General features: G+C 70.4%; 59 protein-coding genes. 28 read left to right on the forward strand and 31 right to left on the reverse strand.

Annotated features, from left to right (window positions below; translation table 11 throughout):
* Positions 1-123 precede the first annotated feature (123 nt).
* Together ACWEMY_RS16825 and ACWEMY_RS16830 are read right to left on the reverse strand one after the other, a co-directional pair.
* Positions 124-1269 carry an acyl-CoA dehydrogenase family protein gene (locus ACWEMY_RS16825; protein ID WP_336082884.1) on the reverse strand — a complete coding sequence of 382 codons (1146 nt, stop codon included), beginning with the start codon at positions 1267-1269 and terminating at the stop codon, positions 124-126.
* Positions 1270-1379: 110 nt separating this feature from the next.
* Positions 1380-1937: a hypothetical protein gene (locus tag ACWEMY_RS16830; RefSeq protein WP_375937242.1), complete on the reverse strand. Its 558-nt coding sequence runs from the start codon at positions 1935-1937 to the stop codon at positions 1380-1382.
* Positions 1938-2316: 379 nt separating this feature from the next.
* Here ACWEMY_RS16830 and ACWEMY_RS16835 point away from each other — a divergent pair, with 379 nt between their 5' ends.
* Complete coding sequence (locus ACWEMY_RS16835; RefSeq protein ID WP_452390751.1) at positions 2317-3603, forward strand: hypothetical protein; 1287 nt, start codon at positions 2317-2319, stop codon at positions 3601-3603.
* 57 nt (positions 3604-3660) lie between these two features.
* On the opposite strand, the gene ACWEMY_RS16840 is transcribed toward ACWEMY_RS16835, so the two are convergent.
* The 10 genes from ACWEMY_RS16840 to ACWEMY_RS16885 all read right to left on the reverse strand — a co-directional run bounded on the left by ACWEMY_RS16840 (position 3661) and on the right by ACWEMY_RS16885 (position 14107).
* Positions 3661-5130, reverse strand: coding sequence for an AIM24 family protein (locus ACWEMY_RS16840; protein WP_452390752.1), 1470 nt, complete (start codon positions 5128-5130; stop codon positions 3661-3663).
* A gap of 89 nt (positions 5131-5219) precedes the next feature.
* Positions 5220-5762, reverse strand: a complete 543-nt coding sequence (locus ACWEMY_RS16845; RefSeq protein WP_452390753.1) for a GNAT family N-acetyltransferase — start codon at positions 5760-5762, stop codon at positions 5220-5222.
* Positions 5759-6730, reverse strand: coding sequence for an ABC transporter substrate-binding protein (locus ACWEMY_RS16850; protein ID WP_452390754.1), 972 nt, complete (start codon positions 6728-6730; stop codon positions 5759-5761). The genes ACWEMY_RS16845 and ACWEMY_RS16850 overlap by 4 nt, the downstream gene beginning before the upstream one ends.
* A 26-nt stretch (positions 6731-6756) precedes the next feature.
* Positions 6757-7836 (reverse strand): FecCD family ABC transporter permease, encoded by a 1080-nt coding sequence (locus tag ACWEMY_RS16855; RefSeq protein ID WP_452390755.1) that lies wholly within the window; start codon positions 7834-7836, stop codon positions 6757-6759.
* A complete protein-coding gene (locus ACWEMY_RS16860; protein ID WP_452390756.1) occupies positions 7833-8648 on the reverse strand; it encodes an ABC transporter ATP-binding protein in 816 nt (271 codons plus the stop codon). Before ACWEMY_RS16860 ends, ACWEMY_RS16855 begins: the two co-directional genes overlap by 4 nt.
* The gene (locus tag ACWEMY_RS16865; protein ID WP_452390757.1) at positions 8645-9598 is read right to left on the reverse strand and encodes a GHMP family kinase ATP-binding protein; all 954 of its coding nucleotides are present in this window, start codon (positions 9596-9598) and stop codon (positions 8645-8647) included. The genes ACWEMY_RS16860 and ACWEMY_RS16865 overlap by 4 nt, the downstream gene beginning before the upstream one ends.
* Positions 9599-9655: 57 nt before the next feature.
* Positions 9656-10996 carry an MFS transporter gene (locus ACWEMY_RS16870; protein ID WP_452390758.1) on the reverse strand — a complete coding sequence of 447 codons (1341 nt, stop codon included), beginning with the start codon at positions 10994-10996 and terminating at the stop codon, positions 9656-9658.
* The gene (locus tag ACWEMY_RS16875; RefSeq protein ID WP_452390759.1) at positions 10993-12027 is read right to left on the reverse strand and encodes a PLP-dependent cysteine synthase family protein; all 1035 of its coding nucleotides are present in this window, start codon (positions 12025-12027) and stop codon (positions 10993-10995) included. Before ACWEMY_RS16875 ends, ACWEMY_RS16870 begins: the two co-directional genes overlap by 4 nt.
* Positions 12024-12851, reverse strand: coding sequence for a hypothetical protein (locus tag ACWEMY_RS16880; protein ID WP_452390760.1), 828 nt, complete (start codon positions 12849-12851; stop codon positions 12024-12026). Before ACWEMY_RS16880 ends, ACWEMY_RS16875 begins: the two co-directional genes overlap by 4 nt.
* Positions 12848-14107 carry an ATP-grasp domain-containing protein gene (locus ACWEMY_RS16885; RefSeq protein ID WP_452390761.1) on the reverse strand — a complete coding sequence of 420 codons (1260 nt, stop codon included), beginning with the start codon at positions 14105-14107 and terminating at the stop codon, positions 12848-12850. Before ACWEMY_RS16885 ends, ACWEMY_RS16880 begins: the two co-directional genes overlap by 4 nt.
* Positions 14108-14234: 127 nt before the next feature.
* Here ACWEMY_RS16885 and ACWEMY_RS16890 point away from each other — a divergent pair, with 127 nt between their 5' ends.
* Both ACWEMY_RS16890 and ACWEMY_RS16895 read left to right on the forward strand, forming a co-directional pair.
* Positions 14235-14909, forward strand: a complete 675-nt coding sequence (locus ACWEMY_RS16890) for a hypothetical protein (RefSeq protein ID WP_452390762.1) — start codon at positions 14235-14237, stop codon at positions 14907-14909.
* A 99-nt stretch (positions 14910-15008) separates the two neighbouring features.
* A complete protein-coding gene (locus ACWEMY_RS16895) occupies positions 15009-16433 on the forward strand; it encodes an amidase (RefSeq protein ID WP_452390763.1) in 1425 nt (474 codons plus the stop codon).
* Here the strand turns inward: ACWEMY_RS16895 and ACWEMY_RS16900 are convergent, their stop codons facing one another.
* Together ACWEMY_RS16900 and ACWEMY_RS16905 are read right to left on the reverse strand one after the other, a co-directional pair.
* Complete coding sequence (locus ACWEMY_RS16900; protein WP_375937200.1) at positions 16434-16664, reverse strand: hypothetical protein; 231 nt, start codon at positions 16662-16664, stop codon at positions 16434-16436.
* Between the two features lie 207 nt (positions 16665-16871).
* Positions 16872-17333 carry a MarR family winged helix-turn-helix transcriptional regulator gene (locus ACWEMY_RS16905; protein ID WP_375937197.1) on the reverse strand — a complete coding sequence of 154 codons (462 nt, stop codon included), beginning with the start codon at positions 17331-17333 and terminating at the stop codon, positions 16872-16874.
* 70 nt (positions 17334-17403) lie between these two features.
* Between ACWEMY_RS16905 and ACWEMY_RS16910 the strand changes: the two genes are divergently transcribed.
* From ACWEMY_RS16910 to ACWEMY_RS16930, 5 genes are all read left to right on the forward strand, one after another.
* On the forward strand, positions 17404-17778 hold the full coding sequence (locus ACWEMY_RS16910) for a cupin domain-containing protein (protein WP_452390764.1): 375 nt from the start codon (positions 17404-17406) through the stop codon (positions 17776-17778).
* Between the two features lie 67 nt (positions 17779-17845).
* A complete protein-coding gene (locus tag ACWEMY_RS16915) occupies positions 17846-18781 on the forward strand; it encodes a metal ABC transporter substrate-binding protein (RefSeq protein WP_452390765.1) in 936 nt (311 codons plus the stop codon).
* A complete protein-coding gene (locus tag ACWEMY_RS16920; protein ID WP_452390766.1) occupies positions 18778-19506 on the forward strand; it encodes a metal ABC transporter ATP-binding protein in 729 nt (242 codons plus the stop codon). Before ACWEMY_RS16915 ends, ACWEMY_RS16920 begins: the two co-directional genes overlap by 4 nt.
* A 10-nt stretch (positions 19507-19516) precedes the next feature.
* Positions 19517-20392 (forward strand): metal ABC transporter permease, encoded by an 876-nt coding sequence (locus ACWEMY_RS16925; protein WP_375937185.1) that lies wholly within the window; start codon positions 19517-19519, stop codon positions 20390-20392.
* 35 nt (positions 20393-20427) lie between these two features.
* Positions 20428-20772 carry an MmcQ/YjbR family DNA-binding protein gene (locus ACWEMY_RS16930; RefSeq protein WP_452390767.1) on the forward strand — a complete coding sequence of 115 codons (345 nt, stop codon included), beginning with the start codon at positions 20428-20430 and terminating at the stop codon, positions 20770-20772.
* Here the strand turns inward: ACWEMY_RS16930 and ACWEMY_RS16935 are convergent.
* Positions 20769-21197 (reverse strand): hypothetical protein, encoded by a 429-nt coding sequence (locus tag ACWEMY_RS16935; protein ID WP_452390768.1) that lies wholly within the window; start codon positions 21195-21197, stop codon positions 20769-20771. The genes ACWEMY_RS16930 and ACWEMY_RS16935 overlap by 4 nt on opposite strands.
* A 62-nt stretch (positions 21198-21259) precedes the next feature.
* Here ACWEMY_RS16935 and ACWEMY_RS16940 point away from each other — a divergent pair, with 62 nt between their 5' ends.
* Together ACWEMY_RS16940 and ACWEMY_RS16945 are read left to right on the forward strand one after the other, a co-directional pair.
* Positions 21260-21802, forward strand: coding sequence for a YaeQ family protein (locus tag ACWEMY_RS16940; RefSeq protein ID WP_452390769.1), 543 nt, complete (start codon positions 21260-21262; stop codon positions 21800-21802).
* A gap of 18 nt (positions 21803-21820) precedes the next feature.
* Entirely contained in the window at positions 21821-22729 is a 909-nt protein-coding gene (locus tag ACWEMY_RS16945; RefSeq protein WP_452390770.1) for an alpha/beta hydrolase fold domain-containing protein, read from the forward strand.
* 11 nt (positions 22730-22740) lie between these two features.
* On the opposite strand, the gene ACWEMY_RS16950 is transcribed toward ACWEMY_RS16945, so the two are convergent.
* Entirely contained in the window at positions 22741-23322 is a 582-nt protein-coding gene (locus ACWEMY_RS16950) for a TetR/AcrR family transcriptional regulator (RefSeq protein WP_375937171.1), read from the reverse strand.
* Between the two features lie 88 nt (positions 23323-23410).
* Between ACWEMY_RS16950 and ACWEMY_RS16955 the strand changes: the two genes are divergently transcribed.
* Complete coding sequence (locus tag ACWEMY_RS16955) at positions 23411-24439, forward strand: beta-ketoacyl-ACP synthase III (protein WP_452390771.1); 1029 nt, start codon at positions 23411-23413, stop codon at positions 24437-24439.
* A gap of 2 nt (positions 24440-24441) precedes the next feature.
* On the opposite strand, the gene ACWEMY_RS16960 is transcribed toward ACWEMY_RS16955, so the two are convergent.
* The 6 genes from ACWEMY_RS16960 to ACWEMY_RS16985 are packed head-to-tail and all read right to left on the reverse strand — an operon-like array spanning position 24442 to position 30086.
* On the reverse strand, positions 24442-26052 hold the full coding sequence (locus ACWEMY_RS16960; RefSeq protein ID WP_452390772.1) for an acyl-CoA synthetase: 1611 nt from the start codon (positions 26050-26052) through the stop codon (positions 24442-24444).
* A 27-nt stretch (positions 26053-26079) separates the two neighbouring features.
* Positions 26080-27318, reverse strand: a complete 1239-nt coding sequence (locus ACWEMY_RS16965) for a hypothetical protein (protein WP_452390773.1) — start codon at positions 27316-27318, stop codon at positions 26080-26082.
* Between the two features lie 5 nt (positions 27319-27323).
* The gene (locus tag ACWEMY_RS16970; RefSeq protein WP_452390774.1) at positions 27324-27875 is read right to left on the reverse strand and encodes a nuclear transport factor 2 family protein; all 552 of its coding nucleotides are present in this window, start codon (positions 27873-27875) and stop codon (positions 27324-27326) included.
* Positions 27872-28093: a ferredoxin gene (locus tag ACWEMY_RS16975; RefSeq protein WP_452390775.1), complete on the reverse strand. Its 222-nt coding sequence runs from the start codon at positions 28091-28093 to the stop codon at positions 27872-27874. The genes ACWEMY_RS16970 and ACWEMY_RS16975 overlap by 4 nt, the downstream gene beginning before the upstream one ends.
* Positions 28090-28881, reverse strand: coding sequence for an SDR family oxidoreductase (locus ACWEMY_RS16980; RefSeq protein ID WP_452390776.1), 792 nt, complete (start codon positions 28879-28881; stop codon positions 28090-28092). Before ACWEMY_RS16980 ends, ACWEMY_RS16975 begins: the two co-directional genes overlap by 4 nt.
* Positions 28881-30086: a cytochrome P450 gene (locus tag ACWEMY_RS16985; protein ID WP_452390777.1), complete on the reverse strand. Its 1206-nt coding sequence runs from the start codon at positions 30084-30086 to the stop codon at positions 28881-28883. Before ACWEMY_RS16985 ends, ACWEMY_RS16980 begins: the two co-directional genes overlap by 1 nt.
* Positions 30087-30318: 232 nt before the next feature.
* On the opposite strand from ACWEMY_RS16985, the gene ACWEMY_RS16990 reads away from it, so the two are divergent.
* From ACWEMY_RS16990 to ACWEMY_RS17030, 9 genes are all read left to right on the forward strand, one after another.
* Positions 30319-31170, forward strand: coding sequence for an MlaE family ABC transporter permease (locus ACWEMY_RS16990; protein ID WP_452390778.1), 852 nt, complete (start codon positions 30319-30321; stop codon positions 31168-31170).
* Positions 31170-31997, forward strand: a complete 828-nt coding sequence (locus tag ACWEMY_RS16995; RefSeq protein WP_375937144.1) for an ABC transporter permease — start codon at positions 31170-31172, stop codon at positions 31995-31997. Before ACWEMY_RS16990 ends, ACWEMY_RS16995 begins: the two co-directional genes overlap by 1 nt.
* A 4-nt stretch (positions 31998-32001) precedes the next feature.
* Entirely contained in the window at positions 32002-33045 is a 1044-nt protein-coding gene (locus ACWEMY_RS17000) for an MlaD family protein (protein ID WP_452390779.1), read from the forward strand.
* Positions 33045-34043, forward strand: a complete 999-nt coding sequence (locus tag ACWEMY_RS17005; protein WP_452390780.1) for an MlaD family protein — start codon at positions 33045-33047, stop codon at positions 34041-34043. Before ACWEMY_RS17000 ends, ACWEMY_RS17005 begins: the two co-directional genes overlap by 1 nt.
* Positions 34040-35029: an MlaD family protein gene (locus tag ACWEMY_RS17010; protein ID WP_452390781.1), complete on the forward strand. Its 990-nt coding sequence runs from the start codon at positions 34040-34042 to the stop codon at positions 35027-35029. The genes ACWEMY_RS17005 and ACWEMY_RS17010 overlap by 4 nt, the downstream gene beginning before the upstream one ends.
* Positions 35029-36120: an MlaD family protein gene (locus ACWEMY_RS17015; protein ID WP_452390782.1), complete on the forward strand. Its 1092-nt coding sequence runs from the start codon at positions 35029-35031 to the stop codon at positions 36118-36120. The genes ACWEMY_RS17010 and ACWEMY_RS17015 overlap by 1 nt, the downstream gene beginning before the upstream one ends.
* Positions 36121-36197: 77 nt before the next feature.
* Positions 36198-37238, forward strand: coding sequence for an MlaD family protein (locus ACWEMY_RS17020; RefSeq protein WP_452390783.1), 1041 nt, complete (start codon positions 36198-36200; stop codon positions 37236-37238).
* Positions 37235-38191, forward strand: a complete 957-nt coding sequence (locus ACWEMY_RS17025; protein ID WP_452390784.1) for an MlaD family protein — start codon at positions 37235-37237, stop codon at positions 38189-38191. Before ACWEMY_RS17020 ends, ACWEMY_RS17025 begins: the two co-directional genes overlap by 4 nt.
* An 18-nt stretch (positions 38192-38209) precedes the next feature.
* Positions 38210-38755 (forward strand): hypothetical protein, encoded by a 546-nt coding sequence (locus tag ACWEMY_RS17030; protein ID WP_452390785.1) that lies wholly within the window; start codon positions 38210-38212, stop codon positions 38753-38755.
* Position 38756: 1 nt separating this feature from the next.
* On the opposite strand, the gene ACWEMY_RS17035 is transcribed toward ACWEMY_RS17030, so the two are convergent.
* On the reverse strand, positions 38757-38903 hold the full coding sequence (locus ACWEMY_RS17035) for a DUF1059 domain-containing protein (RefSeq protein WP_278263066.1): 147 nt from the start codon (positions 38901-38903) through the stop codon (positions 38757-38759).
* Between the two features lie 65 nt (positions 38904-38968).
* On the opposite strand from ACWEMY_RS17035, the gene ACWEMY_RS17040 reads away from it, so the two are divergent.
* Entirely contained in the window at positions 38969-39619 is a 651-nt protein-coding gene (locus ACWEMY_RS17040) for a class I SAM-dependent methyltransferase (RefSeq protein ID WP_452390786.1), read from the forward strand.
* Positions 39620-39623: 4 nt separating this feature from the next.
* Here the strand turns inward: ACWEMY_RS17040 and ACWEMY_RS17045 are convergent, their stop codons facing one another.
* From ACWEMY_RS17045 to ACWEMY_RS17070, 6 genes are all read right to left on the reverse strand, one after another.
* Entirely contained in the window at positions 39624-40655 is a 1032-nt protein-coding gene (locus ACWEMY_RS17045; RefSeq protein WP_452390787.1) for a prenyltransferase, read from the reverse strand.
* Positions 40645-41376: a class I SAM-dependent methyltransferase gene (locus tag ACWEMY_RS17050; RefSeq protein ID WP_452390788.1), complete on the reverse strand. Its 732-nt coding sequence runs from the start codon at positions 41374-41376 to the stop codon at positions 40645-40647. Before ACWEMY_RS17050 ends, ACWEMY_RS17045 begins: the two co-directional genes overlap by 11 nt.
* Positions 41370-42638, reverse strand: a complete 1269-nt coding sequence (locus tag ACWEMY_RS17055; RefSeq protein WP_452390789.1) for a glycosyltransferase family 4 protein — start codon at positions 42636-42638, stop codon at positions 41370-41372. The genes ACWEMY_RS17050 and ACWEMY_RS17055 overlap by 7 nt, the downstream gene beginning before the upstream one ends.
* Positions 42638-43885 carry a cytochrome P450 gene (locus tag ACWEMY_RS17060; RefSeq protein ID WP_452390790.1) on the reverse strand — a complete coding sequence of 416 codons (1248 nt, stop codon included), beginning with the start codon at positions 43883-43885 and terminating at the stop codon, positions 42638-42640. The genes ACWEMY_RS17055 and ACWEMY_RS17060 overlap by 1 nt, the downstream gene beginning before the upstream one ends.
* A 20-nt stretch (positions 43886-43905) precedes the next feature.
* Positions 43906-45258 carry a cytochrome P450 gene (locus ACWEMY_RS17065; RefSeq protein WP_452390791.1) on the reverse strand — a complete coding sequence of 451 codons (1353 nt, stop codon included), beginning with the start codon at positions 45256-45258 and terminating at the stop codon, positions 43906-43908.
* A gap of 92 nt (positions 45259-45350) precedes the next feature.
* Positions 45351-45944 (reverse strand): TetR/AcrR family transcriptional regulator, encoded by a 594-nt coding sequence (locus ACWEMY_RS17070; RefSeq protein WP_452390792.1) that lies wholly within the window; start codon positions 45942-45944, stop codon positions 45351-45353.
* A gap of 96 nt (positions 45945-46040) precedes the next feature.
* Between ACWEMY_RS17070 and ACWEMY_RS17075 the strand changes: the two genes are divergently transcribed.
* Genes ACWEMY_RS17075 through ACWEMY_RS17095 form a run of 5 tightly spaced genes read left to right on the forward strand, consistent with a single transcriptional unit; the run spans position 46041 to position 50195 of the window.
* The gene (locus ACWEMY_RS17075) at positions 46041-47510 is read left to right on the forward strand and encodes an aldehyde dehydrogenase (protein ID WP_452390793.1); all 1470 of its coding nucleotides are present in this window, start codon (positions 46041-46043) and stop codon (positions 47508-47510) included.
* Positions 47511-47545: 35 nt separating this feature from the next.
* A complete protein-coding gene (locus ACWEMY_RS17080; protein ID WP_452390794.1) occupies positions 47546-48295 on the forward strand; it encodes an SDR family oxidoreductase in 750 nt (249 codons plus the stop codon).
* On the forward strand, positions 48292-49179 hold the full coding sequence (locus ACWEMY_RS17085) for an NAD(P)-dependent oxidoreductase (RefSeq protein WP_452390795.1): 888 nt from the start codon (positions 48292-48294) through the stop codon (positions 49177-49179). Before ACWEMY_RS17080 ends, ACWEMY_RS17085 begins: the two co-directional genes overlap by 4 nt.
* On the forward strand, positions 49176-49556 hold the full coding sequence (locus ACWEMY_RS17090; RefSeq protein WP_452390796.1) for a carboxymuconolactone decarboxylase family protein: 381 nt from the start codon (positions 49176-49178) through the stop codon (positions 49554-49556). The genes ACWEMY_RS17085 and ACWEMY_RS17090 overlap by 4 nt, the downstream gene beginning before the upstream one ends.
* A gap of 54 nt (positions 49557-49610) precedes the next feature.
* A complete protein-coding gene (locus ACWEMY_RS17095; RefSeq protein WP_375937090.1) occupies positions 49611-50195 on the forward strand; it encodes a TetR/AcrR family transcriptional regulator in 585 nt (194 codons plus the stop codon).
* Positions 50196-50202: 7 nt separating this feature from the next.
* Here ACWEMY_RS17095 and ACWEMY_RS17100 read toward each other — a convergent pair whose 3' ends face one another.
* Positions 50203-50541, reverse strand: coding sequence for a hypothetical protein (locus ACWEMY_RS17100; RefSeq protein WP_452390797.1), 339 nt, complete (start codon positions 50539-50541; stop codon positions 50203-50205).
* A gap of 249 nt (positions 50542-50790) precedes the next feature.
* On the opposite strand from ACWEMY_RS17100, the gene ACWEMY_RS17105 reads away from it, so the two are divergent.
* Together ACWEMY_RS17105 and ACWEMY_RS17110 are read left to right on the forward strand one after the other, a co-directional pair.
* Positions 50791-51453 (forward strand): MspA family porin, encoded by a 663-nt coding sequence (locus ACWEMY_RS17105; protein WP_452390798.1) that lies wholly within the window; start codon positions 50791-50793, stop codon positions 51451-51453.
* 35 nt (positions 51454-51488) lie between these two features.
* The gene (locus ACWEMY_RS17110; protein WP_452390799.1) at positions 51489-52157 is read left to right on the forward strand and encodes an MspA family porin; all 669 of its coding nucleotides are present in this window, start codon (positions 51489-51491) and stop codon (positions 52155-52157) included.
* Between the two features lie 54 nt (positions 52158-52211).
* On the opposite strand, the gene ACWEMY_RS17115 is transcribed toward ACWEMY_RS17110, so the two are convergent.
* Positions 52212-53510, reverse strand: coding sequence for a sensor histidine kinase (locus ACWEMY_RS17115; RefSeq protein ID WP_452390800.1), 1299 nt, complete (start codon positions 53508-53510; stop codon positions 52212-52214).
* Between the last annotated feature and the right edge of the window lie 4 nt (positions 53511-53514).

A 53514-nucleotide genomic window follows, 5' to 3' on the forward strand; every position in this document is an offset into this window, starting at 1 on the left:
GTGGTGTTCAGACGTGTGCTATTCCAATCTGGCGTAATCCGAATAGGCCGCCCGCCCCGCAGCGCCAACCGGCCGCGCACTGGTGCTGTGCGCGGCCGGTCGAGGTCATCGGGTGCGGCGAACCTACAGGCTGCGGGCGATGATTTCTTTCATGATCTCGTTGGTGCCCGCGTAGATGAGCTGGACGCGGTTGTCGACCCACATGCGCGCGATCGGGTACTCGTTCATGTAGCCGTAGCCACCGAAGAGCTGCAGGCAGGTGTCGGCGATCTGCATGGCGCGGTCGGTGGTCCACCACTTGGCCATGGCGACGGTGGGGATGTCGAGCTCGCCGCGGATGTGCTTCTCGACGCAGTCGTCGATGAACACCCGCGCGATGCGCGCCTCGGTGGCGACCTCGGCCAGCTTGAACTTGGTGTTCTGGAATCCGAAGACCGGACGGCCGAAGGCTTCGCGCTCCTTGGTGTAGCGCAGGGTGTGGTCCAGGGCGACCTCCATGCCCGCGACCGCGCCCATCGACACGATCAGGCGCTCCTGCGGCAGCTGCTGCATGAGCTGGATGAAGCCCTGACCCTCCTGGGTGCCGAGCAGGTTGGTCACCGGGACGCGCACGTCCTCGAAGAACAGCTCGGAGGTGTCCTGGCCCTTCTGGCCGATCTTGTCCAGCACGCGGCCGCGACGGAACCCGGCGCGGTCGGCCTCGACCAGTACCAGCGAGACACCGGCGGCGCCCTGGGTGGGGTCGGTCTTGGCGACCAGGATGATCAGGTCGGCCTGGGCGCCGTTGGTGATGAAGGTCTTGGACCCGTTGATGACGTACTCGTCGCCGTCGCGGATGGCCTTGGCCTTGACGGCCTGCAGGTCCGAGCCGGTGCCGGGCTCGGTCATCGCGATGGCGCCGACGACCTCACCGCTGGCCATCTTGGGCAGCCACTGCTTCTTCTGCTCCTCGGTGCCGTAGGCGAGCAGGTAGTGCGCGACGATGCCGTTGTGCAGGCTGACGCCCCACGAGGTGTCGACCGCGCGGGCCTGCTCCTCCATGAGCACGGCCTCGTGGGCGAAGGTGCCGCCACCGCCGCCGTACTCCTCCGGGATCGACAGACACAGCAGGCCCACTTCGCCGGCCTTGTTCCACAGGTCGCGGTCCACGTGGTGCTGCTCGCGGTACTTGTCGATGTTCGGCACGAGTTCCTTGGCCATGAAAGCGCGGGCGAGGTCGCGCAGGGCGTCCAGGTCCTCGTTCATCCAGCTGGAACGATTGGCGGCCATCGAGTCTCCTTACGGCTCGGCACAGCACCGGTCCAGATGTGACCGGTGGTTACGGCTACCAGTGTGCACCAGTATTGGCGCCGTGACAATAATATCGCGAAAATGGCCTCTCACCAGCGGATCATCGGTAGCGGAGACAGTGGATGGATGAGTGCGCGGCGCATCGTGAGCTCCGCGAGCTTGAGGTGGAAACCGCTGTCCGGGAGCTGCCGGACGACGCCCACATAGGTGGCGAAGGACAGGCCGAAGCGCCGCGCGCCGCAGGAGACATCGATCAGATCCGCGCGGCGGAACAGTTCCACCGGATCGGCGGCGCGACCGGCCGGGCGGATCCGGTGGTGGTCGCGGATCATCCGGCAGACCAGCTCGGACAGGTCCTCGCGGCCGTGCGCGATCAGCCAGTCGCCCGCCAGCGCGCAGGAGGGCTCGAGATAGTCGAAGGTGCCCGCGGCCCAGATGCCCAGATCGTGGAAGGTGGCCGCGGTGACGAACTCCTCGCGTCCGCTCGGCGGCGGTCCCGGAGCGCCGGTGCGCGCGAACAGCAGGTCTGCGAAGCGCAGAACGCGCAGGACGTGGTGCTGGTAGGCCTTGCGGTCGGCGCCCAGGCGCGCGATCCACGGCTCGAGCCGGTCGGCGACGGCGCGGTCCGGCTCGGTGTACTCGGTCAATTCTCCACCCTCGGAATCGATCTCGCGGGCGAGCCCCGAACCCCTTCGGCGGCCCCCCGTTTCGGCCTACCCTATGGCGCGGGCGGCCACGTCGCCCGGTGAACCGACACGCCCGGCCCGCACGGGACACGAACGATGTTCGGCAACAGTCGGGCACCGAACGGCCGGAAACTCCGGTCCCGGCGGCGGGCGGCGATTATCTTCGCAGCCCACGAAATCCGCAGGATCTGTTGCGCGTGTCGCGCGCGGCGCGCCGTGTCTGGGGAGCGGTGTCCGAGCATCGGTTTCGCGCTCGAGGGTGGATGGACTAAGAATGGCGTGTGCCGTTCACACGTGTGGTCACCCGCCTGCCTTCGCGACGCCGGGGCGGTGGTGTGGCATGACCATCGAGACTCCGCTCGAGGACGACGTCACCCAGCTCGCCCAGCGCGTCGAACGCGCGCGCGGGCGCCTGGCCTATCAATTCGATCCGGCGCTCACCGACGCGCTGTCGGAAGACGAGCTGCGCGCCGAACGGGAACTCGCCGAACGCATCCGTGAACAGGATCGCGAACAGCGCTGGAAACACACCCAGGCGATGGCCCAGGCCTCCGACCGCGCCCGACAGACCACCGAAGCAATCGAGAAGGCCGACATGCGAGATCTGCTGCTCGCCAGAAAGGCGATGGCCTCCCAGCGGCGCGAATCGAGCCCGCACGCGAAGCTGGCTTCGCTGTACCGGCATCGGTCGTGGTCGCTCAAAGCGCTGGCGGGCGTCGTCGGCGCGGGCATGCTGTGGTCGGCGGTGAACGTCCAGCAGAACATCGCGCCCGGTGGGCCCAGCGATCCGCTGTTCTGGTTCAGCTATCTGCTCGAGGCGATGATCAGCGTCTGCCTGATCATCATCATGGTCGGCACCAACAAGGTCGCCGAGTGGGGCGTCATCGACAACCGGCGCCAGGTCGCGCTCGCCGAACTGGCGCTGCTCGGCCTGACCGTCACACTCAACACCTATCCCTATGTGCGCGACGGGCGCTGGTACGACGCCGCGGTGCACGCGGTGGCGCCGGTGATGATCGGTGTCGCGCTGCTCATCCACGACGCGGCCAGCGCGCGCTACGGCCTGGCCATCACCCGCGCGACCAGCCAGATCCGGGACATGCCCGATCCGGCCGAGAGCCTGCTCAACCGGCAGCCCACCGACTCGGTGCGCCTGACCTATCAGCCGCCGATGCCCGGGCTGTCGAGCCCGGAGCCGCCCGCCGCGACCGCCCCCACGGTGCCCGTCACCCGTGAGCCCGCCTGGACGCCGAGCGAGCCGGTCGGCAACGGCCGCCCCACCGAGAAGCGCAAGCGGTTCGGCATCGGCAAGCCGTCGGCCTCGGACAAGGCCACCAAGAAGTCCACGGTGCCCGCCGCCGCGCCCGAGCCCGCGCCCAAGCCGGCCGAGCCCACCGAGGCGACCAAGCCCGCCGACGCGGTCCCCGCCGCCCGCAAGAGCACCATCTCCGACATCGAGGCGCGCGTCGAGAAGGCCTTCGCGGAGGCCAACTTCGGCTACGAGGCCATCGAGCCGGTCAATGTCTACGACACCGGCCAGTTCCGCATCGCCGAGAGCCTGGAGCAGGAACTCAACGCCATGCGCGAGGCCCGTCGCCAGGCCCGCAAGGAACGCGCGGGCTCCTAGATCCCGATCGACCATCGTCCGGCGGCGCACCCCAGGGTGTGCCGCCGGACTTTTTCGTCAGCCGAACAGGCCGCCGCCGTGGCCCGCCTGCTGGCCGCCGCCGGTGCCGCCGATCAGGCCGCCAGGGGGCAGCTCCGAGGGCTGGACGATGACGAAACCGCGGCCGGTGAACGACAGGGTGCTGGCCTCGCCGGTGCTGCGGCCCATCAGGCGGCCCAGGCCGAAGGAGTCGTTGCGCTTGATGCCGGTCTGCAGGCTCGACGACCAGGCGACGGCGGCATTGGGGTCGGCGTAGGTGGCCTGGTCGACGCTGAGGACCACCGGGGAGCCGTGGGTGGTGATGGCGATGCGGCCGCGGCCGGTGAACACGCAGTTGAACAGGCCCGCGTTGGAGGCGTAGCTCGCGGCGCCCTGGACGCGGCCGATGTCGTACTGCAGGGTCGGGTCGAAGGCGAGGACATTGGCGCCGTTGATGGTGAGCCCGTCGGTGCCGTCGAGATCGATGAGGTGCACGTCGGCGGCGCTGTTGGCCAGGAACAGGTCACCGCGCCCGCTGACCTTCATCAACGGCACACCCTCCCCGGTCAGGTGCTGGCGGATGGCCCGCCCGATCCCGCCGGAACCCAGGGCCTGGAACTGCAATTCACCCTGATAGGCCACCATCGACCCGGCCCGCGCCATCACCTCCCCGTTGAGGCCGACCTTGACCATCTTGCCGCCCTGTTTCTGGATACCGAGGCCGTTGACCTCGGCGTGCGAGGGATCGAACAGGTCGCTGTGCACGGGCTGGGCTCCTTGCTGAGAGGCGTACGAAGGCTGGTGCTGTCCGGGCGGGACACCCGGTCCGCCCGGGTACGGCGGCGGCGGGTTGTGCGGAGCCGCGGCCGGGCCGCCCGGAAACCGACCGGGAGGGGCGCCCGGCGGGGGCGCGAACTGGCCCGGATGCGCGGGTGGGTACTGCCCGGGAGGGGGTGCGGAGGGCGGATAGGCCACGGTGGGGTCGGTGCGGGACGGGGGAGCCGGTTCGGGTTCGTCGTCGAGGTTCACGCCGAATGCCGACGCGATCCCGGCGAGCCCGTCGTCGTAGCCCTGGCCGATGGCCCGCACCTTCCAGCCGCCACCGCGCCGGTAGATCTCCACGCACACCACGCCGCTCTCGGTGGTCAGCCCGGAGATCGGGAAAGTCAGTGTGTCCGAACCGGATCCGATGGTGGCGGTGAGCTGGCCGACGGCGGCGAAGGTGGCGGGGCCGCGGCCGTCGAGGCTGGCGGTGACCACCACCCGGTCGATGTCGGCGGGCAGGGCCGAGGTCCGCACCTGTACCACGTCGGGGCCGCCGTTGCCGTGCCGGTAGACCACGCCCGGCCCGGTGGGCTGGTTGAAGAACACGAAGTCGGCGTCGGAGCGCACCACCCCGGCCTCGGTGAGCAGCAGGGCCGACACGTCGACCGAGGCCGAGCTGGCCACGGTCACGGTCAGCTGGTCACCGGGCGCGGGCCGGTTCTCCCCACGAGCCAGCGCGGTCACGACACCACACTCCGCGAACGGGAGGTTTGTCCGATTCGGAAGTCTTCCACGACCTCGATAGTGCCGTGTGTGCCGCGACCGCGCCAGCGTCAGCCGCGATCCAGCGCGATCTCCAGATGCACGGTCTGGAACCCGCTGTGGGGGCCGCGCGCGTCGTGCACGATCCGGCCGAAGGTCTGCCAGAACTCCAGTGCGCCGGGGGTGCGCGCGTCGGTGTGCAGGTAGAGCCGGTCGAACGCGGGGGTGTCGCGCACATGGGCGACGGCGGCCTGGACCAGCCGGGTGGCGAGCCCGTGCCGCTGGTGTTCGGGCCGCACATAGACCCGGAACAGCTGGGCGGTGGTCTCGTCGGGATAGCGCGCGGCGAGTTCGGCCGGGTGCGGCGGATGCGCGGGCCCCTGGGCGCGGATCGCGGTGGTGGCCACGACGACGCCGTCGAGTTCGGCCACCCACAGCCGGTTACGCGGATGCCGCAGGTACGCGGTGTCCGGATCGATCACGTCCTGGTGGTATTCGGGCAGGTAGCCGATGCCGAAGACCTGATAGAAGGTGTCGAGCATGACGCTGCGCGCACCCGCGAGATCCTCGGCCCGCGCGAGCCGGACCCGGTATCCGGCGGCGACGGCCGTCATCGCAGCGCGCCGAGTTCGCGATCGAGCACTTCCAGCCCCTCGACGGCGACCGGCCCCGGACCGGTGTACCCGAAGGGCGCCACGATGATCCGGTCCGAGCGCAGGGCGCTCAGCCCGGCCAGCTCGGTGCGTTGCCGCAGCGCCGCGCGCACCGATTCGGGGGTCTGATCGCCCTGGGTGAGCAGGATGATCACCTCCGGATCGCGGGCCAGCAGGGTTTCGGTGCCGATCTCGAAATTGCGCTTGGTGACATCGCCGTAGACATTGTCCAGCCCGAGGATGCGCATCTGCTCGTCGACGGTGCTCTGGGTGCCGTACGCCTTGAGCTGGGCGCCGTCGCGGGAGATGATCAGCGCCGCCGCCTTGGTGCGGGCCTTGTCGTCGCGGTGCCGCTCGGTGACGGCGTCCACCCGGGCGCGCAGCGCGCTGACCTCGGCGTCGGCGGCGGCCGAGGTGCCGAAGAGCTTTCCGTAGAGGGTGATGTCGGCGAGGATGTCGTCGAGGGAGCCCTTGGCGTCGCGGCAGTACCCGCGGGTGACGATCAGCGGGATGTTCACCGCGGCCAGGTCTTCGGGCGTCACCGACAGGCCCTCGACGCTGACCACCAGATCCGGGGTCCGGTTGATGATCTCCTCGCGCGCGAGTTCGGCGGTGGGCGCGGTGATCTCGATACCTTCCAGAGCCTTGCCGTACTGGCCGGGGAACGAGGCCGCCTCGAAGGTTCGGGTGACGATGTGGTCGGCGGCACCGGCGGCCGCGATGAGCGGCGCCGCCACCGAGCCGACCGTGACGACCCGCTGTGGTGGGCCGCTGAAGGTGACATCGCGTCCGCAGCTCGAGATCGTCATCGGGAAGCCCGGTGCCGTGGCGGTGGCGGCGGGCGCGGGTGTACCGCAGCCGGCGACCAGCACGCTGGTGAGCAGCGCGAAGGCGGGAATCGCCGGGCGGCGCAACGGGAGGGTGTTCATGGTGTTCCTTTCGGGGAGTGCGAAATTCAGGACGCGCGCAGCCTGCGGATGAGCACGAGCAGCAGGGGCGCGCCGACGGCGGCGGTCACGATGCCGAGCGGCAGCTCGCGCGGCGCGAACACGGTGCGCGCGGCCACATCGGCGATCACCAGGAACAGCGCCCCGAGCAATGCGCTCACCACCAGCAGCTGCCGGTGCGTGCCCCCGACGCACAGCCGCGCGACATGCGGCACGATCAGCCCGACGAAGCCGATCGCCCCCGCGACGGCCACCACGGAACCGACCGCCAGCGCCACGATCAGCAGCGCCCACAGCCGCACCCGCTGCGGGGCGACGCCGAGGGTGCGCGCGGTGTCCTCGCCCGCGGCCAGCGCGTCCAGGCGCGGGGCCATGAGCAGCACCGCGAGGCAGGCCGCCGCCACGACGGCCGCGGTGGTCGCCACCGAGGCCCAGCCCGCCGAGGCCAGCGAGCCGAGCAGCCAGAACAGCACGGTCCGGGCGGCTTCGGGCCGGTCGGAGGCGAAGACCAGGAAGCTGGTGGCCGCGGCGAAGATGTAGCCGATGGTCACCCCGGCCAGCAGCAGCCGCAGCGAGGTGAGCTGCCCGTTCATCCGGGCGATCACGAACAGCAGCACGGTCGCGGCCAGCGCGCCGGCGAACGCGCTGGCCGCCAGCGCCGCCGTCGTGGTCGCCGCGGTGACACCGAAGAGCAGATACACCGCGGCCCCGGTGGACGCGCCCGAGGTGACGCCGAGAATGTGCGGGTCGGCCAGCACATTGCGCACCACGGTCTGCAGCACCGCGCCGCTGACCGCCAGCGCGGCCCCGACCAGCGCGCCCAGCAGCACCCGGGGCACCCGCACCAGCCAGACGATGGAGTCCTGCGCGGTGCTCCAGTCGGCGACCTCCGGGAGGCCGACGGTGTGCCCGCCGATGATCCGCAGCACCGTCATGGGCGGGACCGTCACCGGCCCGAGCCCGGCGGCCAGCACGACCGCGAGGCCCAGTGCGGCGGTGAGTCCGCCGATCCACCAGCGGGTGCGGCCACGGTGGCCCGCGTGGTCGAGGTCGTCGACGCCGGGGTCGTCGAGCAGCGTCGTGGTCATCGGGCGGTGGCCTTTCGCAGGGTGGGGTCGACCGGTTCGTCCGCGGGGAGCTCGGCGGCCGGGCCGAACAGGAGCTGGACGGCACCGAACGCGCTGGTCCGGCGCACGGTGATGCCGTAGACGGGCTCGAGGACGCGCGGTGTGAGCACCTCCTCGACCGGTCCCGCCGCGACGATGCGACCCCCGTCGAGCAACACCAGCCGGTCGCAGTAGCGCGCGGCGAGATTGAGTTCGTGCAGCACGACGATGGTCGTGGTGGTGGCGAGTTCGCGGACCAGGCCGAGCAATTCGTGCTGGTAGCGGATGTCGAGGTGGTTGGTCGGTTCGTCGAGCAGCAGGTGGTCGGCCTGCTGGGCCAGCGCCCTGGCGATGAGCACGCGCTGGCGTTCACCGCCGGACAGGGTGGCGTAGGCGCGGTCGGCCAGCGCGCGGGCGCCCACCCGTTCGAGGGCGGCCGCGGCGGCGATCCGGTCGGCCCGCGAATAGCCCTGGAACGCGCCGACCCACGGCGAGCGGCCGAGCAGCACGGTCTCGGCCACCGTCACCGGCGTATCGGGCGGGGATTCCTGGGCGACCACGGCCAGCCGCGCGGCCAGTTCGCGCCCGCGCAGAGCCTGCACCGGCGTCTCGTCGATCACCACCGTCCCGCCCGCGGGCCGCAGCGCGCGGTACATCAGCCGCAGCAGTGTCGACTTGCCCGACCCGTTGGGCCCGATCAGCCCGACGGTCTCGCCGCGCTCGGTGTGGAAGGTGATGTCGTCGAGGGTGATTCGCCCGTCGTAGGAGAAGCGGAGCTGGTCGACGGTGATCATGACGGAGGACTCCCGGGGAGGACGGCGGGGTGCGCCGGGTGGGCGGTGTGGTCGACGGGATGCGGGCGCGCGGTGGGTCGCGCTGCCGGTCGCCACGAGTGATGGATGCCGGTCGCGCAGGCGAACTCGGCGCAGATCGCCTGGGCTCCGGCGAGTTTCGCGCGGTAGTGCGGGTCGTCCTCGGCGAGCAGGATGCCGGTCGTTGTCCCGCTGTGGGCCACGACCACGCCGAGACCACCCAGCGCGCGCGTCGCCGTGATCGTGGACTCGAGGTGCGGCCGCGTCCGCGTACACAACATCGCGCTGCGCGTCGACACGGCACCGACGGTGGCGAGGTCACCGCGGGTGACGGCGGTGCTCAACTCGGCCAGCAGCGCACTGTACTCACGCTTGGTCGCAGTGCTGAAACACGGTTCGCTGCGGTTGAATTCGACGGTGTCGACCAGCCCGCCCTCGTCCCCGGTGACGATGGTGAGCGCGGGCAGGGTCCCCAGCCGGGCGAGCAACCGCACCTCGCGGTGGCAGTAGGCGACCGTGCCCGGATACATCACACCGTCGGACGGCTCGATGGCCCGCAGATCGGCTTCGATCTCGGCGACCGGCAGCGGCCTGCGTTCGGCGTCGGCGACCGCGCGGGCGGTGGCGACCAGATCGGCGGTGGAACTGGCCAGCCCCTTGCCCTCGGGCAGGTCGCCGCGCAGGGTCAGCCGTCCACCGCGCAGCACGCGCGAACGAGCGACCATCGCCTTCGCCAGCCGCAGGGCCTTGAACTTGTGCGGCGGGGCCACACTGACGGGCTCGGGTCCCGGCTCGAACACGGCGATCGACCCGCCCCGGATGGGCAGTGTGACGAGAAAGTGCCGGTCGTGCTCGGTGACGCCCTGGAGCAGCTCACCGCAGCTACCGACCGCCCTTCCGGTCCCGGTGCGCGGTGGGTGGATCACCGTCATCGCGCGACCGACCCGGCGCCAGACCGGATCGCCACCTCGGCGGTAGGGGAGGTGCCTTCAGGTGTGGAATCCGGTCCGGGTGCCGTGGGGTGCGGAGCAGTCATCGGGGTGCTGACCTTTCGGAGGGGGCGTGGAGTGCGAAGTGTCCGGGGACGGGGGAGACTCGGCGGCGGGCAACAGGTTTCGTCGATGCAGGGCGAGAACGGCGAGGGCCGAGGCCATTCCGGCGCCCGCGCACAGCAGGGCGGGCGGCCAGCTCAGCGCGCCACCGGTGCGGTCGAGGACAGCGCCGGTGAGGGCGGTACCCGCGACCGTGCACAGGCCCGAGGCCAGGTAGAACGCGCCGAAGTAGGTGCCGGTGAGCCGGTCGTCGGCGAAGCGGCCGATGGCCTCGTTGACGAAGGGCTGGGCCGCGGTCACGCCGAGGGCGAGCACGATGGCGGCCAGCACCACCGGCGCGACCCGGATCGCGGTGCCCGCGAACCCGTCTCCCACGGTGCCGATCAGCCCGGTGCAGGCGGGCGGGATGAGAAAGGCCGCGCCGATGACGGCCATGCCCGCAGCCATCGCCGGACCACGCCGTGGCGAGCGCGCCAGCACCGCGGTGACCCGCACCTGCAAGGCCACCACCGCGATCGTCTCCACCACGAACAACGCGGCCACCGCCGCCGGCCCGTGCCCGGGCGCGGCACTGTCCTGGGCTTGCAGGGTGAACAGGAAATAGATCTGGCTCTGCAACGCGAACATCGGCATCAGCGCCAGCGCGAACGCCCAGAACCGGCGGTCGGTGAACACCGTCGCGAAATCGGCGCCGAGCCCGGCGGTGGGGGTGGGCACCGGACGCACCGGCAGCAGCGCCCACTGCAGCACCGCGAGCACCGCGAAGATCGCCGCGGCCACCACCGCGCTCATCCGGAAACCCGCAGCGATCAGCACCGTGCCCACCACGGGCCCGATCGCGGCACCGGCATTGCCGAACACGGCGAACAGCGCGAACGCCTGGGCCGAGCGGGTGCCGCTGTCACGGGCGATGAGCGCGCGCACGGCCGGATTGAACAGGGCCCCCGCGAAACCGGTCAGCACCGCGGCGGCCAGCACCACCGGCAGCGAGCCGCCGACCGCGAACAGCGCGAAGCCGATCGCGCGGATGGCCAGCCCCGCGGTGATCACCCCGCGCGCACCGAGCCGGTCGGCCGCCGAACCGCCGACCAGGAACAGCCCCTGCTGACTCAGATTGCGCACGCCGAGCACGATGCCGACCACGGCCGCCGAGAGGGCCAGGTCGTCGAGCAGATAGTCGGCCAGGAACGGAACCAGCAGGTAGAAGCCGATATGGCCGACGAGATGGTTCATCAACAGCAGCCGCACAGCCCACGGCAGCGCGGCGAATTCCCTCACGCGCGCACCCCGGCCGGATCGCGGACCAGCGTGCACCGGCCCCAGCCGCGCACCTCGTGGTCGGGTGTGGCGACGGTCGCCGGTTCGGTGGCGGCTGGGGCGAACAGGCCGTTGGCCCGGCACCAGGTGTCGTCGTAGATGGTGCGCAGGTAGCGGTGCGGCCCGTCGGGGAACACCGTGAGCACCCGGTTGCCGGGCGCGCGCTCGGCCGCCCAGCCCGCCACCAGCGCGGCCGCACCGGTGCTCCAGCCGCCCGCGAGTCCGGTGGCCGCCGCCAGCCGACGGCACGAGGCCACCGCTTCGGCCGCGCCCACCCAGTGCACCTCGTCGAAATCGGGATAGGCCACATTGCGCGGCAGGATGCTGCTGCCGAGCCCGCGCATGAGCCTGCGCCGGTCGGGCTGGCCGAAGATCCGCGAGCCGACCGCGTCCACCCCGATCACCCGCAGCGCGGGCCAGCGGGTGCGCAGGACACGGGTAAGCCCGGCGCAATGGCCGCCCGACCCGATCGAGGCGACCAGCACATCGACCTGCTCGACCTGGGCCAGGATCTCCTCACCCATCGCGCGATAGCCGCCCGCGTTGTCGGGGTTGTCGTACTGGTCGGGCCAGTACGCGCCCGGTATCGCGGCCCGCAGCTCGGCCAGCCGGTCCAGCCGGGCCTGCTGCCAGCCGCCCACGGGATGCTGTTCGGTGACCACCTCCAACCGCACGCCGTAGGCGCAGAACAGCGCGCGCAGATCGGGTTCCAGTTCATCGTCGACGACCAGCACCACCGGATGGCCGAGTGCCTTACCGGCCAGCACGAGTCCCATGCCCAAGGTGCCACTGGTGGATTCGATGATGGGCGCGCCCGGCGCCAGATCACCGCGGGCCGCGGCGGCCCGCAGCATCGAGACGGCGGCGCGTGCCTTCATCCCGGCGATGCTCGCCGACTCCAATTTGGCCGTGTACCAGTTCGTTCCGGCCGGAACCCGGACGACGGGGGTGCGGCCGATGAGCTCGAGCAGGGCGGGCTGGGGCGCGGTCATCGCCGCTCCCGATAGGTGAGGATGGTGCTGGATCCGCCGTCGAGGGAGAAGAACGGATACGGCTCCGCCGAGACCGCGTGCACCCCGCTGCCGAGGAACCATGGCAGCACGCCGCTGCCGGATTGCGCGAACAGCACCAGCGGCAGGCCGCGTGCGAGCGCGACGGCCCGCAACTCGTCGAAACTGCCGTTACCCAGCGACATTCCGGTGACCAGCAGCGCGTCATAGTCGTCCGGCGCGGCCTCGACCGACTCGAACACCGGCTCACCCCACTCGGTGACCCCGCCCGCCAGATCGCACGGCAGATACCCGATCGACCGGTCCCGCAACTCGGCCAGCAGCGACCCGACCACCCCGACCACCAGCACCCGGCGGACATCGCCGGGCAGCAGATCGACCACGACCTCGGCGCGGCGGCGCGATTTGGTCAGCGAGGTCGGCCCCTCGATCACCACCGGCGTCCCCTCGATTCCGGCGGCGCGCGGATGGGGACAACTGTGCAGGAGATAGGCGTCGAGCGCGGCGATACGGACCGGTGGCGACGGGTGGTCGAGCAGCTCGGCCACGGTGGCCGCGACACAGTCGTCGACGAGTTCGCCGGTGGCCGAACCGGGTTCGACACCACACGATCCGACGGCGGCCCCGACCCGGATGCTGAGCACCTCGTTGCGGTAGCCGCCGGTGCGGCCCGGGTGGCGGGTGCCGTAGCTGGTGCGGAACGCGGTCGAGGCGCGCAGGGTGGCGGGGTCGGGCCCGAGCAGGCCGTCGCGGGCGGCGGCGAGCAGGTCGTCCACCGAGGCCGGACGCAGGGTGGAGTCGATCACGCGGCACCACCGTCGAGCTCGAACCGGACATCGTCGATCAGTGCGCGCGCGAGATCACGTGCGGTGCCGGGGTTCTCGTCGGTGACCAGTACATGGCCGAGATAGCTGTTGTTGTCGGTCGCGGGGCGCACCACGGTGCCGGGGTCGGCGAGGCGATGCTCGACGATCCGCGAGTCGTCGGCCCAGCCATCCGTGCCGTTGATCCGGGTCAGCGTGCCCGCGCGGTCGGGCACGGCGAATGCCACTGCCGCACTGGCGATACCGGTCTCGCGCGGTGTGAGATCGGGGACGGCGCCCGTCACCACCTGGGCTTGGACAGCGGTGAGATCGATGCCGGTGACCCGGCGCACCAGTTCGGTGATCCGATTGCCACCCGGGCGGGGGTTCACCTCGATCAGCCGTGGGCCGCGCGCGCCGAGCCGGATCTCGGTGTGCGCCACCGTCGCATCGAGACCGAGCGCCTCGACCGCCGCCACCGCCAGATCGGTGATCGCCGTGGTGTCGGCGGGGGAGAGGGCGGCGGGAAACATGTGCCCGCATTCGATGAAGGCCGGGGCGCCGGTGAGCTGCTTGTCGGTCACCCCGATCACGGTGGTCCGGCCGCCGGCGGTCACCGTCTCCACACTGAATTCCGGGCCGTCCACGCACTCTTCGAGCAGGATCTGCGGTGCTCGCCGCTGGCCGCGCGCGTTCACGCCGAAGGCGGCGATCCGGTCCACCGCGGCACGCAACTCGTCGTCGTCGGCGACCAGGGTGACGAACATCCCGCCGCACAGGTCGACCGGCTTCACCACCAGCGGATAGCCGATTTCCTTCGCGGCGAGGGCGATCTCGTCCCATCCCCGCGCGATGGCGAAGTCCGGGCCCGCCACCCCGGCGGCCCGGGTCACCTCCCTGGTCCGGTCCTTGGCGCAGGCGTCGGCGACCGCCGCTCGGCCCGGACCGGGCAGGCCCAGATCCGCGGCGATGGCGGCGACCGTCGGCAGGTAGTAGTCGCAGGAGGTGAGCACGCCGTCGAAACCGAAGACGCCGTGCAGATCCCGCACGAACGGCAGCAGCGCCGCCTCGTCGTTGGTCTCGGCCGTGAACACGTTCTCCGCGCTCAGCAGCGGATGGGGATGCGTGCTCGCGGTGCGCAGATAGTGCCCGAGATCCCTGGTCAGAAAGCTGAACCGGTGTCCGCTGTCCGCGATACCAGCCGGGAGCAGGCTGCTCATCGAGCCGACCCAGCTCTCCACCATCAGTAGATGTCCCACGTGTCCTCCAAGCCCTCCATCAAGGTGTAAATGATAACCATTATCGTTAATATGTCGATAGTCGAGCATCCGTTCGACCGGAACCTGATGAGGAAAACGCATGTTGTTGAGGAAAATCGTTGCGCCCATGGCTCTTTCGCTGGCGGCGCTGACCGTCACGGCCGGGACCGGTCAGGCGCAGGCCCCCGAGCAGCCGGTCTCGTTCACCGCGCACGCCACCGACACCGCCTCGATCATCGAGATCGAGCACGGCGACCTGGTCGTAGCCGACGGCGCCCTCCAGGTGCGTGACCGGGCGGGCACGGTGGTCGCGGCCACCCCGCTGACCTTCACCCTCGACGACTTCCAGTTCCCGATCGCGGCCGAGATCAGCGGCGGCAAGGCCACCCTGACCCCCCAGCTGGACATGGCCGAGGCCGTCTACAAGCCGGTCGCCCTGCCGTTCGAGGACAAGGCGCCGTGGAAGTCCGAGTACGACCGTGAGCAGGCCGCCTGGTCGCGCATGACCAGCACCATCAGCCTCGGCGCCGCCATCGGCACCCTCGTCGGCGGCCTCGGCGGCGCGGCCGTGGGCTGCGTGCTCGGCGGGATCGCCGGGGCCACCATCGCCTCGGCCACCATCGTCGGCCTGTTCGGCCCGTTCATCCCCGCCGCCGCGGTCGGCTGCATCGGCGGCGTGCTCGCCATGGGTTCGCTGGGCGCGGTCGCCGGCCAGATCTTCATCACCGCGCCGGTGGCGGTCGGTGCGGCCATCCAGTACTTCACCACGATCAACCAGCCCTTCACCGCTCCGGCGAAGTAGGCGACCGGTCCCGCGGCGGGGTCCGTCGCGGGACTGAGGGAATGCTGTGGAATCTCGTTACCGCCGCGAAGGGCCGCCCCGGCGGATTACGCTGCGGCTATGAGCTCTGCGGTCCATGGATTCACCGATGACGCACTGGGCACGCTCGACGCCGTCGGGGTGGCCAGGGCCTTGCGGGCGGGCGAGGTGACGCGGGCGGAGGTGATCGCGGCGGCCGTGGCCCGCACCGAGCGGGTCGATCCGAGTCTGGACGCCGTCCAGGTGCGGTGTTTCGAGCGGGCCGCCGCGTCACCGGAGACGGCGGGCGTGTTCGCCGGGGTCCCGGCCTTCGTCAAGGACAACACCGATATCGCCGGGCTGCCCAGCTGCCACGGGTCGGCGGCGTTCACCCCGCACCCCGCCACCGCCACCGGGGGACCGGGTGCGCAGTTCCTGCATTCGGGCGTGGTGGTGCTGGGCAAGTCGACGCTGCCGGAGTTCGGTCTCACCGCCAGTACCGAGTTCGTCGGCCGGGCACCGACCCGCAATCCGTGGAATCCGGAGTACTCGGCGGGCGCGTCCTCGGGCGGGTCGGCGGCGCTGGTCGCGGCCGGTGTGGTGCCGATCGCGCACGCCAACGACGGCGGCGGTTCGATCCGCATCCCGGCCGCGGCCAACGGCCTGGTCGGGCTGAAGACCACCCGCAACCGGCTGCTGGACCAGCCCGGCGCGCGCAGCCTGCCGGTGCAGCTGGTCACCGAGGGCGTGCTCACCCGCTCGGTCCGCGACACCGCGCACTATCTGGCCGCGGTCGAGCAGTTCGCGCCGAATCCGAAGCTGCCGCCGGTCGGGCTGGTCGAGGGACCCACCGCGCGCCGCCTGCGCGTCGGGCTGATCACCGCCGATGTGCTGGGCCGCCCGGTCCACCCCGACAACGCGACGGTGCTGGATTCGGCGGCGGCCGTGCTCACCGGCCTCGGCCACGAGATCGTCGAGATGCGCCTGGACGTGGACCCACGCTTCGTCGAGGACTTCAAGCAGTACTGGGCGGTGATGGCCGCGGCCATGACGCTGTCGTTCCGGATCGGGCACCGCGGCTATTTCGACGCGGGCAAACTCGATCCGTTCACCAAGGGCCTGATCGGCCTGGTCAAGCGCAACCCGTTCGCCACCGCGGCGGCCACCTGGCGGCTGCGTTCGGGAACGGCCACCTACGACCGGCATTTCGCCGAGGTCGACGTGCTGCTGACCCCGGTGCTCTCGCATCCGGCGCCGCGGATCGGTGAGCTGGCACCCGGGCAGCCCTTCGAGGAACTGTTCACCAAGCTGGTCGACTACGTCGGGTTCACTCCGCTCAACAATGTCGGCGGTGGGCCGGGCATCTCGGTGCCGCACGGCCTGCTGCCCGCGGGTCTGCCGGGTTCGGTCCAGCTCGCCGCCCGCCGTGGCGACGAGCGGACCCTGCTCGACCTGGCCTATCAGCTGGAGGCGACGAGCCCTTTCCCCAGGATCGTCGACCGTCCGGCCGCCGCGGGCGCCGCCTGATCAGTTCGGCCGCGCGGCCACATTGATCGGGCGCAGCCGTCCGGGGCTGGCGGTCCCGGCCTCGAAGGCCCAGTGCTCCCCGGTCCAGCCGGGGTGGTCGAGCCGCCAGCGCTCGACCAGGCGCGCGTCCTCGAGCGAGGTGACGACCCCGGCCGAGCCGGTGTACTGCAACCGCTCGTACTTGTGACGGGTGATGGTGTCGACCGAGTCGACGGTGGCAAGCGAGGACATGGACCCTCCGGGGATCGCGAGGAACGGTGAGGTGTGTGACGAGAGCGCTCCCCGGACCGCTGGTCCGGGTGGCCGCGGTGGCGCGTCACCGCTCGAACCCGAGTATGCCGCGCACCGTCTCGACACGGTGGTCTTTTTGAAAATCCTGTTCTTCCGATTAACAGGTATTCGCCTGGGCATCGCGAAGATCGGCGAAAGGGTTACGCCTCACCAATTGGGGCGCACGCGTCCCGGCGTGACGACTTTTGCCAGCGCCTGCCTGACCTGCGAAAGCGTGTTCGCGCCGAGCGTTTCGCCCCAGCCGCGGGTGAATTCGGCGAGCGCGGCGTCGGCGGCTCTGGTGCACGCCCAGCCGCGTTCGGTGAGGGTGATCAGCCGGGCGCGCGCGTCGTCGGGATGGGGATTGCGGTCGGCGTAGCCCTTGGTCACGAGCTCCTCGACCAGCTGACTGGCCGCCTGCTTGGTGACGCCCAGATGCTCGGCGATCTCACCCACGGTCGCCCCGTCGGGCGCCATGCGCACGAAGGCGAAACCGTGCGCGGGGCGGATGTCGGGGAAGCCCGCAGCGGCGACACCGTCCTGCACCGCCCGGCTCACCTCGGCCGCCGCGGCGAGCAACAGCAGCGGAAGGTCGCCGGTGGGCGGCGGATTCGTCGGCACGACAGCCATTGTGGCACTTGACAAGATAGTCAACCAGATTGACTATATAGGCAAGTTGCTTGACTGATCGGAGAGATCCATGCCTGTCGTCCGCGCCGCCGACGCACCCGTCCACGAGGTCCACAACGCCCGCTTCACCTCGCTCATCCGCCCCGGCGTCGGCAGCGCCGAGCTGTGCGTCTGGCAGACCGAGGTCACGCCCGGCTCCACCGGCGTGCCGCATCGCATCCTCGGCGAGGAAGCCTTCGTGTTGCTGTCGGGGGAGGTGACGCTGACCGTCGACGGCGAATCCGCCGACCTGCGTCCCGGCGACGCCGCCGTCGCCCCGGCGGGCGCGACCATCGCCCTCGCCAACGCGGGACGGGTGCCCGCGGCGCTGCTCGTCACCGTGCGGGCGGGGTTCGCTGCCGAGTTGCCCGACGGCTCGACCTTCACCCCGCCCTGGGCATCCTGAGCCGTCAACAGCCCTGTTTCGGGCCTTGAACTTGAAAGTTCGGTGACCCGAACAATATAATTCCGGAATGAGGGTTGGGTTTCACTGTGCGCCGGGCCGCCGGGCGCTGTCGGCGGTAGTTCTGAGTGTCCTGGCGATCGCGCTCACCGCCTGTGGTGGGGTGGGCGCCGAGGACGACGGCAAGAAGGTCGTCCTCACGACCTTCACCGTGCTGGCCGACATGGCCCGCAATGTCGCGGGCGACCATCTGCGGGTGGAGTCGATCACCAAGGTCGGGGCCGAGATCCACGGCTACGAACCCACCCCGGGCGACATCAAGAAGGCCGCCAAGGCCGACCTGATCCTGGACAACGGCCTGAACCTGGAGGCCTGGTTCGCCCAGTTCGTCGCCGACCTGGACGTGCCGCACGCGGTGGTCAGCGAGGGTGTCACCCCGATGGACATCGGCGAGGACGCCTACCGCGGCAAGCCCAACCCGCACGCCTGGATGTCGCCGGTGAACGCGCAGATCTACGTCGACAACATGGTCCGCGCCTTCACCGACCTCGACCCCGGCAACGCCGCCGCCTACCGCGCCAACGGTGACGCCTACAAGGCCGAACTCGGCGCCGTCCGCGACGACCTGACCGCCGCGGTGAACACCCTGCCCACCGACCACCGCGCCCTGGTGACCTGCGAGGGCGCCTTCTCCTACCTGGCCCGCGACGCCGGGCTCACCGAGAAGTACATCTGGCCGGTCAACGCCGAACAGCAGGCCACCCCGCAGCAGATCGGCTCGGCCATCGACTTCGTGCGCCAGCGCGGGGTGCCCGCGGTGTTCTGCGAGTCGACGGTGTCCGACGCGCCCATGCAGCGTGTCGTCGAGGCCACCGGCGCCCGCTTCGGTGGCACCCTGTACGTCGACTCGCTCTCCGAGTCCGACGGCCCCGTCCCCACCTACCTGCAGCTCATCCGCCACGACGCGACCACCATCGCGACCGCCCTGTCCGGAGTGCCCAAGTGACCGCACCGGTTGTCGAGATCCAGGACGTGACAGTCCATTACGCGGACGTGCTCGCCCTCGACAATGTCGAGCTGACCTTGAAATCGGGCCGCGTCTGCGGGCTGATCGGCATGAACGGCTCGGGCAAGTCGACCCTGTTCAAGACCGTCATGGGCCTGGTCACCCCCGATCGCGGCCGGGTGCTGATCAACGGTCTCGCCCCCGCCGCCGCCCGCAAGGCGGGCACCCTCGGCTACGTCCCGCAATCCGAGGACGTGGACTGGAGCTTCCCGCTCTCGGTCCGCGATGTCGTGATGACCGGCCGCTACGGGAAGATGGGCTTCACCCGGCGCGCGAGCAGGGCCGACCGCGCCGCCGTCGCCGACGCGCTGGCCCGCGTCGACCTCACCGACCTGGCCGACCGCCAGATCGGCCAGCTCTCCGGCGGGCAGAAGAAGCGGGCGTTCGTGGCCCGCGGCATCGCCCAGGAGGCCACCATCCTGCTGCTCGACGAGCCGTTCGCGGGTGTCGACAAGCGGTCCGAGGCCACCATCACCGCGCTGCTGCGCGAGCTGGCCGCCGACGGCGCGACCATCCTCGTCTCCACCCACGACCTGCACGCGCTGCCCGCCCTGGCCGACGAGGCCGTGCTGCTCAACCGCCGGGTGCTCGAACACGGCGACCCGGATGTGGTGCTGCGCCCGGAGAACCTGGCCAAGGCCTTCGGCCTCGATGTGGACGCGTGAGGAAATCCTGATGAGCCTCGAAGAATTCTTCGTCGAACCGCTGCGCTACGAATTCATGGTGCGCGCGCTGGCGACCACGGTCACCGCGGCGCTGGTGTGCGCGGTGCTGTCGTGCTGGCTGGTGCTGATCGGCTGGTCGCTGATGGGCGACGCCGTCTCCCATGCCGTGCTGCCCGGTGTGGTGCTGGCCTACATCGTCGGCTGGCCGTTCGCGGTCGGGGCGGTGGTGTTCGGGTTCCTCGCCGTCGCGCTGATCGGCGTCGTGCGCGACACCAGCCGGGTCAAGGAGGACGCCGCCATCGGCATCGTGTTCACCACGCTGTTCGCCTTCGGCCTGGTCCTGGTCTCGGTGACCCCGAGCCAAACCGACCTCAACCACATCGTTTTCGGCAATCTGCTCGGCGTGAGCCGGGGCGAGATGGTCCAGATCATGATCCTGGCCGCCATCGTCCTCACGGCGCTGGTCCTCAAGCGCCGCGACTTCACCCTCTACGCCTTCGACGCCACCCACGCCCACGCGATCGGCCTGAATCCCCGCGTCCTCGGCACCGCCCTGCTGGCCCTGCTGGCCCTCACCTCGGTCGTCGCCCTGCAAGCCGTCGGCGTCGTGCTGGTGGTCGCCATGCTGATCATCCCCGGCGCCACCGCCTACCTGCTCACCGACCGCTTCTCCCGCATGCTGCTCATCGCCCCCACCATCTCGGTCCTCTGCGCCGTCACCGGCCTCTACCTCAGCTACCACCTCGACACCGCCGCCGGCGGCATGGTCGTCGTCACCCAGGGCGTGGCCTTCACCCTCGTCTACCTCTTCGCCCCCCGCCACGGCATCATCGGCCGCCGCCTCACCACCGCCCGCGCCCGCGCGGCTACGGCCGCCGAGGTGTAGGTGACCTGTCGGTCGGTGCTGCGATGATCGGGCGCATGGATGTGACCGGGGACGATGTTCGTGCCGTAGCTCTCGCGCTGCCCGAGGTCGGTGAGCAGTTCGCCTGGGGGATGCCGATTTTCAAGGTCGCGGGGAGGTTGTTTCTCACGTTGCCGGAGGAGGAGAGCTCGATGGCGGTGCGGTGTCCGATCATCGATCGTGACGAGCTGGTGGCGGCCGAGCCGGAGAAGTTCTGGATCGCGGCGCACGAGGCGAACAATGCGTGGGTGCGGGTGCGGCTGGCGGCCCTCGACGATCGCGACGAGCTCGCCGCCATCGTCACCGATTCCTGGCGGCAAGCCGCGCCCCGCGCCCTGGTCGCCGACCAGGAGGGTGGTTAGACCGGGGTGATGGTGGCCTCGATGGTCTGGATCGAGTCGGTCGGGATGACGAAGGTCTCGACGATCTCGACGGTGGTCAGGCGCACGCCCGCGACACCCGTGTCGAGCAGGTAGCGGGTGGTGACGGTGTCGCCGGCTTCGGACATGGTCAGCTCGCGGATGCCCTGGATGACGCGGTACTGCGGGCCGTGCTCGAGATCGTGGGCCAGCTGCGGGCCGGAGTAGCCGGTCTGGAATCCGGCTTCGATACGGGTCGCGTCGGGGGCGAAGGGGACGGCGCTCGCGTCGTGGGAGACCAGGGCGTCGAGGTAGCTGCGGGCGATGGCCTGGCGTGGGGTGTCGGCCGGATCCGCTTGCGCCGCAGCGCTTGCCGTGCCGAGGGTGAGCAGCACGGCGGCCAGGGCTGAAACGTGGGTGATTCGCATGCAGAGATGCTGGCGGTCCGGACCGGTCCGCGCAAGCGGGGACCGGTAGGCTCGGAGCTCCTATGGCACTCAGCGCAACCCTGCACCACTTCGCCGTCCAGCTCGCCGACGTCGACCGCGGCGTCTACACCGACCTCGAGCTGCGGGTCGCCCGCCACCCCTCGGAGACCCTCGGGTACATGGTCACCCGCATCCTCGCCTACTGCCTGCAGTACGAGGAGGGCATCGTGTTCAGCGAGGGCGGCATCTCGGCCACCGACGAACCCGCCGTGCAGATCCGCGATCTGACCGGCCGGGTCACCGCCTGGATCGAGGTCGGCGCGCCCGACGCCGACCGGGTGCACCGGGGCAGCAAACTCGCCGGGCGCGCGGCGGTCTACACCCACCGCGATCCGGCCAAGGTGCTGGCCCAGTACGCGGGCAAGAAGATCCATCGCGCCGAGCAGATCCCGCTCTACGGCGTCGAGCGCGCCTTCGTCGACGCGGCCGCCGCACTCGTCGACCGCCGCAACACCGCCACCCTCTCGGTCACCGAGGGTGTGCTCTACCTGGACCTCAACGGCACCAGCCTGCGCGGGGAGATCGCCGAACACCGGCTGGCCTGAGCCCGTATCGTCGCCAGGGTGTCAGATCTCAGCGTGATGAGCCGGTTCGTGCTGCCCGCGTTCCTGCGGCTCACCCGCCGCAACCGCAAGTACCTCGACGTGGCCGCGGCGCACGCCTACATCGCGCAGTGCGCGGCCTCGCCCGCGAGCTACCTGCCGCCCAAGCGGCTGCGCGGGGTGACGGTGACGCAAACTGAGGACCACGGGTGGCCGGTGTTCACCCTCACGCCGTCCTCGGGACGCTCGCGCGGCGGGCTGGTCTACGCGCACGGCGGTGGCTGGGTGGGCGAGATCGCCACACCGCACTGGCGGCTGGCCGCGCGCCTGGCCGCCGAGCTGGATCTCACGGTCACCGTCCCCATCTACCCGCTGATCCCCACCGGCACCGCGGCCCAGGTGATCCCGTGGTTCGCCGGTCTCGTCCTGGACAGCGCCGAACGCCACGGCCCGACCTTCCTGGCCGGTGATTCCGCGGGCGGCCAGATCGCGCTGTCCACCGCCCTGTACCTGCGCGACACTGCCCAGACGAAAGTGCCACGCACGGTGGTGATCTCACCCGCCGTCGACCTCACCCTGGAGAACCCGGCCATCGACACCGTCCTGCCCGACGACCCCTGGCTCGGCCGCGACGGCGCCCTGGTCTTCGGCAACCTCTGGCGCGGCGACCTGCCCATGAAGCACCCCATGGTGAGCCCCCTGTTCGGCGACTTCACCGGCCTCGGCCCCCTCACCGTCTACAGCGGCACCCACGACATCCTCAACCCCGACACCCGCCTGCTCGTCGACAAGGCCACCGCCGCCGGCGTCGACGTCGACTATCACGAGGCCACCGGCCTGGTCCACGTCTACCCCCTCACGCCGACACCCGAGGGCGCCCGCGCGCGGGACCATCTCGTCGCGACCCTCCGCGCCGACCTGGACGGCTGAGTGTCGCCCGCTCAGCGCTGGGACAGGTGCAGGTTGAGCAGGATGGTGAGTTGGGTGACGGCCTGGTCGAAGGGGTGGGGGGACTTGAGGGCGCGGCTGTGGACGATGGTGCCCTCGATGGTGGTGAGCAGGAAGCCGGCCAGGGAGACGGCGGTGGCGCGTTCGATGCCGGTGGCGACGATGCCGTCGGCCAGGCGGGCGGTCCACTCGGCGAAGGCCTGACCGGCCACCGACTGCACGGCCGGGTCCAGCTCGTCGAGGGCGGCCGCCATCATGAACGAGCCCGCGCTGAAATCGGAATCCTCGAGCGGGGTGCGCCAGAAGGCGAGCAGGTCGGTGAGCCACTGCTGCACCGAGGGCGTGGTCTGCAGGGAATCCGCCATGGCGCTGACGTGCGAGTACACCAGCCGCGACACGATGCGTGCCGCCGTCTGCACCAATTCGCCCTTGCCGGAAGGGAAGTGCTGATACAGCGAATTGCGTGAGGTGTTGCTGCGCTTGAGCAGCTCGCTCAGCGCGGCCGCGTGCACGCCGTGCTGCTGCACGGTGCTGATGGTGTGTTCGATCAGTCGGGCGCGTGGTCCGGCGGCCATCCGATCTCCTCCCAACCCTTGATTGAACCGATCGGTTCATGTTAGACCTATTCGACGTGAACCGATCGGTTCATATGGAGAGGATGCCATGCCCACCCCCATCGCCACCGCTGTTCCGATCACCCATACTGGAATTCTCGGCCTCGGCGTCTACCGCCCGCGCCGCGTCGTGCCCAATGCCGAGATCGTCGAGGCCATCGATTCCTCCGACGAGTGGATCAAGACCCGCTCCGGCATCGAGGCGCGGCACTGGGCCGACGACACCGAGACCATCGTCGGCATGAGCGTGGCCGCGTCCCGCGACGCGCTCACCGCGGCCGGGATCGCCGCCGAGCAGGTCGACGCGGTGATCCTCGCGACCTCCTCGCAGATGGTGCTCGGCCCGTCGGCCGGAGCCGTGGTCGCCACCGAGCTCGGCATGCACGACACCGCCGCCTACGACATCTCCGCAGGGTGCGCGGGCTTCTGCTACGCACTGGCCGACGCCGCGAACCTCGTGCGCGCGGGCCAGGCCCGGCACGTGCTGGTGGTCGGGGTGGAACGGCTCTCCGACCTGCTCGACACCGCCGACCGCACCTGCGCGTTCATCTTCGCCGACGGCGCGGGCGCGGTGGTGGTGGGCCCCGCCGAGCAGGAGGGCATCGGCCCGGTCGCCTGGGGTTCCGACGGCAGCCGCACCTCGGCGATCAAGCAGGACAAGGACTTCACCGAATACTTCGCCGAGGTCGCCGAGAAGGGCGCCGACGCGGTGCGGCCGTATATCCGGATGAACGGCACCGAGGTCTTCCGCTGGGCGGTCACCTTCCTGGAGAAGGCGTGCCGCGAGGCGCTGGCCAACGCGGGCGTGGCCGCCGACGCGCTGGACGCCTTCGTCCCGCATCAGGCCAACAGCCGCATCACCGATGCCCTCGTCCGCGTCCTGGACCTGCCGGAGTCGGTCGCCATCGCCCGCGACATCGTCGAGACCGGCAACACCAGCGCGGCGTCGATCCCCATGGCCATGGAACAGTTGCTGCGCACCGGCGCGGCCCAGCCGGGCGACACCGCTTTGCTGCTCGGTTTCGGCGCGGGCCTGGCCTACGCGGGCCAGGTGGTGCACCTGCCAGCGATCGCCTGAGCTCAGTCGGCCGCGTGGTCCGGGGCTCGGCCGCTGACGTAGTCCCTGGCCCAGCGGTAGTCGGGTTTGCCGCTGGGGGAGCGGGAGATGGTGTCGGCCAGCCAGATCCGGTGCGGGATCTTGTATCCGGCCAGGTGGGGGCGCAGATGGGCGCGCAGGGCGGCGGGGTCGAAGGGGTGACCGTCGGCGAGCGAGAGGACGACGGCCACCTGATGTCCCCAGCGCTCGTGCGGCACCCCGATGACCACCGCGTCGTAGACGGCGTCGTGGGATTTCACCACCGCCTCGACCTCTTCGGGGAACACCTTCTCGCCACCGGTGTTGATCACCATGTTGCCGCGTCCGATCAGCGTGATCGACCCGTCGGTCTCGGCGCGCGCCCGATCGTCGGTGACCACGATGCGGGCGCCGTCCACGGTCTTGAACAGCCGTTCGGTGCGTTCGGGGTCCTTGTAGTAGCCCAGCGGCACGGCGCCGGTCTTGGCCAGCCAGCCCTCCTCGCCGGGCGCGACGGGCCGCCCGTCCGCGTCGACGACCACCGCGCCGCGCCCGGTCTGCACCCGTGGCCCGCGCCCGGGATCGTCGTCCTTCTGCGCGAATCCGATACCGCCGAAACCGGTTTCGGACGAGCCGATCGAATCCGACACCATCGAGGTCGGGAACTGTTCGAGCAGCGCGTTCTTCACCGGTTGCGACAGCAGCGCCGCACCGGAGGCGATCACCAGCAGTGAGGACGCGTCCACCGGCCGGGCCGCGTACTCGTCGAGCAGTGGGCGGGCCATGGCGTCACCGGTGATCACCATGACGTGCGGCTGGTGGGTGGCGACGGCCTGCCAGATCTTCTCCGGCTCGAATCGCGGCTCGAACAGCACCGCGTTGCCCGACCACAGCGCGGTGAAGGTGGGCATCATGGCGGCGGCGTGGATGAGCGGCGGCAGCACGAACCAGGTGCTGGGCACGCCCTGCGCGCCGGTGGCCGACTGCTGGTACTCGTCGCGGACCGGCTCGCCGCTGTAGAAATCGATGCCGCCGCCGAGCACCCGCCACATGTCCTCCTGGCGCCACATCACGCCCTTGGGCAGGCCGGTGGTGCCGCCGGTGTACATCATGAACAGGTCGTCGGCGGTGCGGGTCACGGTGGGGCGGAAGGGTTTTCCCTGCGCGATCAGCGCGTCGTAGCGCAGGTCGCCCTCGCCGGGACCGGTGGTGGCGCGGTCGTCGTCGACGCGGATCACCGTTCGCAGTGCCGGGGTCTGCGTGAGCGCCTCGTGCACCGCCTCGCCGTAACAGGCGTGGTAGAGCAGCACCTCGAGGTCGGCATTGCCGTAGACGTAGGCCAGTTCGGTCGGCCCGTAGCGGTAGTTGATATTGATCGGGACCGCGGCCAGCTTGAAGCAGGCGATCAGCGTCTCCATGGTCTCGATGCTGTTGTGCAGCTGGAAACCCACGTGGGTGCCGTGGCCGACACCGCGCGCGGCCAGCTGATCGGCCAGCCGGTTCGCCCGGATGTCGAGGTCGCGGAAGGTCAGCCGTCGCTCCTGCTGGATCAGCGCCACCCGCTCGGGCATGGCGTCGACGGCGTGTTCGAACAGGTCGGCGAAGTTGTTGGCCATGGTGCATCCATCTCTGCGGCGAGGCACTCACACGACGGTGAGCGGGAGGGGTTTTCCGCGATCGGTGAAGGTGAAGGCGGCGCCGGTGCTGAACCGGGTCACCGCGACCTCGGCGGCCTCGCGGAAGGGCTGGTCGGCCCGCGTGACGGTGACGGTCCAGCCGTCGGGGCCGGTTTGGGTGACGGTGGTCGTGAAGCGGGGATTCACCCCGCGCACCAGGGCGTCGAGCGGACGTGGGTCCTCGGGGGTGAGCAGGGCGGGCCAGGTGCCGTCGGTCAGGGCGTCGCTGGTGGCTGGAAAATGCACGCGCACAGCCTCATCCACGACGCGTACGTCTATTCCGGTGTAGCCCAGCGGATTCAGCGCCGGGTGTACGCGCAGCACGGTGGCCAGGGCGTGCGCGTCGTCGCCGAGGCCGAGGCAGCGGCGTAGGCGCTCGGAGGTCAGGCCCGCGATGCCGGTGAGCTGTTTGCGGCCGATGACGCGGGCGGTGTCGTCGTCGGAGCGGTCGCGGATCGCGATGAGGAACCCGAGGGTCAGCAGATGCTGTTGCAGGCAGATCTCCTCGGCCAGTCTGCGCAGGGCGCTGTGCGAGAAGTCGGCGAAGCGCAGATCGCTCAGCAGCGGGCCGGTGTAGTCGGCCCGGCCGTCTTCGGCGGTGTCGATCGCGTCCAGTTCCTGCTGTGCCGCACGGCAATCCGCGACCAGTGCCGCGTTCCGGGGGACCGGTGGTGGGACATGCGCGGGATCGATGACGACGGTCCACGCGCACACCGGCGTGCGGTCCGCGGGCACCCGCGGCGGCCGGTGTACCGGCCTGACCTGGGCGTGCGCATTGGTGGCCAGGGCGGTCGCGTCGAAGGTGGGGTCCTCGATGTCGTGGCACATCGCGACCACGAACGGCTCGCCCATCGGCTCCACGTCGGCGAGCGCGCCGCAGTGGTCGAGCCAGAACTCGCCGTGGTCGTGGTCGTCCACCCGGAAGCGGAAGTCCATGAACTGCGGTGGGGCGCCGATATCGAGTTGCAGGCCCTTGAAGATGGTTTCGACGCTGTCGTCGGGGAAGCGCAGCGCGCGCTGCATGCGGCGGGTGTAGACGGGACTGGCCAGCTGCCATTCCTCGATGGCGACCGCGGTCATCCCCTCCCGGCCGAACGCGGCGATGGTGTGCGCCATGCCCGACCGGTCGATGAGATGACCGCACAGCAGCAGCTCGGGCACCAGTGCCGCGAGCTGATCGCGCGAGAGCGCGGCGAATCCGCTCATCGCTGTCACCAGAGCGAGGCCGGGGACTCGCCGACGCGATACCAGCCCGGCAGCGGGTCCGCCGACACCGAGCGTTCGATGCGCTTGTGCATGCCGGGGGACAGCGCGTTGTCGGTGATCATGTCCAGGAACAGCGCCGACACATTGCCGAAGTCGAAGAAGTCGCGCTGCCAGGACCATTGGAAATCGCCGCCGTAGCGGAACCAGCTGCCGCCGATGCCCTCGGGCGAGTACGGCCGTCCGTCGGCGCGGGTGTTCTCGTTGACCTGTTTCCAGAAGCCGATCACCGTGCCGCTGCGCTCGTCGACGACGAACTCCTGATACGGATACGTCCAGCCCTCCAGCCCCAGCATCTCCTGGCCGAGGGCCAGCTCGCGGATCTCCTCGCGGCCCACCGACATGAACTCCTGCTTGGGCCCGTAGTTCCAGCCGTAGGTCGCGTCGACGGTGTACATCTCGGCCAGCGGCCGCCAGTCCCCGGCGCGCTCGCAGTCCTGGTTGGCCACCACCCAGCGCCGGACCATCTCGTCGAGTTCGGCGCGATCGAAAGCTGTCATCGGTGGGTCCCTTTCGAGGAATCGGGTTCGTCGGTGATCGACAGGGCGCGGGTGGGGCAGTAGCGGATGGCGGCTCGCACGGCCGTGTGCTCGTCGGCGCCGGGGGTGGGGTCGACGATCTCGACCGTGCCGCGCTTGGGCACGGTGAACACGGCGGGCGCCTCGTCCTGGCAGACCCCGTGGCCCTGGCACAGGTCCGCGTCGACCTCGATCCTCATGCCGCACCCCCGTCGGTCCGCAGCGGCGCCTCCGGCTGCACCTCGACCAGCACCATGTGCACCCCGCGCGGCAGCGACACCACCGTGGTGACGGCGTCGGCGAGATGTTCGGGCTTGAGCATGTAGGCGTGCCGGGCGAAACCCCAGTCCTTCCAGTCCTGGAGCAGCGGGCCGACCACCTCGGGCGTGGCGTCCATGCCCATCCCGGTCAGCGTGGGACCCGGGCGCACCAGTGACGCGCGAATCCCGCTGCCCTCCAGCTCCATACGCAGCTGGGTGACCATCGCCTCCAGCCCGGTCTTGGCCGCGCTGTAGGCGCCGGTGCGCGGGCGGACATGGTCGGCGCAGTCGGAACTGATCACCACCAGATCGCCGCGCCGCCGGGCCCGCATCCCGGGCAGCACCCGATGGATCAGGCGTTGCGCGCCGACCAGATGCACCTGCACCTGGAGCAGGAACCGCTGGGGGTCCATCTCGCCGACCAGCGCGAACTCGATGTCACCCGCGCCGGAGACCAGGATCTCGGTCGGACCGATGGCCTGCTCGGCAGCGCCGACGAATTCGTCGACCGAGGCGGCGTCGGTGACATCGAGCCGGTAGGCGACGGCCTCGCCACCGCCCGCGCGGATCTTGGCGGCCAGCTCCTCGCACCGGTCGACCCGGCGCGCGCCCAGCGCCACCGGATGACCCAGTTCGGCGAGCGCGACGGCGGTGGCCGCGCCGATGCCGGAGGACGCCCCCGCGACGAGGGCGGGTCTGCGGTCGGGGTGCGGGGTGAAGCGGGGCATCAGCGGGCCTCCACGGTGATCGGAAGATGGGCGAAGCCACGGACATTCGTGGAATGCACGCGGGCGATCCCGGCGTGGTCGACCGTGAAAGCCGGTACCCGGGTGACGAATTCGCCGAGCACGATGCGGGCCTCCAGCCGGGCAAGGTGCGCGCCGAGGCAGAAGTGCACCCCCGCACCGAAACTCGCGAGGGTCCCGCCGTCCTGGCGGTCGATCACGAAGCTGTCGCCGTCGTCGAAGGCGGCGGGATCGCGGTTGGCCGAGCCGATCAGCAGCAGCACCTTGGCGCCGGCGGGGATGGTCGCGCCGTGGTAGTCGATGTCGACGGCGGCGGTGCGCGCGACGATCTGGCTGGAGGTGTCGTAGCGCAGGGTCTCCTCGACCCAGTCGGCCACCAGCTCCGGCTCGGCGACCACCTTGGCGTACTCGTCCGGATTCGCCGCCGCCCAGTACAGGGCATTGCCCAGCAGTTTGGTGGTGGTCTCGTTGCCCGCGACGACCATCAGGAACAGGAAGCCGATGATCTCCTCGTCGGTGAGGCTGTCCCCGTCGATCTCGGCGTCCAGCAGGGCCGAGGTGAGATCGTCGGCGCGGGTGACGCGGCGCTGGGCGACCATCTCGGTGTAGTAGCCGAACAGGCGGATCGAGGCGTCGATGGCCTCCACCGGTACGTCGAGCACGCCCTCCGCGCGGTGTACCACCAGGTCGGCCAGCCGCCGGATCTCGGCGCGGTCGGGCTCGGGCACCCCCATCAGCTCGGAGATGACATCCATCGGCAGCTTGCCCGCCACCTCGTCGATCCAGTCGAAATCCCCCCGCGCGACGGCGGGTTCGAGATGCTCGAGAGTGATCTCGCGGATGCGGTCGGTCATCTCGGCGACGCGCTTGGGTGTGAATCCCTTGAACACCAGTTTGCGCATGCGCATGTGCCGCGGGTCGTCCATGGCCAGAAACGACATCACCCGGTGCGCGTGCGGCCCCCAGGCCGCCGGATCCAGTGACACCCCGTTCGCGCTGGAGAGCCGTTCGCTGTCGCGGAAGGCGGCGAGCACATCGGCGTGGCGTGACAGCGCCCAGAAGTCGAGGTCCGGGTTGTGGTACAGCGGCGCCTCGGTGCGCAGACGGTGATAGGTCGGGTACGGGTCCTCGTGGAACCGGTAGTCGTACGGGTCGAAGGTCACGGGTTCCACAGCGGCGCTCGTCATCGCGAATACCCCGGTTCCGGAAGGTCGTCCCCGCTGCGGGCCGAGGTGTTCGACCCGCTGTGAGACACGTAGCTGGACATGTGTCTGGACGGTACCACCGACGCCGGTTCGGTACAACGCTTTCGGCCTGGAAAGGGGGCTCGACCGGCCTCTGAGCTGGTCAGAGCCCACTGGTCAATTATCTGGACCAGTGTCTGGAATGTGTTCTAAATCATATGGTACGGTCCCTCGCATGGCAGGGGTAGACGGCGAGGTCACGGCCGCACCGGAGGGCGCGGGGCAGCTGCTCCGGCGCAATTTCTCCGAGACCGTGCTGTCGAGTGTCGCGACGCTGGGACGCGCCATCCGGATGGGTGCCGCGGCGTTCCACCTCGGCACCGTCGACGCGCTGCGGCTGCGTTTCCCGCTCGGTGAGACCCTGACCCAGGCCTGGTTCCTGTTGCGCGTCACCGCCGTGCCGAGTGTGCTGATGGCCGTTCCGTTCGGGGTCATCGTGTCCGCGCAGGTCGGCAATATCGTCTCCGAGCTCGGCGCCGATTCGATGATCGGCGCGGCGGGCGGGCTCGGGGTGATCAAGCAGGGCGCGCCGATGGCGACCGCCATGCTGCTCGGCGGGGCCGGGGCCGCCGCCGTCGCCGCCGATCTGGGCGCCAGGACCATCCGTGAGGAGATCGACGCCCTGCGGGTGATGGGGGTTGACCCGGTGCGCAGGCTGGTGGTGCCGCGCATCGCGGCGATGATGCTGGTCGCGCCGGTGCTCACTGTCGTGATCATCGTGGTCGGGATCGGTTCGGGCTTCGCGGTGGCGGTCTCGGCGCTGGATGTGACGCCGGGCAGCTACTGGCAGTCGTTCGGGGCGTTCACCACGCCGCTGGATGTGTGGGTCGCGCTGGTGAAATCCGTCATCTTCGGGTTCCTGGTGGTGGTCATCGCCTGTCAGCGCGGGCTGGAGGCCGGCGGTGGTCCGCGCGGGGTCGCCGACGGGGTCAATGCCGCGGTGGTGATGTCGATCGCCGCGGCGGTGGTGCTCAACACCGTGATCACGCAGGTGGTCACGATGTTCTTCCCGGTGCGGATGGCCTGATGACGGCCGCGGGCGGGGTGTGGCGGCGCGGGCTGGGGCCGGTGGAGTCGATCGGGTTCGTGGTCGGCTTCGTCTGGCAGGTGCTGTCCTCGGTGCCGTACACGCTGGCGCACTACCGCAAGCAGACGATCACCACGATCACCGACATGACCTGGGGGCGCGGGTCGGTGATCATCGGCGGCGGGGTGGTGCCGCTGATGCTGCTGCTCGGCGCGGCCATGGGCGCCTCCATCGGGATCGAGGCGTTCAGCGCGCTGAACCTGCTCTCGCTCGGCCAGCTCAGCGGACTCGTCTCGGCCTTCGGGGTGACCAGGGAGCTGGCGCCGATCGCGGCCGGGATCGGCTTCGCCGCGCAGGCCGGCTGCCGGATGACCGCCGAGATCGGCTCCATGCGCATCTCCGAGGAGATCGACGCCATCGAGTCGTTGGGCATCCGCTCGGTGCCCTTCGTGGTGACCACCCGGGTGATCGCCGGAATCGTCGCGGTGGCACCGGCATTCGTCGTCGCGCTGATCCTGAGCTACTTCTCCTGCGCGTTCGTGGTGACCACGATCCACGGCACCCCGACCGGCACCTACAACCACTACTTCGACCAGTTCGTGGTCGGCTGGGATGTGTTCGCCGCCGTCGTCAAGGTGACGGTGTTCGCGATCGCGGTCGTGCTGATCCACTGCTATCAGGGCTATTTCGCCACCGGCGGGCCGGAAGGGGTCGGCATCGGGTCGGGGCGGGCCATCCGCGCCAGCCTGGTCGCCATCATCGCCCTGGACATGCTCGCCACCATCGCACTGTGGGGATTCCGGTCTCCCGTCACATTCACCGGGTGATGCCATGCCTGCCTATGCCCTGCCGGGGACCGAGGTCGGTCCCGCGCGTGCCCGCCTGCTCGGCGCGCTGACCCTGGTCCTCGCCCTGCTCGGTGTGTTCGGCTGGCGGGCGCTGCCCGAGGGTGGTCCCGGCGACGAGATCCGGGTCGCGCTGCTGGTCGGTGCGGTCGGGGCCGGGATCGAGCCGGGGACCCACGTCCGCCTCGACGGCGTCCGGGTCGGAACGGTCGAGACGATCGCTGCCGCCGGAGTGGGCAGGCAGCGGATCACGTTGGCGCTGAGCGGTTCCCAGCTGTTCGGCCTCACCGACGCGGTGGCGTTGGACTACGCGCCCGGCAATCTGTTCGGCATCAGCGCGGTCGAACTACACGCGGGCACGGGCGGGGCGGCGCTGCGCGACGGAACGGTCGTCGACCTCACCGGTCCAGGCGAACGGGTACACGACGCCACCCTCTCGGCGCTGCTCACCGCCACCGGCGCGCTCACCGAGGAGGTGCTGACCCCGCGCCTGGCCGCCCTGCTGAGCACCGTCTCCCGCGACCTCACCGCCTTCACCCCGCTGTTCGAGGCGATCGGCAGCACCGCCCGCTCCTACACCGAGACCCGGCGGCTGGCGCCCTCGTTCCTGTTCGGGCAGTGGAGTTCCGCGCTGACCGGCCTGCCGCCGATGCTCACCGGCAGCCTCACGCTGCTCAACGCCGAATACACCAACGAGTACCTGAGCGTCCCCGACCAGCTCACCCGGTTCGGCGCCATGTTCGCCGGCATCCAGTACCAGCTGCTGCCCACGGTGACCCGGCTGCTCAGCACCTCCCGGCTGTATTTCGGCGGCATCCTGCCCATGATCGGCCTGGTTCTCGACCGCGTCGCCGGCTCGGTGAGCGACCCGCGACGCTCCACGGGGGAGCTGGCCGACCTGCTCACCCGGCTCGACGCGGCCTTCGCCGACACCCCCGACGGCCCCGTCTTGCGCGCGGGGGTGACCCTCGACGGTGTGCCCGCGCTGGCGGGGCCGCTGGGCGCACTGCTCGAGGCGGGTGGACGCTGATGCGGACCGGATCACTGCTGCTGCGCGTGACGCTGGCCCTGGTGCTGACCGGCGTGGCCCTGGCCGGGGTGCTGCGGATCATCGAACGACCCGTCGAGGGTGAGACCGATACCTACACAGCGCTTTTCACCGATGCCAACGGACTGCGCGACGGCGACGACGTGCGGTTGTACGGGGTGCAGGTCGGCAAGGTGGTCTCGGTCGAACTCGACGGCGCGCTGGCCCGCGTGCGGTTCACCGTGAGCCGGGACCGGACGCTGTTCGCGAACAGCAGGATCGCCCTGCGCTACCAGAACCTCACCGGCTTCCGGTATCTGGAAGTCCAGCAGCCCGAGCAGCCCGCCGGTCGGCGTGATCCGGTGACGGTCTTCGGCACGGAGGAGACGGTGCCGGACTTCGATATCACCCGGCTGTTCAAGGGATTACAGCCCGTGCTGGCCGAACTCTCGCCCGATGACCTCAACCGCTTCGCCACCAGCCTGCTCGCCGTGATCCAGGGTGACGGCTCCGGCGTGGGCCAGGCACTGAGCGCCATCGACACGCTCAGCCGCTACGCCACCGACCGGCAGGCGGTGCTGTCGGCCCTGGCGGGCAATCTCGCCCAGGTCGCCGGGCAGCTCGGAGGCAGGTCGGGTAATGCCATGCGGCTGCTCACCAATCTGACCAACCTGTTCATCACCATCACCGAGAAGCTGCCCGGCCTGGTCGATTTCGCGAACGGCATCCCCGACGTGCTGAAACCCCTGCGCAGCATGCTCACCGTGTTCGGCGTGACCGGCACGCCCGGACGCGACCTCGATGCCGCACTGCGCCAAGCGTTTCCGGACCCCGCCGAGGCGGTGGTGGCCTTCGACCGGCTGCCGGGTCTCGTCCGGGCCATGAGTCGCGCCGTCCCGGCGAGCGGACCGGACCTCACCTGTTCCCAGGGCGCCGCCGTCGCGCCCGCGCCACTGCAGGTGCTCATCGCCGGACAGGGGGTCGTGCTGTGTCACCGATGATCCGGAGCGGCGATCCGCGCGCCGCCGAAATACGCTGGGGGATAGGCGGAATCTGCGCCGCCGTGCTGCTGCTGGTGGCGATCGGCGTCGTGTACGTCACCGGGACCTCCGCGCAACACACTTATGTCGCCGAACTGAGCCAGGCCGGATCGGTCCGCCCCGGTGACGATGTGCGGCTGGCGGGAATCCCCGTCGGCAAGGTGCGGTCGCTGACGCTGCTGGCCGACCGGGTGCGGATGGAATTCACCGTGTCGGCCGAGGCGTTCCTCGGTGACGCGACCACTCTCGACATCCGGATGCTGACCTTCGTCGGTGGCTACTACGTCGCCGTGCTCCCCGCGGGCGCCGAACCCTTGGGCGAGAAGGTGATTCCCCGCGAGCGGGTGATCGTGCCCTACAACCTGACCCAGGCGTTCCAGGACGCGGTGGACCCGGTCCGGCGCATCGACGGGACGGTGTTCCGGCGGGACCTGGCCGCCCTGTCGGCCGCGCTGGACCGCAGCCCGGACGCCGTGCGCTCGGCCGTGCGCGCCGCCGGTGACCTGGTGACCATCCTGGACCGGCAGAGCGCCGACATCTCGCGCACACTCGCGTTGGCCGACGAGTACCTCACGGCGCTGGCGGCCAACGCCCAGGTGCTGGCGAACCTGATCGTCACCCTGGGCACGCTCGAGCAGATCATCCAGACCAACAAGGCGCAGGTCGCCGATTCACTGCGCGATCTGGCGGTGGTGCTGCGTGATCTCACACCGCTGGGCGTGGCCTGGGACGAGTCGCTGAAACAGCGCGCGCGACCGCTGGCCGAGGCCATCCCCACCCTGGAAGACCTCGGCGGCAGGCTCGGCTCGCTGCTGGACGCCGTGCGCGCGCTCGAGCAGAGACTGCTTCCGCTGCTGCCCGCCGAGGGCGGGGTCCGGATCGACCGGTCCGGCGCGACGATCGAGGTGCCCGCCCTGTGCGTGCCGCTGCCCGGAGGTGGGTGCTGATGGGGACGGCGGTACTGGCCTCGCGCGGGGTCATGTCGGTGGCGGTGGTCGTCACGCTGGTGCTGGCCGGTGCGCTGGGGCTGCGGCTGAGCAGGCCGGAGCCGCCCACACGGGCGTACTGCGCCGAGATGCCCGACGCCATCGGCTTGTACGAGGGCAGCGCGGTGACGGTGCTGGGTGTGCAGGTCGGCCGGGTCACCGGAATCCGGGTCGCCGGGGCTACCGCCCATGTCGAATTCACCGTCCGCGCCGACCGTGCGCTGCCGCCCGATGTCGGCGCGGTGACGGTGAGCGACACCCTGGTCGCCGACCGGCGCCTCGCCCTGATCGGCGCCGAACCCGACGGCCCCGGCTGGAATCCGGGGACCTGTATCACCAGAACCCTGACACCCAAGAGCCTTTCGCAGACCTTCGACGCGCTCGCCCGGCTGGCCGACCAGCTCAACGGCACGGACGCCACCGGGCTCGGTGCCGGGATCGCCGCCATCGACCGGGCCACGGCGGGTACCGGCGGCCAGGTCAACGACATCATCCTGGCCCTGAGCCGGGCCCTGGACGCGCCCGATGCCGCCATCGGCCATCTCGGAGAACTCCTCGACGCCCTCGCCGCCCTGGCCCAGCGTGCCCGCGGCGGCTGGGGGCAGGTGGAGACCACCGTGAGCGGCTTGCCGCAGACCTTCGAGGACATCGTCACCATCGCCTTCCCGCCGATCGTCGAGATCGTCGACACGCTCTCGGATCTGCTGCCCCAGCTCAACGACGTGATCCTGATGTTCGGCGGGCCGGCCCTGCGCGCGGTGAACAGCGTGCCCGATCTGCCGCGCCTGATCGAGGCGGGCGTCGCCTCGCTCGCGGAGGTGATCGCGATGACCCCGACCGTCGCCACCGGCCTGGCCGGGGCCGTCGATCCGGTCAGCGGCACCGTCACTCTCGGCTACGCACCGCCGAGGCTGGCTCTGGCACAGCAGGACACCGAGCGGTTCTGTGCCGCACTGGCCGCCGTCACGGGGGAACGCTGCGAACTGTCGGACGGCGGTGTGGCGACGATCCCGGCCCTGCCCGCACTACTGGCGGGGGTGAGTGCCCGATGAGGTGGGTCGTGACGACGGTCCTCGCGGCCGCCCGGCGGGACGCGGGCCGTTGCGGTCGTGCAGGTGGTGGGCGTGCGGTGCGGACGGTCGTGTCGCTGTTGCTGGTCGGGGTGCTCGCCGGGTGCGGGTTCGGTCCGGACGATCTGCCCGGCGCCGGGATGTCCGGGGCGACCTATCCGCTGCGCATCGAATTCGCGAATGTGCTGAATCTGCCGCAGGGCGCGAAGGTGATCGCCTCGGGCGTACGGGTCGGCAGTCTGACGGGGGTCACCCTGGTGGACCCGGTCACCGCCACCGCGGACCAGGAGGCACGCCGCGGATACGCCGTGGCGGAGGTCGTCATCGACCGTTCGGTGCGGCTGCGGCAGGGCACCACAGCCACCCTCCGCCAGGAGACCCCGCTCGGTGACGTGCACATCGCCCTCGCAGAACCAGCCACGGCGACACCGGAACTCGCTCCGGGCGCGACCATCCCGCTCACCGACACCACCCAGGCGCCGCCGATCGAAGACATCCTCGCCGGGCTGTCCACCTTCGTCGGCAGCGGCGCGGTGGGCGACTTCCAGCACATCGTGCGCACCATGAACGGCGTCTTCCCGGCGGACCCCCGCGACACCGCCCGCATCGCCGAGGTGCTGCGCGGCGACACGATCGACCTCGGCACCCATCTGGACTCCGTCGACGCGCTGCTCGACGGCATGGAAGCCACCGTCGAAGACGGGCTCCAGCACAATGTGCCGATCCTCGACGAGCTGCTCACCCCGTACGGCGTCGAGCACACCACCGACGCGGTGAACGCGCAGATCGGCGTCATCTTCGTGCTCACCGCGCTCGGCCCGGTCGCGCCGAGCGCGCAATGGCTGGGGCCGCTGCTGTCCTCGCTCGAGGACACCACCCGCGCGCTGGTCCCCATGCTGCTGGGCCGCAGCCCGCTCGACACGACCGCGCCATCGAACCTGAAGGCGCTGCGGGAGTTCATCGACACGGATCTGGTGCCGTTCGCCACGCACGGACCGAAGATCGACCTGGTCGAGGTCACCGTCGCGCCCACGCTCACGCCGGACGAGCGCAGCGCGCGCATCGTCGACACCCTGCGGATGATCGGGCTGGTGCGATGAACCCGCGGACCACGGTGTCACTGGCCGCCATCGCGGCGGTGCTGGTCTTCGGCGTGGGCTACATGTCGCTCGGAGTGCTGCGGCTCGACCCGCGCATCGGCTACCGCACCGCCGAACTGGCGCTGGACGAGACGGGCGGGCTCGGCCCGAATGCGCCGGTGCTGCTGGCAGGCGTCCGGGTCGGGCAGGTCGAGACGGTACGCAGGCAGGCCGACGGGGTGCGGGTGCGGCTGCGCATCGACGACCGACACCGCATCCCGCTGTCCGGCACGGTCCGCATCGAACAGCTCTCCGCCCTCGGCGAACCCTATGTCGCCTTCGCCCCGGCATCCGGCGACGGCCCGTATCTCGAGGACGGCCAGGTGATTCCGGCCGACCGGGTCGAGCTCCCGATGACCGTGACGGCGCTGTCGGCCCGGCTGGTGACGCTGCTCGACCAGCTCGACCCCGGGGCCATCTCGCGTCTGGTCGGCACCGTCGACCAGGCGCTCACCGGCACCGAAGCCGCCGTGGGCACGCTACAACGCTCCACGACCCTGCTCGCGGCCACGCTGCTCAGCCGCACCGCCACGATCCGCCGACTCCTCGCCGACGTGCAGGCGCTCGGCGGCGACATGGCCTGGCTCGGGCCGTCCCTGGGATCGGCGGGCCCGAACTTCGGCGAGTTCGGTGTGACCCTGAGCGCCATCGTCGAATCCGGTTCGGCCCTGGTCGAGAGCAGACCACTGGACGACTACTTCACCGGTGACGGTCTGGTGCCGTTCCTGGACCGGCTCACCGCGCTGATCACCGAGATCGGCCCGAGCCTGGCACCCCTGGAACAGGTACTGGGGCCGGTGGTCGCCGACGCGGTGCACCGGACGCCGGTCATCGACATCAGCGCGCTCATCAGCCAAGCCCTGCAGAACGTCGACGCCGAAGGCACCGTGCACTTCCGTCTCGGCATCAAATAGACCCACCGAGGAACGCCCATGCCCGAAGCCACACCCTCCCCGCGCACCGTCTCCGTGCGGCTCTCGACCGTGCTGGGCGCCGTCGCGCTCGTCGCGCTCACGATCGCCACCGTCACCTTCGCCTGGCTGTATCACACGGCCGCTGAGGGCCTCGCCGAACGCGACGCCAGGGCCGCCGACGACCGGCACGTCACCCAGCTCGCCACCGACTACGCCGTGGGCGCCTCCACCATCGACTATCGCGAGGTGCCCACCTGGCTGGGCAGGCTCAAAACCGGCACCACCGGGCAGCTCGCGGCCAAGTTCGACGCCACCGCACCGCAATTGGAGCAGATCCTGCTCCCGCTGCAATGGACCTCCACCGCCACCCCGCTCTCGGCGGCGGTGGTCTCGGAATCCGGTGGCGTCTACCGGGTGAACGCCTATCTCGACGTCGTCTCCACCAGCGCGCAGACACCCGAGGGCACCCGCGCCACGGTCGCCTACGCGCTGACCATCGACCGGGCCGCGGGCTGGCAGATCACCGAGGTCGGCGGGCTGCAGAACACGCTGCCCGCCAAGTAGCTCAGTAGGCGATGAAGAGGATCTCGTCGGGGGTGTAGTCGTGGCCGGGATGGTTGGCGGCCAGATGCTCCTGGGTCAGCGCGATGAGATTCTCCTCGTCGGTGCCACGGATCTGCTCGCCGCACGGGCAGTTCAGGCGGGTCTTCATGCTGCTCTCCTTATTTCTGGACAGTAGTCCGGATTGTATTCCAGATGGTGTGCTAGCGTCACCGCATGGGTGCTGTGGACGAGATCTCGGCCGGGGAACTGTTCGCGTTCGCCGAGCAGGTCACCGGGTTCATGCCTGCCGAGGAGGGGCGTGCTCTCTATGCGGCGGCCCGGGACCATGCCGGGGACGGCGTCATCGTGGAGATCGGGACGTACTGCGGGAAGTCGACGGTGTACCTGGCCGCCGCCGCGCGGGAGACCGGCGCGGCCGTGGTCACCGTCGACCACCACCGGGGTTCCGAGGAGCACCAGCCGGGCTGGGAATACCACGACGCCTCCCTGGTCGACCCGGAGACCGGTGCCTTCGACACCGTGACGGCCTTCCGGCGCACCATGATTCGCGCGGGCCTCACCGATACCGTCACCGCGATCGTCGGCTCCTCCTCGGCCGCCGCGCGTATCTGGCGCACACCGATCCGCATGCTGTTCATCGACGGCGGCCACACCGAGGAGGCGGCCCAGCGCGACTACGACAACTGGGTGCACTGGATCGCCGGTGGGGGCCTGCTCGCCATTCATGATGTGTTCCCCGATCCCGCCGACGGTGGTCGTCCGCCCTTCCATATCTATCGTCGCGCACTCGACAGTGGCAAGTTCCGCGAAATCTCGGTCACCGGGTCGTTGCGGATTCTGCGCCGCAACGCGGGCTGCGGCTGACCGCTCAGCGGGTGTCGCGGAAGATGCCGTTGCCCGGGGTCGTGCGCGAGAGCGCGTCGGCGGCGAGGACGACGGCCGCCGCGGTCCAGGTGGTGCGTTCGACCGGCCAGCGTTCGCCGTCGGTGAAAACCAGTCCGGTCCAATAGGACCCGTCGTCTTCGCGCAGGTGCTGCATGGCGCCGAACAGCCTGGTCGCGTTGGCGGTGTCGCCGATCGCGTCCAGGGCCAGGACCAGTTCACAGGTCTCCGCGCCGGTCACCCACGGGGCATCGGACACACAGCGGATGCCCAGCTCGGGCACCACGAACTCGTCCCACCGCTGGGCGAGCCGGTCGTGAGCGGCCGCGCCGCGCACCGCGCCACCGAGCACCGGGTAGTACCAGTCCATCGAGTAGCGGCTCTTGTCCAGGAACGCCTCGGGATGATGCCGCAAGGCGTCGCCGAGCCTGGCCCGGGCCGCCGCCCAGTCCGGGCGGGGATCACCGACGAGCTCGGCCAGGGTCACCGCGCAGCCGAGACTGTGGAAGATGCTGGAGCTGCCGGTCAGCAGGGCTTCGCCGCTGGACCCGGATTCACCGGCCGACCAGTGGATCTCCCCGCGCGCGGTCTGCCATCCGAGCACGAAGTCGATGCCCGCGCGCACCGTCGGCCACAGTTCGGCGGCGAAATCGTGGTCGCCGGTGACGGTGAGTGCGTGCAGGACACCGGTGGCGAGGTAGGCGCAGAAATTGGTGTCGGCGTCGTGGTTCTCGATCGCGCCCGCGCGAAACTGTGTCGGCCACGAGCCGTCGTCGCGCTGGGTCTTGGCCGACCAGATGTAGGCCGCGCGGGCGGCGTCCCGGTGACCGGTGACGGTCAGCGCCATGGCCGATTCGATGTGGTCCCACGGGTCGGTGTGCCCGCCGGTGAACCAGGGCAGCGCGCCGTCGGGTTCCTGTGCGGCGGCGATGGATTCGCCGGTGCGCCGGATCGCGCGCGCCGACAGGACGCCGGGCACCTCGGGCAGCCGCGGCGAGCGGGGCGGCTCAGCGGGCATCGGCGGATACCACCGGCTTGGTGAAGTAGAGGGCGACGGACTTGCCGATCAGGGGATTGAGCAGGCGTTCGGCCGTGCGGGTGAGCGCGGGCGCGGACATCATGTCCCACACCAGCATCCGGTGATAGGCGCGGACCAGGGGATGGTCGTCGTCGCGGACACCGACCGCGCACTTGAGCCACCAGTACGGCGAGTGCAGGGCGTGGGCGAAGTCCTGATCGCGGTAGCGCAGACCGCGTGCGGTGATGGCGGCGCGCAGTGCGTCGGCGCGGTAGATGCGCACGTGCCCGCCTTCGTTGGCGTGGTACTCGTCCGAGAGTGCCCAGCAGATCCGTTCCGGCAGCCAGCGCGGGACCGTGACCGCCAGCGCGCCACCGGGTCTCAGCACTCGTACCAGCTCGGCGATGGCCTGCTCGTCGTGCGGGACGTGCTCGAGGATCTCCGAGGCGATGACCACATCGAATTCGCCGTCACCGTACGGCAGGTCGAGTGCGTCCCCGCGCACCGTCTCGGCCTTGGCGTAGTCCGGGGCCTGGCCCTCGGCGGCCATGGCCTCGAACATCACCGCGACCTCGGCGAGGTCGTCGGCGTTCTGATCGAAGGCGACGATATCGGCACCGCGCCGGTAGGCCGCGAAGGAATGCCTGCCCGCGCCGCAGCCCACATCGATCACGCGGGAACCGGGGCCGACGCCCAGATGGTCGAAATCGACGGTCAGCACGGAGCCTCCTGGGAGTCGGCGGGCGGGATCACCGGGCCGGGCCGGTGGTGGGCGGCGATGGCCCGGTCGTAGACGGCGACGGTCTGCGCGGCGACGGCGGGCCAGCTGTACAGCGCCAGCGCCCGTGCCCGGCCTGCCGTGCTCAGCCGCTCGCGCTCGGTGGCGTCGCCGAGCAGTCCGCCAAGGACGTCGGTCAGCGCGGGCACGTCACCGGGTGTGACCAGCCGGGCGCAGTCACCGACCACCTCGGGCAGCGCGCCGGCCCGGCTCGCGACCAGCGGTGTCCCGCTGGCCATGGCCTCCACGGCGGGCAGCGAGAACCCCTCGTACAGCGAAGGGATACAGGCGATCTCGGCCGAGGCGAGCAGGTCGGCGAGCTGGTCGTCGCTGAGCCCGCTCACCGGCGTGACGATGTCGGCCAGGCCCAGCTCGGCGATCAGCTTCTCGGTGGGTCCGTTGGGTTCCAGCCTGGCGACCAGCCGCAACTCGACCTCGTGTGCTGTGCGCAGCCGGGCAACGGCATGGAGCAGGTGCGCGATTCCCTTGAGCGGTTTGTCCGCGCTGGCGACCGCGACGATCCGGCCGCGCACACGCGGAGTCTCGCGTGGCCGGAAAAGGGTCGTGTCGACGCCGAGCGGAACAGTGTGCAGCCGTGCGGGTTCCACCCCGAAGTCGGTGGCGATATCGGCGGCCGAGGACGCCGACACCGTGATCAGTTCGGGAATCCGTCGCGCCACCCGCTGCTGCATGCCGAGGAATCCGTACCAGCGCCGCACGAACAGCTTGCGCCGCCAGGGCGCGGCGGCGAGGTCCACCGCGCGGTCGCGGGTGATCGGATGATGCACCGTCGCCACCAGCGGCAGCGCGCGGGCGATGTCGAGCAGGCCGGAACCGAGACACTGATTGTCGTGCACCACATCGAAATCGGCGGTCCGCGAGGCCAGCAGCCGGGCCACGCGCAGGCTGAAGGTGCGCGGTTCCGGGAACCCGGCCGTCCACATGGTGGCCAGTTCCAGCAGGTCGATCCGGTCGCGCAGTTCGCGGGGGTGCGGGGTGCGGAAGGGGTCCTCGTCGCGGTAGAGGTCCAGGCTCGGCACCTCGGTCAGGCGCACGCGCGGGTCCAGGTCCTCGGGATAGGGCTGGCCGGAGAACACCTCCACCCGGTGACCGAGTTCGGCCAGACCCTGACTCAGATACCGGACGTACACGCCTTGACCACCACAGTGCGCCTTGCTCCGATAGGACAGCAGCGCAATCCGCATCAGGACCCCGTTCCGCTCGCGTAGTCGACCTGCCAGTGCTTGATGCCGTTGATCCAGCCCGACCGTAGCCGCTGTGGCTCGGCGAGCTGGGTCAGATCCGGCATCACCTCGGCCACGGCCTGCAAGATCAGGTCGATCTCGAGCCGGGCCAGGTTCGCGCCGACACAGAAGTGCGCGCCGGTCCCGCCGAAACCCAGGTGCGGATTGGGGTCGCGCAGGATGTCGAAGCGGAACGGGTCGTCGAAGGCGGCCTCGTCGAAATTGGCCGAGCTGTAGAACAAGCCGAGGCGCTGACCGGCGCGGATGTGTTGTCCGCCGAGTTCGGTGTCAGCGGTGGCGGTGCGCTGGAAGACCGTCACCGGGGTGGCCCAGCGGACGATCTCGTCGGGCGCGGTGCGCGGCCGCTCCCGCCGGTAGAGCTCCCACTGGTCCGGATGGTCGACGAAGGCCTTCATGCCGTGGGTGATCGCGTTGCGGGTGGTCTCGTTGCCCGCCACCGCCAGCAGGATGACGAAGAAGCCGAACTCGTCGGAGCCCAGTGCCTCGCCGTCCAGGTCGGCGTGCACGAGCTTGCTGACGATGTCGCCGGTGGGTTCCGCGCGCCGCTGTTCGGCCAGGTTCCAGGCGTAGCCGAGCAACTCCGCGGAGGCCAGGGTGGAGGCGTCGGTGGTGGTGGCGTCGCCGTATTCGGGGTCGTCGTAGTTGAGCATCTGGTTGGACCAGTCGAACAGCTTGCGCCGGTCTTCCTGCGGGACGCCGAGCAGTTCGGCGATGGCTTGCAGCGGCAGTTCACAGGCGACCTGCTCGACGAAGTCGCCCCCGCCGGTTTCCGCGGCGGAGCGCACGATCGCCGCCGCCCGTTCGGCCAGCGCCGCGCGCAACCCCTCGACCGCGCGCGGCGTGAAGCCCTGGGAGATGATCCGCCGGATCTTGGTGTGTCTGGGCGGGTCCATGTTCAGCAGCAGCGCGCCGGTGAGTTCGATCTGCTCGGGGGTCACCTCGCCGGGCAGCCGGATGACCGAGCCCTTGCGCTGGGAGGAGAACAGTTCGGCATTGCGCGAGACGGTCTTGATGTCCTCATGGGTGGAGACCACCCAGTAGCCGCCGTCGCGGAAGCCGCCGGACCGCTCATCGGTCTGGGCGTTCCACCACACCGGGGCGGTGCGGCGCAGTTCGGCGAACTCGCGCACGGGATTGCGGGTGGCCCACAGGGCCGGGTCGGTGAAATCGAATCCGGGAGGGATCACGGCCGGTCTCCTCGCCGCGCTCAGCGCTGCCTGCGGCGGTAGCGCACCCGGCACGGTTGCTCGAGCTGCACCACCATCTTGGAATGATCGTTGCGGTAGGTCTGCGGCGGTTGCGCCAGCTCGAACTCCCAGTCCCGCAGCAGGATCGAGAAGATCGCCTTGAGCTGCATGAGCGCGAACGGGGCGCCGACACAGCGGTGCCTGCCCGCGCCGAAGGGGATCCAGGTCCAGCGGTTGACGATGTCGTCCTGGCGCGGATCGAGATAGCGGGCAGGATCGAAGGCGTCCGGATTCGGGAAGTCCTCGGGGATGCGGTTCGAGACCGCGGGCGTGGCCGCGACCATGTCGCCGGGGGCGATGCGGTGCCCGCACACCTCGAATTCACCGCGCGCCACCCGCATCAGCACGATCAATGGCGGATGCAGGCGCAGGGTCTCCTTGAGCGCGGCCTCCAGCTTCGGGATCTGGCGCAGCGCATGATGACTCACGTCGGCGCCGTCGGCGTAGAGCTCGTCGAGTTCGCTCACCACCCCGGCCAGCGTCTCGGGATGACGCAGCAGTTCGATGATCGTCCAGGCGGCGGTCCCGGAGGTGGTGTGGTGGCCGGCGAACATCATGGAGATGAAGATGCCGGTGATCTCGCTGGCCGAGAAACGCAGTGCGCCGTGCTCGTCGGTGATCGACACCAGCACGTCGAGCATGTCCCGATCATCTTTTCCCGCAGGGGGATTCGCGATGCGCTGGTCCATGATCGCCTGCACCAGCTCGACCAGGGCCGCCCGCGCGGCATCGCGGCGGGTGAAACTCTCGATGGGCGCGTAGGGGTCGACGTAGGCCAGCGCGTCGGTGCCCTGCTCGAGCTCGTGATACAGGTGCGCGAAGCGGCCGTCGAGCTGCTCGCGGAACTTGCGGCCGATCAGGCAGGCCGAGGAGGTATAGATGGTCAGTTCGGCGAAGAACTCGAGCAGGTCGATCTCGCCAGCGTCGGCCCAGCCCGCCACCATCCGGTCGACCTCGGCGGCGATGGTGCCCGCGTGCCCGCGCATGTGGTCGGCGCGCAGGGCCTGGTTGTGCAGCATCTCCTTGCGGCGCTCCGGGGGCGCGTCGAACACCACGCCCTCGCCGAAGATCGGCTTCATGAACGGGTAGGCGGCGCCCTGGTCCAGGTCGTCGTCACCGGCCCGGAAGAAGAACTCGTTGGCTTCGGCGCCGGAGAGCAGCACCACATCGCGGCCCGCGAGTTCGAAGGTGCCGACATCGCCGCATTCCGCGCGTACACGGCGCATCAGCGCGATCGGATCGGTGCGGAATTCGTCGAGGTGCCCGTGTTCGTCCGCGCCGCCGGACACGCGCCGAGGTTCGACCAGCGTCATGGGGAGATCCTTCCCGGAATACTGTCCAGACACGTTATGGACATGTGTCTGGACGGTACTACGGTTATCGGTCCGCGACAAGGTTCGCGCGGTCAGCCCCCGGTGACCGGATCGGCCAGCAATCGGCGCGCGCAGGTGGCGAGCAGGTCGGCGACCTGGGCGTAGGAGAGCAGGCCCATGCCGCCCTGGAGCAGGGCGCCGGAGTACAGCAATTCGAGCGCGGCCAGGCGCTCGGGGTCGGGGGCGCCGAGCGCGTCGCCGAGCCTGCGGCGGATCTCCTTGCCGATGCGCAGTCGCAGATGCCGCACATCGGGGTCGTCGCCGAGCAGCGCGCTGCTCACCGCGCCTGCCAGTGCCGGTTCGTCGGCCACCAGCATCGAGACCTCGCGCAGCACGGCGACCACGCGGGTGGCCGGGTCCTCGCCACTCTCGGCCGGGGTGGGCAGGGCGGCCAGGCGCCGCCAGTACACCTCCGAGATGAGGTGCTCCTTGGAGGAGAAATAGGTGTAGGCGGTGGCGGTGCCGACCCCCGCCTCGGTGGCGACGAGCCGGATCGTGGTGCCCGAGTAGCCCTCCCGCGCGAGCACCCGCACCGCCGCGACGGTGAGCCGGTCGACGGTGTCGGCCTGCTTCTCGGTCAGCCGTCGCCGGGTCGCTTCGATGTCGGTCGGCGCGTTTTCGGACATGTGTCCGGATGCTACTACAGTCATATGTACAGACAAAGGCGGCCACCATGGTCTATATTCCGTACACCTGTCCAGACACCGTATCGGAGTCTTGCTATGAACGGCCTCGTCCCCGCCGGCGGCACGCCCCTGCTGATCGGCGGCACGCTGATCCCGGGTGGGTCCGGCGTCTTCCCGACCGTCGACCCCGCCACCGAGGAGGTGCTCGGCTACGCCGCCGACGCCTCACCCGCCGACATGGACGCCGCCATCGCCGCGGCCCGCACCGCCTTCGACGAGACGGAGTGGTCGCGCGACCCGGCCCTGCGGGCCCGCTGCCTGCGCCAGTTGCGCGAGGTGATGACCGCGCACCTGGAACCGCTGCGCGAGCTCACCGTCGCCGAGGTCGGCGCCCCGGTCATGCTCACCAGCGGACCGCAGCTCGAGGGGCCGATCGCGGATCTGTCCTTCGCGGCCGACCTGGCCGAAAGCTACGAGTGGGAAACCGATCTCGGCACCAGGGACCTGATGGGAGTGGCGAGCAGGCGGGTGATCCGGCGCGAGGCGGTCGGTGTGGTCGGCGCGATCACGCCGTGGAACTTCCCGCACCAGATCAATCTGGCCAAGATCGGGCCCGCGCTGGCCGCGGGGAACACCGTGGTGCTCAAGCCCGCGCCGGATACGCCGTGGTGCGCGGCGGTGCTCGGCCCGCTCATCGCCGAGCACACCGATTTCCCGCCCGGGGTGCTCAATATCGTCACCTCGTCGGATCACGCGCTCGGCGCGCAGCTGGTCACCGATCCGCGCGTCGACATGATCACCTTCACCGGCTCCACCCGCACCGGCCGGTCGGTGATGGAAGGCGCGGCGGCCACGCTGAAACGTACCTTCCTGGAACTGGGCGGCAAGTCCGCGGCGATCGTGCTCGACGATGCCGATATCGCCGCCGCCGCGAGCTACACCGCGTTCACCGTGGCGGTGCACGCCGGGCAGGGCTGCGCGCTGACCACCCGGCTGCTGGTGCCGCGCGAGTCCTACGACCTCGCCGTCGCCGCGGCGGCGAGCGCGATGGCCGGGCTGGCCGCGGACGACCCACGCAAACCCGGAACCGTCTGCGGGCCGGTCGTTTCCGCGCAGCAGCGCGCGCGGGTGGAACGGTATGTGGAGCTCGCGAAGGCCGAGGGCGGGCGCGTGGAGACCGGCGGCGGCAGGCCCGCGGGCCAGGATCGCGGGTACTTCGTCGAGCCGACGGTGATCAGCGGCCTGGACAATTCCGCGACCGTCGCGCGCGAGGAGATCTTCGGGCCGGTGCTGGTGGTGATCGCCCACGACGGGGACGCCGACGCCATCCGGCAGGCCAACGACTCGCCCTACGGACTCTCGGGTTCGGTGTGGGGCACCGACCCGGACCGAGTGAAGGCCGTGGTCGAGGGCGTGCGCACCGGGACGATGAGCGTCAACGGCGGGCTCTGGTACCACGCCGACGCGCCCTTCGGCGGCTACAAGCAATCCGGCATCGGCCGGGAGATGGGCGTCGCCGGTTTCGAGGAGTACCTCGAGACCAAGGTGATCGCCACCCCCGCCTGACCCACCGTCACCCCATCACGCAGGAGCTGAACACCATGGCACGTTTCACCGGGCGCACCGCGATCGTCACCGGCGCGGCACAGGGCATCGGCGCGGTCTACGCCGAAGCGCTGGCCGCCGAAGGCGCGAATGTCGTTGTCGCCGATCTGAATACCGAACGCGGGCAGGACGTCGCGAAGCAGATCGTGGCCGACGGCGGCAGCGCGGTCTTCCGGCGCGTCGATGTGGCCGATCCGGACTCGGCGGCCGCGCTGGCGGAGTTCACCGTCGCCGAGTTCGGCGCCATCCACCACTTGGTCAACAATGCCGCCATCTACGGCGAGATGAAGCTGGACCTGCTGCTCACCGTCCCCTGGGACTACTACAAGAAGTTCATGAGCGTGAACTTCGACGGCGCGCTCAATGTGACGCGGGCGGTGTGGCAGCCGATGATCGCGGCGGGCGGCGGGTCGATCGTGAACCAGTCGTCCACGGCGGCGTGGCTGTACTCGGGCTTCTACGGGCTGGCCAAGATCGGGGTCAACGGGCTGACCCAGCAGCTGGCCACCGAGCTGGGTGGGTCCCGCATCCGGATCAACGCCATCGCGCCAGGGCCGATCGATACCGAGGCCACCCAGACCGTCACGCCGGGAAACCTGGTGAAGGACATGGTCTCCCGCATTCCGATCAAGCGGATGGGCACGCCGCAGGACCTCGTCGGGGCCTGCCTGTATCTGCTCTCCGACGAGGCGAGCTGGGTCACCGGGCAGATCCTCAATGTCGACGGCGGGCAGATCATCCGATGAGCGACGAGACCGGCAGCGCCCCGGCCGGATTCATCGGCCTGGGCAATATGGGGGCGCCGATCGCGCAGCGGCTGCTGGAGTGGCCGGACGGGCTCACCGTCTGCGATGTGCGGGCCGAGGCCACCGAACCGTTCGCCGCGGCGGGCGCGCGGGTGGCCGCCGACCCGGCCGAGCTGGCGGTGCACGCGCGGGTGATCTGCGTGACGGTGATCGACGACGCCCAGGTGCGCGAGGTCGTCACCGGACCGGCGGGGATTCTGCGAAGCGCGGTGCCGGGCACGGTGATCGCGGTGCACTCGACCATCAGCGACCGGACCGCCCAGGAACTCGCGGCCCTGTGCGCGCAGCGGGGAGTGGAGTTCGTCGACGCACCGGTCAGCGGGGGCGGGCCCGGGGCGACCAGCGGCAGGCTGGCGGTCATGGTCGGCGGCAGCGCGGAGGCGGTCGCGCGGGTCCGTGGGCCGTTCGGGTGCTTCGCCGATCTCGTCGTGCACGCCGGTGACGTGGGAGCCGGCACGCGGATGAAGCTGGCGCGCAATCTCTTGCACTTCATCTCGTTCACCGCCGCCACCGAGGCGCAGCGGCTGGCCGAGGCGGCGGGGCTCAGTCTGACGGCGCTGGGCAAGGTGGTGCGCCACTCCGACGCGGTCACCGGCGGACCGGGCGCGATCATGCTGCGCGACACCACCGCACCGGTCGACCCGGACGACTTCTGGTTCCCCATCCTCGGCCACGTCCGTGACCTCGGCGAGAAGGACCTCTCGCTCGCCCTCGACCTCGGCGACCGGCTCGGCGTCGACCTGCCGCTGGCCCGGCGGGCCCGCGCCGACCTGGCCGCCGGACTCGGCGTGGCCGAACCCGCCCTCGACAAGGAGACACGATGAGCACCGATGGTTCCACGCCCGACGCGGCCCGGCAGCGCGGGCTGGACAAGATGAGCGAGGTCTACGGCTGGGAGTTCAGCGACGGCCCCGGCGACTACTTCGCCGTCACCGCCGATCACCTCTTCGGCGAGATCTGGTCGCGTCCAGCGCTGACCGTGCGCGAACGGCGGCTGCTGCTGCTCGGCGCGCTGACCGCGCAGGGGCACCTCGATGTCGCCGAGATCCAGATCGGCGCGGCCCTGCGCAACGGGGAACTCTCCGAGGAGCAGTTGCGGGAGGTCGCGCTGTTCCTGTGTCATTACGTCGGCTGGCCCGCGGGGACGAAATTCGACGGCGCGGTCGGCAAGGTGGTCGCGCAGGAACGCAAGAAGAAGTAGCCGCGCGGGTGTGGGTCACCGCGACAGGGGTCGGGCAGAGTACCATCCGGACGCATGTCCGAAAGCGATTCCATCAATGTCGAAGCGACCCGGCGGCGGCTCAGCGGTAAACAGGCCGACACCGTCGACCGGCTGACCCGGGCCGCGCTGCAGGTGCTGGCACGCGATGGCTTCGCCGGCATGACGATCCGGCTGGTCGCGGCGGAGGCTGGCGTGGCCACGGCCACCGCCTACACCTACTTCTCCTCCAAGGAACACCTGGTCGCCGAGATCTTCTGGCGGCGGCTGGTGGCCTCGCCCTCGCCGGTCAGCGAGGACCCCGACGCCACCGTGCGCGTGCTCGCCGAGCTTCGCAACATCGCACTGCTGGTGGCCGACGAACAGGAACTCTCCGGCGCGGTCACCAGCGCGCTGCTCGGCCACGACCCGGATGTCCAGCACCTGCGCACCCGCATCGGTATCGAGATCCGCGCGCGGCTGGTCCGCGCGCTCGGTCCGGCGGCCGACGACGAGATCGTCGAACTGCTGGAGATCATCTACGCCGGCGCGCTGGTGCGGGCGGGGATGGGTTATGAGTCGTACTCGGAGATCGCCGACCGGATCGAACGGGCGGCGCTGCGCATCCTGCGGCCCGCCTGAACGGTTCTCAGGCCGGAGTCTCCGCGGTGCCGGGGCGGGGGGAGCGCGCGCCGACGGGGACGGCGTAGGCGGTGCCGTTGCGGATGCCGAATTCGAAGCGGCAGGGGAACAGTGACGGCAGGCCGGTCGCGCGCAGGTCGTAGTTCGCGGCCAGGGTCTGCATCGCCCAGTTCTGCAGCGAATCGGGTAGTCGCAGGGTGGTGCCGTCGACGGTGGACACGTACGCCTGGGTCCGTTCACCGTCGACGGGCAGGGGATTGCGCAGACCGACCGCGCCGATCTCCAGGATCCGTCCCGCGGTGTGCGAAGAAGCGACGCTCGGCAAATCCAACTCGATGTCGTCCATGCCGGAAACGGTAGCGCAGCAACTATCCAGGGAACATCGAAATCGCGTCCCCTTGACCGAAGTTCGCACAGGCTGCGAAGGGCCACGCCACGCCCCTTCACCGTCACACCATCGCAAAGAACCGGCAAGGTTCCCGTTCCTGGACCTTCATCGGCGGGCCGTCGCGCCGTTCTCGGCGCGCCATCGGGCAGGGCAATGCTTCGCTGCGAGCCTTCGAGGCGATCTTGCTCGAACCTGATGAGGGGAAGTATGAGAATCAACCGCTCCAACGGTGCGCGTGCGCTGGGCGCCACCGCGGCCGCCGCCATCGCATTCGGTGGTTTCGCCGCCGGTACCGCGGGCGCCGACGCCCACGTCCCGCTGCCCGACGGCCAGCGCGACGGACCCGGCGTCAGCATCACCCGCACCGGCGAGCGCGCCGTGATCTCGCCGTCGCTGGCGGCCAACGGCGCGGGCCGGGTGGCCTGGGTGTCGGGCACCGTCACCGCCGATGTCACCGCCACCCCCGAGGGCGAGGTCGGCCCCTACAACGGTCCCGCGGGCAAGGAGGGCTCCAACAACTCCTCCACCCACGGTGCCTCCCAGCTCAACACCGGCTACATCATCGGCTGCCAGGTGGCCATCGGTGACGACGCCATCTCCGCGGGCATCTCCGGCGGCATCGACCTGTCCGGCGGCAGCCTCGGCGGCTCGGTCGGTCTCGACATCGGGCCGGGCGAGGTCAAGTTCGTGCAGATCGAGAAGAAGGACATCCTGAAGGCGGGCGTCTACTCGGTCGAGTACCAGGACGTCGAGATCGAGGTCCAGGGCTGCGGCGGGTACGCGCAGGCCCGCTCGTACTCCGTCGTGGAGATCATCGGCGACCACTACTCCAAGACCACGCTCTACGGTGCCCCGTTCAGCATCGGCTGAGCCCACCGACCCATCGATTTCGAGGAATGACATACATGATCGACCGTAAGAACACGGCCCGGCTGGCCGGTGTGGTCGGCGCGGCCGCCGTGACGTTCGGGCTGCTGTCCACCGGCGCCGCCAACGCCGACACCTTCGTCCCGCTGCCCGGCGGCGAGATCGTCAAGACGCTGTCCGACGGCACCGTCGTGACCGTGCGCCTGGTGGGCGAGTCGGCCAACATCAACCCGTCGATGGGCTCCACCCCGGTGCACCGCAATGTGTGGGTCTCCGGCAGCGCGCAGGTCGAGGTCGCCGGCGAGAACGCCGAGGGCGGCAAGATCTACCCCGGCTATGTGGTCGGCTGCCAGGTGAACATCGACGGCGGCGGCGTCGAGGGTGGCGTCGAGGGCGAATCCAGCTGGGACGGCGAGGATGTCAGCGTCGGTGCCAGCAGTGGCGCCGAGCTGAGCCTGGGCCCCGGCCAGGCGCAGTCGTTCTACGTTCTCGACATCGAGAAGGCCGACGACTACGGCAACGAGGACCACGGCACCAACAACAAGTTCAAGGGCTCCTCCGGCTCGGTGACCTGGGCCGACTCCACCATCGGCCTGAGCGGCTGCGCCGGCTACGCCCAGGCGCGCGCGTTCGTGAAGGTGAAGGTCGAGACCGCCAACGTGAATTCGGTGGTCACGCTCTGGGGCCAGCCGTTCAGCATCGGCTGACGTTCCACGAGGGGACAGAAGGGCCCGGCGCCGCGTGCGCCGGGCCCTTCGCCGTCAGGACACCAGTGCCGGAATCCGGAGTTCGAAACGCGCACCGCCACCGGGCCGCTCGGTGACCCGTAGACCACCCCGATGCCCGGCGACGGTCTCGGCCACCAGGGCCAGGCCGATGCCGGTGCCCGCGGTGGTGCGCGAGGCGGTGACGAACCGGTGGAAGATCCGCTCGCGGTCGGCGACCGGGACGCCGGGGCCCGCGTCGTCGATGATCATCCGCACATCGGGGCCGTCGCGGTCGACGGTGACGCCCACCAGGCCGCCGCCGTGGCGCTCTGCGTTGTCGAGCAGATTCACCAGGGCGCGTTCGAGTTCCATCCGCCGTCCGCGGATGCGGTCCTCGGTGCGCACGCTGAGCAGGTCGGGGGCGGTGCCGCGACCGGCGAGCAGGTGGGTGAGCAGTTCGGCGGGGGAGAGCGGGGCGGGATCGGAGCGGTGGATGCCCGCCTCGGCGCGGGCCAGCGCGAGCATGTCGTCGAGGAGCCGGCGCAGGTAGGTGGTCTCCTCCACCAGCAGACCCAGTGCGGCACGGGGACGTTCGGACAGTTCCTCGCGATGCCCGGCCAGCACGGTCGCGGTGGTGGTGAGTGTCGTCAGCGGGGTGCGCAGTTCGTGGCTGAGGTCCGAGACCAGCCGCCGTTCGTGTTCGATACGGCGCTGGAGCGAGTCGACCATGGCGTTGAACGAGTCGACGGTGGTGGACAGGTCGTCGTCGGCGGTGCGGGGCAGCCGCAGATCGTGTTCACCCGAGGCGATCCGCGAGGCGGTGCCCGCGACCTGCCGCAGGGGGCGCAGCACGTGCTGGGCGGCCCAGGCCCCCAGCGCCGCCGCGACGGCCACCGCGACGACCGCGCAAGCCAGCACGATGGTGCGCAGCATCCGCATGGTCGCGACCAGTTCCTGTAGCGGCGCGTATTCGTAGAGCACGGCGCGGGTGTCCACGCGCGCGCCCGCCCGCAGATAGGGCTGTCCGCCGATCCGCACCTCGGTCGCCTCCACGGGATGCCTGCCGATCACCTCGGCCAGCGGCGGGGGAGCGACATCGCTGCCCACGATGGTCCACTCGTCGTCCCAGTGCAGCAGGGCCATGGTGCCGGTGGGTAGATGCAGGGTTTGCAAGGCCTGTTCCCCGGTGACATTCAGCTTGTCCAGCCGCAGCCGCAGCAACTCCGCGTGCACGCCGGCCGCCCGCTCGACGGACCGGACACGTTGCGATTCCATATAGCTGGTGCTGATCCCGTACACCGACCCGGCCAGCACCACCGCCAGCAGGCCCGCGCCGACCACGAACGCCGCCATGACA

The organism is Nocardia sp. NPDC004415 (assembly GCF_053602435.1).

What these genes read in the sequence shown, in the direction of transcription:
- ACWEMY_RS16825 (WP_336082884.1), bottom strand. Translation starts at nt 1,269, where the DNA reads ATGGCCGCCAATCGTTCCAGCTGGATGAACGAGGACCTGGACGCCCTG.
- ACWEMY_RS16835 (WP_452390751.1), top strand. Translation starts at nt 2,317, where the DNA reads ATGACCATCGAGACTCCGCTCGAGGACGACGTCACCCAGCTCGCCCAG.
- ACWEMY_RS16845 (WP_452390753.1), bottom strand. Translation starts at nt 5,762, where the DNA reads ATGACGGCCGTCGCCGCCGGATACCGGGTCCGGCTCGCGCGGGCCGAG.
- ACWEMY_RS16850 (WP_452390754.1), bottom strand. Translation starts at nt 6,730, where the DNA reads ATGAACACCCTCCCGTTGCGCCGCCCGGCGATTCCCGCCTTCGCGCTG.
- ACWEMY_RS16855 (WP_452390755.1), bottom strand. Translation starts at nt 7,836, where the DNA reads ATGACCACGACGCTGCTCGACGACCCCGGCGTCGACGACCTCGACCAC.
- ACWEMY_RS16860 (WP_452390756.1), bottom strand. Translation starts at nt 8,648, where the DNA reads ATGATCACCGTCGACCAGCTCCGCTTCTCCTACGACGGGCGAATCACC.
- ACWEMY_RS16865 (WP_452390757.1), bottom strand. Translation starts at nt 9,598, where the DNA reads ATGACGGTGATCCACCCACCGCGCACCGGGACCGGAAGGGCGGTCGGT.
- ACWEMY_RS16875 (WP_452390759.1), bottom strand. Translation starts at nt 12,027, where the DNA reads ATGACCGCGCCCCAGCCCGCCCTGCTCGAGCTCATCGGCCGCACCCCC.
- ACWEMY_RS16890 (WP_452390762.1), top strand. Translation starts at nt 14,235, where the DNA reads ATGGCTCTTTCGCTGGCGGCGCTGACCGTCACGGCCGGGACCGGTCAG.
- ACWEMY_RS16895 (WP_452390763.1), top strand. Translation starts at nt 15,009, where the DNA reads ATGAGCTCTGCGGTCCATGGATTCACCGATGACGCACTGGGCACGCTC.
- ACWEMY_RS16900 (WP_375937200.1), bottom strand. Translation starts at nt 16,664, where the DNA reads ATGTCCTCGCTTGCCACCGTCGACTCGGTCGACACCATCACCCGTCAC.
- ACWEMY_RS16905 (WP_375937197.1), bottom strand. Translation starts at nt 17,333, where the DNA reads ATGGCTGTCGTGCCGACGAATCCGCCGCCCACCGGCGACCTTCCGCTG.
- ACWEMY_RS16910 (WP_452390764.1), top strand. Translation starts at nt 17,404, where the DNA reads ATGCCTGTCGTCCGCGCCGCCGACGCACCCGTCCACGAGGTCCACAAC.
- ACWEMY_RS16915 (WP_452390765.1), top strand. Translation starts at nt 17,846, where the DNA reads ATGAGGGTTGGGTTTCACTGTGCGCCGGGCCGCCGGGCGCTGTCGGCG.
- ACWEMY_RS16925 (WP_375937185.1), top strand. Translation starts at nt 19,517, where the DNA reads ATGAGCCTCGAAGAATTCTTCGTCGAACCGCTGCGCTACGAATTCATG.
- ACWEMY_RS16930 (WP_452390767.1), top strand. Translation starts at nt 20,428, where the DNA reads ATGGATGTGACCGGGGACGATGTTCGTGCCGTAGCTCTCGCGCTGCCC.
- ACWEMY_RS16935 (WP_452390768.1), bottom strand. Translation starts at nt 21,197, where the DNA reads ATGCGAATCACCCACGTTTCAGCCCTGGCCGCCGTGCTGCTCACCCTC.
- ACWEMY_RS16940 (WP_452390769.1), top strand. Translation starts at nt 21,260, where the DNA reads ATGGCACTCAGCGCAACCCTGCACCACTTCGCCGTCCAGCTCGCCGAC.
- ACWEMY_RS16950 (WP_375937171.1), bottom strand. Translation starts at nt 23,322, where the DNA reads ATGGCCGCCGGACCACGCGCCCGACTGATCGAACACACCATCAGCACC.
- ACWEMY_RS16955 (WP_452390771.1), top strand. Translation starts at nt 23,411, where the DNA reads ATGCCCACCCCCATCGCCACCGCTGTTCCGATCACCCATACTGGAATT.
- ACWEMY_RS16960 (WP_452390772.1), bottom strand. Translation starts at nt 26,052, where the DNA reads ATGGCCAACAACTTCGCCGACCTGTTCGAACACGCCGTCGACGCCATG.
- ACWEMY_RS16965 (WP_452390773.1), bottom strand. Translation starts at nt 27,318, where the DNA reads ATGAGCGGATTCGCCGCGCTCTCGCGCGATCAGCTCGCGGCACTGGTG.
- ACWEMY_RS16970 (WP_452390774.1), bottom strand. Translation starts at nt 27,875, where the DNA reads ATGACAGCTTTCGATCGCGCCGAACTCGACGAGATGGTCCGGCGCTGG.
- ACWEMY_RS16975 (WP_452390775.1), bottom strand. Translation starts at nt 28,093, where the DNA reads ATGAGGATCGAGGTCGACGCGGACCTGTGCCAGGGCCACGGGGTCTGC.
- ACWEMY_RS16980 (WP_452390776.1), bottom strand. Translation starts at nt 28,881, where the DNA reads ATGCCCCGCTTCACCCCGCACCCCGACCGCAGACCCGCCCTCGTCGCG.
- ACWEMY_RS16985 (WP_452390777.1), bottom strand. Translation starts at nt 30,086, where the DNA reads ATGACGAGCGCCGCTGTGGAACCCGTGACCTTCGACCCGTACGACTAC.
- ACWEMY_RS16990 (WP_452390778.1), top strand. Translation starts at nt 30,319, where the DNA reads ATGGCAGGGGTAGACGGCGAGGTCACGGCCGCACCGGAGGGCGCGGGG.
- ACWEMY_RS16995 (WP_375937144.1), top strand. Translation starts at nt 31,170, where the DNA reads ATGACGGCCGCGGGCGGGGTGTGGCGGCGCGGGCTGGGGCCGGTGGAG.
- ACWEMY_RS17000 (WP_452390779.1), top strand. Translation starts at nt 32,002, where the DNA reads ATGCCTGCCTATGCCCTGCCGGGGACCGAGGTCGGTCCCGCGCGTGCC.
- ACWEMY_RS17005 (WP_452390780.1), top strand. Translation starts at nt 33,045, where the DNA reads ATGCGGACCGGATCACTGCTGCTGCGCGTGACGCTGGCCCTGGTGCTG.
- ACWEMY_RS17010 (WP_452390781.1), top strand. Translation starts at nt 34,040, where the DNA reads ATGATCCGGAGCGGCGATCCGCGCGCCGCCGAAATACGCTGGGGGATA.
- ACWEMY_RS17015 (WP_452390782.1), top strand. Translation starts at nt 35,029, where the DNA reads ATGGGGACGGCGGTACTGGCCTCGCGCGGGGTCATGTCGGTGGCGGTG.
- ACWEMY_RS17025 (WP_452390784.1), top strand. Translation starts at nt 37,235, where the DNA reads ATGAACCCGCGGACCACGGTGTCACTGGCCGCCATCGCGGCGGTGCTG.
- ACWEMY_RS17030 (WP_452390785.1), top strand. Translation starts at nt 38,210, where the DNA reads ATGCCCGAAGCCACACCCTCCCCGCGCACCGTCTCCGTGCGGCTCTCG.
- ACWEMY_RS17035 (WP_278263066.1), bottom strand. Translation starts at nt 38,903, where the DNA reads ATGAAGACCCGCCTGAACTGCCCGTGCGGCGAGCAGATCCGTGGCACC.
- ACWEMY_RS17040 (WP_452390786.1), top strand. Translation starts at nt 38,969, where the DNA reads ATGGGTGCTGTGGACGAGATCTCGGCCGGGGAACTGTTCGCGTTCGCC.
- ACWEMY_RS17045 (WP_452390787.1), bottom strand. Translation starts at nt 40,655, where the DNA reads ATGCCCGCTGAGCCGCCCCGCTCGCCGCGGCTGCCCGAGGTGCCCGGC.
- ACWEMY_RS17055 (WP_452390789.1), bottom strand. Translation starts at nt 42,638, where the DNA reads ATGCGGATTGCGCTGCTGTCCTATCGGAGCAAGGCGCACTGTGGTGGT.
- ACWEMY_RS17065 (WP_452390791.1), bottom strand. Translation starts at nt 45,258, where the DNA reads ATGACGCTGGTCGAACCTCGGCGCGTGTCCGGCGGCGCGGACGAACAC.
- ACWEMY_RS17070 (WP_452390792.1), bottom strand. Translation starts at nt 45,944, where the DNA reads ATGTCCGAAAACGCGCCGACCGACATCGAAGCGACCCGGCGACGGCTG.
- ACWEMY_RS17075 (WP_452390793.1), top strand. Translation starts at nt 46,041, where the DNA reads ATGAACGGCCTCGTCCCCGCCGGCGGCACGCCCCTGCTGATCGGCGGC.
- ACWEMY_RS17080 (WP_452390794.1), top strand. Translation starts at nt 47,546, where the DNA reads ATGGCACGTTTCACCGGGCGCACCGCGATCGTCACCGGCGCGGCACAG.
- ACWEMY_RS17085 (WP_452390795.1), top strand. Translation starts at nt 48,292, where the DNA reads ATGAGCGACGAGACCGGCAGCGCCCCGGCCGGATTCATCGGCCTGGGC.
- ACWEMY_RS17090 (WP_452390796.1), top strand. Translation starts at nt 49,176, where the DNA reads ATGAGCACCGATGGTTCCACGCCCGACGCGGCCCGGCAGCGCGGGCTG.
- ACWEMY_RS17095 (WP_375937090.1), top strand. Translation starts at nt 49,611, where the DNA reads ATGTCCGAAAGCGATTCCATCAATGTCGAAGCGACCCGGCGGCGGCTC.
- ACWEMY_RS17100 (WP_452390797.1), bottom strand. Translation starts at nt 50,541, where the DNA reads ATGGACGACATCGAGTTGGATTTGCCGAGCGTCGCTTCTTCGCACACC.
- ACWEMY_RS17105 (WP_452390798.1), top strand. Translation starts at nt 50,791, where the DNA reads ATGAGAATCAACCGCTCCAACGGTGCGCGTGCGCTGGGCGCCACCGCG.
- ACWEMY_RS17110 (WP_452390799.1), top strand. Translation starts at nt 51,489, where the DNA reads ATGATCGACCGTAAGAACACGGCCCGGCTGGCCGGTGTGGTCGGCGCG.
- ACWEMY_RS17115 (WP_452390800.1), bottom strand. Translation starts at nt 53,510, where the DNA reads ATGGCGGCGTTCGTGGTCGGCGCGGGCCTGCTGGCGGTGGTGCTGGCC.